Annotated in this window: 51 protein-coding genes and 2 tRNA genes (2 of these 53 cut by a window edge); 21 read left to right on the top strand and 32 right to left on the bottom strand. The window is 67.8% G+C overall.

Features of this window, described 5'->3' with window-relative positions; all coding sequences use genetic code 11:
- The 7 genes from BUR94_RS09070 to BUR94_RS09100 all read right to left on the bottom strand — a co-directional run.
- Positions 1-309 carry the 5' portion of a cryptochrome/photolyase family protein gene (locus BUR94_RS09070; RefSeq protein WP_074255938.1) on the bottom strand. The gene continues 1,074 nt to the left of window position 1, outside the view, so the window shows 309 of its 1,383 coding nt (coding positions 1-309); its start codon is at positions 307-309; its stop codon lies off the left edge, out of view.
- Between the two features lie 170 nt (positions 310-479).
- Positions 480-1,550, bottom strand: a complete 1,071-nt coding sequence (locus BUR94_RS09075; RefSeq protein ID WP_074255939.1) for a type I restriction endonuclease — start codon at positions 1,548-1,550, stop codon at positions 480-482.
- A 164-nt stretch (positions 1,551-1,714) separates the two neighbouring features.
- Entirely contained in the window at positions 1,715-3,154 is a 1,440-nt protein-coding gene (locus BUR94_RS09080; protein WP_074255940.1) for an alanine/glycine:cation symporter family protein, read from the bottom strand.
- A 204-nt stretch (positions 3,155-3,358) separates the two neighbouring features.
- On the bottom strand, positions 3,359-4,486 hold the full coding sequence (locus BUR94_RS09085; RefSeq protein ID WP_175570445.1) for a vWA domain-containing protein: 1,128 nt from the start codon (positions 4,484-4,486) through the stop codon (positions 3,359-3,361).
- 120 nt (positions 4,487-4,606) lie between these two features.
- The gene (locus BUR94_RS09090) at positions 4,607-6,316 is read right to left on the bottom strand and encodes a BCCT family transporter (RefSeq protein ID WP_074255942.1); all 1,710 of its coding nucleotides are present in this window, start codon (positions 6,314-6,316) and stop codon (positions 4,607-4,609) included.
- Between the two features lie 235 nt (positions 6,317-6,551).
- The gene (acuI, locus tag BUR94_RS09095) at positions 6,552-7,538 is read right to left on the bottom strand and encodes an acrylyl-CoA reductase (NADPH) (RefSeq protein ID WP_074255943.1); all 987 of its coding nucleotides are present in this window, start codon (positions 7,536-7,538) and stop codon (positions 6,552-6,554) included.
- Positions 7,539-7,550: 12 nt separating this feature from the next.
- On the bottom strand, positions 7,551-7,979 hold the full coding sequence (locus BUR94_RS09100) for a SufE family protein (RefSeq protein WP_074255944.1): 429 nt from the start codon (positions 7,977-7,979) through the stop codon (positions 7,551-7,553).
- A gap of 123 nt (positions 7,980-8,102) precedes the next feature.
- On the opposite strand from BUR94_RS09100, the gene BUR94_RS09105 reads away from it, so the two are divergent.
- On the top strand, positions 8,103-8,576 hold the full coding sequence (locus tag BUR94_RS09105) for a hypothetical protein (RefSeq protein ID WP_074255945.1): 474 nt from the start codon (positions 8,103-8,105) through the stop codon (positions 8,574-8,576).
- Positions 8,577-8,609: 33 nt separating this feature from the next.
- Here the strand turns inward: BUR94_RS09105 and rnd are convergent, their stop codons facing one another.
- From rnd to purM, 3 genes are all read right to left on the bottom strand, one after another.
- The gene (gene rnd, locus BUR94_RS09110; protein WP_074255946.1) at positions 8,610-9,764 is read right to left on the bottom strand and encodes a ribonuclease D; all 1,155 of its coding nucleotides are present in this window, start codon (positions 9,762-9,764) and stop codon (positions 8,610-8,612) included.
- 108 nt (positions 9,765-9,872) lie between these two features.
- Positions 9,873-10,469: a phosphoribosylglycinamide formyltransferase gene (gene purN / locus BUR94_RS09115; RefSeq protein WP_074255947.1), complete on the bottom strand. Its 597-nt coding sequence runs from the start codon at positions 10,467-10,469 to the stop codon at positions 9,873-9,875.
- Positions 10,466-11,512 (bottom strand): phosphoribosylformylglycinamidine cyclo-ligase, encoded by a 1,047-nt coding sequence (purM, locus tag BUR94_RS09120; RefSeq protein WP_074255948.1) that lies wholly within the window; start codon positions 11,510-11,512, stop codon positions 10,466-10,468. The genes purN and purM overlap by 4 nt, the downstream gene beginning before the upstream one ends.
- A gap of 103 nt (positions 11,513-11,615) precedes the next feature.
- Between purM and BUR94_RS09125 the strand changes: the two genes are divergently transcribed.
- Positions 11,616-11,692 (top strand) — tRNA-Ile (locus BUR94_RS09125).
- Positions 11,693-11,732: 40 nt separating this feature from the next.
- Here the strand turns inward: BUR94_RS09125 and BUR94_RS09130 are convergent.
- Positions 11,733-13,784 carry a divergent polysaccharide deacetylase family protein gene (locus BUR94_RS09130; RefSeq protein ID WP_074255949.1) on the bottom strand — a complete coding sequence of 684 codons (2,052 nt, stop codon included), beginning with the start codon at positions 13,782-13,784 and terminating at the stop codon, positions 11,733-11,735.
- A 183-nt stretch (positions 13,785-13,967) separates the two neighbouring features.
- On the opposite strand from BUR94_RS09130, the gene BUR94_RS09135 reads away from it, so the two are divergent.
- The 7 genes from BUR94_RS09135 (at position 13,968) to lexA (ending at position 19,657) form a co-directional block, all read left to right on the top strand.
- Positions 13,968-14,552, top strand: a complete 585-nt coding sequence (locus tag BUR94_RS09135) for an anthranilate synthase component II (protein ID WP_074255950.1) — start codon at positions 13,968-13,970, stop codon at positions 14,550-14,552.
- Positions 14,549-15,571, top strand: a complete 1,023-nt coding sequence (gene trpD / locus BUR94_RS09140; RefSeq protein WP_074255951.1) for an anthranilate phosphoribosyltransferase — start codon at positions 14,549-14,551, stop codon at positions 15,569-15,571. The genes BUR94_RS09135 and trpD overlap by 4 nt, the downstream gene beginning before the upstream one ends.
- Positions 15,572-15,674: 103 nt before the next feature.
- Positions 15,675-16,376 (top strand): DUF3592 domain-containing protein, encoded by a 702-nt coding sequence (locus tag BUR94_RS09145; protein ID WP_074255952.1) that lies wholly within the window; start codon positions 15,675-15,677, stop codon positions 16,374-16,376.
- Positions 16,377-16,418: 42 nt separating this feature from the next.
- Positions 16,419-17,228 (top strand): indole-3-glycerol phosphate synthase TrpC, encoded by an 810-nt coding sequence (gene trpC / locus BUR94_RS09150; RefSeq protein ID WP_074255953.1) that lies wholly within the window; start codon positions 16,419-16,421, stop codon positions 17,226-17,228.
- A gap of 1 nt (position 17,229) precedes the next feature.
- Positions 17,230-17,703 carry a cyclic pyranopterin monophosphate synthase MoaC gene (moaC, locus tag BUR94_RS09155; protein ID WP_074255954.1) on the top strand — a complete coding sequence of 158 codons (474 nt, stop codon included), beginning with the start codon at positions 17,230-17,232 and terminating at the stop codon, positions 17,701-17,703.
- The gene (locus BUR94_RS09160; RefSeq protein ID WP_074255955.1) at positions 17,700-18,869 is read left to right on the top strand and encodes a molybdopterin molybdotransferase MoeA; all 1,170 of its coding nucleotides are present in this window, start codon (positions 17,700-17,702) and stop codon (positions 18,867-18,869) included. Before moaC ends, BUR94_RS09160 begins: the two co-directional genes overlap by 4 nt.
- A gap of 95 nt (positions 18,870-18,964) precedes the next feature.
- Positions 18,965-19,657, top strand: a complete 693-nt coding sequence (lexA, locus tag BUR94_RS09165; RefSeq protein ID WP_074257653.1) for a transcriptional repressor LexA — start codon at positions 18,965-18,967, stop codon at positions 19,655-19,657.
- Between the two features lie 30 nt (positions 19,658-19,687).
- Here the strand turns inward: lexA and BUR94_RS09170 are convergent, their stop codons facing one another.
- Positions 19,688-21,667, bottom strand: a complete 1,980-nt coding sequence (locus BUR94_RS09170; RefSeq protein ID WP_245794411.1) for a ComEC/Rec2 family competence protein — start codon at positions 21,665-21,667, stop codon at positions 19,688-19,690.
- A gap of 135 nt (positions 21,668-21,802) precedes the next feature.
- Between BUR94_RS09170 and gltX the strand changes: the two genes are divergently transcribed.
- Positions 21,803-23,215 carry a glutamate--tRNA ligase gene (gene gltX, locus BUR94_RS09175; RefSeq protein WP_074255956.1) on the top strand — a complete coding sequence of 471 codons (1,413 nt, stop codon included), beginning with the start codon at positions 21,803-21,805 and terminating at the stop codon, positions 23,213-23,215.
- A gap of 110 nt (positions 23,216-23,325) precedes the next feature.
- The gene (gltA, locus tag BUR94_RS09180) at positions 23,326-24,621 is read left to right on the top strand and encodes a citrate synthase (RefSeq protein WP_074255957.1); all 1,296 of its coding nucleotides are present in this window, start codon (positions 23,326-23,328) and stop codon (positions 24,619-24,621) included.
- A gap of 14 nt (positions 24,622-24,635) precedes the next feature.
- Here gltA and BUR94_RS09185 read toward each other — a convergent pair whose 3' ends face one another.
- The 5 genes from BUR94_RS09185 to BUR94_RS09205 form a co-directional block, all read right to left on the bottom strand.
- Complete coding sequence (locus tag BUR94_RS09185; protein ID WP_245794412.1) at positions 24,636-25,190, bottom strand: GFA family protein; 555 nt, start codon at positions 25,188-25,190, stop codon at positions 24,636-24,638.
- 115 nt (positions 25,191-25,305) lie between these two features.
- Positions 25,306-26,082, bottom strand: coding sequence for an enoyl-CoA hydratase-related protein (locus tag BUR94_RS09190; RefSeq protein ID WP_074255958.1), 777 nt, complete (start codon positions 26,080-26,082; stop codon positions 25,306-25,308).
- 70 nt (positions 26,083-26,152) lie between these two features.
- Positions 26,153-26,650, bottom strand: a complete 498-nt coding sequence (locus BUR94_RS09195) for a cytochrome c-type biogenesis protein (protein ID WP_074255959.1) — start codon at positions 26,648-26,650, stop codon at positions 26,153-26,155.
- On the bottom strand, positions 26,647-28,623 hold the full coding sequence (locus BUR94_RS09200; protein ID WP_074255960.1) for a heme lyase CcmF/NrfE family subunit: 1,977 nt from the start codon (positions 28,621-28,623) through the stop codon (positions 26,647-26,649). Before BUR94_RS09200 ends, BUR94_RS09195 begins: the two co-directional genes overlap by 4 nt.
- A gap of 84 nt (positions 28,624-28,707) precedes the next feature.
- Entirely contained in the window at positions 28,708-29,730 is a 1,023-nt protein-coding gene (locus BUR94_RS09205; RefSeq protein WP_074255961.1) for an SIS domain-containing protein, read from the bottom strand.
- A gap of 103 nt (positions 29,731-29,833) precedes the next feature.
- Between BUR94_RS09205 and BUR94_RS09210 the strand changes: the two genes are divergently transcribed.
- Positions 29,834-30,850, top strand: a complete 1,017-nt coding sequence (locus BUR94_RS09210) for a Gfo/Idh/MocA family protein (protein WP_074255962.1) — start codon at positions 29,834-29,836, stop codon at positions 30,848-30,850.
- Between the two features lie 202 nt (positions 30,851-31,052).
- Complete coding sequence (locus BUR94_RS09215) at positions 31,053-33,110, top strand: ATP-binding protein (protein ID WP_074255963.1); 2,058 nt, start codon at positions 31,053-31,055, stop codon at positions 33,108-33,110.
- Between the two features lie 11 nt (positions 33,111-33,121).
- Here the strand turns inward: BUR94_RS09215 and BUR94_RS09220 are convergent, their stop codons facing one another.
- The 6 genes from BUR94_RS09220 to BUR94_RS09245 all read right to left on the bottom strand — a co-directional run bounded on the left by BUR94_RS09220 (position 33,122) and on the right by BUR94_RS09245 (position 39,803).
- Positions 33,122-33,850, bottom strand: a complete 729-nt coding sequence (locus BUR94_RS09220; RefSeq protein ID WP_074255964.1) for an SdiA-regulated/phytase-like domain-containing protein — start codon at positions 33,848-33,850, stop codon at positions 33,122-33,124.
- Positions 33,851-33,951: 101 nt separating this feature from the next.
- Positions 33,952-34,041 (bottom strand) — tRNA-Ser (locus tag BUR94_RS09225).
- 268 nt (positions 34,042-34,309) lie between these two features.
- Positions 34,310-35,026, bottom strand: coding sequence for an alanyl-tRNA editing protein (locus BUR94_RS09230; protein WP_074255965.1), 717 nt, complete (start codon positions 35,024-35,026; stop codon positions 34,310-34,312).
- Positions 35,023-37,632: a DUF3772 domain-containing protein gene (locus BUR94_RS09235; protein ID WP_074255966.1), complete on the bottom strand. Its 2,610-nt coding sequence runs from the start codon at positions 37,630-37,632 to the stop codon at positions 35,023-35,025. Before BUR94_RS09235 ends, BUR94_RS09230 begins: the two co-directional genes overlap by 4 nt.
- An 8-nt stretch (positions 37,633-37,640) precedes the next feature.
- Entirely contained in the window at positions 37,641-38,678 is a 1,038-nt protein-coding gene (locus BUR94_RS09240; protein WP_074255967.1) for a cysteine synthase A, read from the bottom strand.
- Positions 38,679-38,906: 228 nt separating this feature from the next.
- Entirely contained in the window at positions 38,907-39,803 is an 897-nt protein-coding gene (locus tag BUR94_RS09245; RefSeq protein ID WP_074255968.1) for a DMT family transporter, read from the bottom strand.
- 83 nt (positions 39,804-39,886) lie between these two features.
- Here BUR94_RS09245 and BUR94_RS09250 point away from each other — a divergent pair, with 83 nt between their 5' ends.
- From BUR94_RS09250 to BUR94_RS20675, 4 genes are all read left to right on the top strand, one after another.
- Complete coding sequence (locus BUR94_RS09250; protein WP_074255969.1) at positions 39,887-41,170, top strand: cation:proton antiporter; 1,284 nt, start codon at positions 39,887-39,889, stop codon at positions 41,168-41,170.
- Between the two features lie 204 nt (positions 41,171-41,374).
- Positions 41,375-41,830: a GNAT family N-acetyltransferase gene (locus BUR94_RS09255; protein ID WP_074255970.1), complete on the top strand. Its 456-nt coding sequence runs from the start codon at positions 41,375-41,377 to the stop codon at positions 41,828-41,830.
- Positions 41,830-43,215, top strand: coding sequence for a DUF2927 domain-containing protein (locus BUR94_RS09260; protein ID WP_074255971.1), 1,386 nt, complete (start codon positions 41,830-41,832; stop codon positions 43,213-43,215). The genes BUR94_RS09255 and BUR94_RS09260 overlap by 1 nt, the downstream gene beginning before the upstream one ends.
- A gap of 95 nt (positions 43,216-43,310) precedes the next feature.
- Positions 43,311-43,475 carry a hypothetical protein gene (locus BUR94_RS20675; protein ID WP_175570446.1) on the top strand — a complete coding sequence of 55 codons (165 nt, stop codon included), beginning with the start codon at positions 43,311-43,313 and terminating at the stop codon, positions 43,473-43,475.
- Here the strand turns inward: BUR94_RS20675 and BUR94_RS09265 are convergent.
- Positions 43,472-44,386 carry an isopenicillin N synthase family dioxygenase gene (locus BUR94_RS09265; protein WP_074255972.1) on the bottom strand — a complete coding sequence of 305 codons (915 nt, stop codon included), beginning with the start codon at positions 44,384-44,386 and terminating at the stop codon, positions 43,472-43,474. The two genes, BUR94_RS20675 and BUR94_RS09265, sit on opposite strands and share 4 nt — an antisense overlap.
- 60 nt (positions 44,387-44,446) lie before the next feature.
- On the bottom strand, positions 44,447-45,211 hold the full coding sequence (locus tag BUR94_RS09270) for a hypothetical protein (RefSeq protein WP_139301252.1): 765 nt from the start codon (positions 45,209-45,211) through the stop codon (positions 44,447-44,449).
- A gap of 171 nt (positions 45,212-45,382) precedes the next feature.
- Between BUR94_RS09270 and tpiA the strand changes: the two genes are divergently transcribed.
- Positions 45,383-46,144 (top strand): triose-phosphate isomerase, encoded by a 762-nt coding sequence (gene tpiA, locus BUR94_RS09275; RefSeq protein WP_074255974.1) that lies wholly within the window; start codon positions 45,383-45,385, stop codon positions 46,142-46,144.
- Between the two features lie 20 nt (positions 46,145-46,164).
- On the opposite strand, the gene BUR94_RS09280 is transcribed toward tpiA, so the two are convergent.
- The 4 genes from BUR94_RS09280 to BUR94_RS09295 all read right to left on the bottom strand — a co-directional run bounded on the left by BUR94_RS09280 (position 46,165) and on the right by BUR94_RS09295 (position 50,390).
- Complete coding sequence (locus tag BUR94_RS09280) at positions 46,165-47,004, bottom strand: DUF1206 domain-containing protein (protein ID WP_074255975.1); 840 nt, start codon at positions 47,002-47,004, stop codon at positions 46,165-46,167.
- A 125-nt stretch (positions 47,005-47,129) separates the two neighbouring features.
- Positions 47,130-48,575 (bottom strand): TRAP transporter large permease, encoded by a 1,446-nt coding sequence (locus BUR94_RS09285; RefSeq protein WP_074255976.1) that lies wholly within the window; start codon positions 48,573-48,575, stop codon positions 47,130-47,132.
- Entirely contained in the window at positions 48,575-49,288 is a 714-nt protein-coding gene (locus tag BUR94_RS09290; protein ID WP_074255977.1) for a TRAP transporter small permease, read from the bottom strand. Before BUR94_RS09290 ends, BUR94_RS09285 begins: the two co-directional genes overlap by 1 nt.
- 100 nt (positions 49,289-49,388) lie before the next feature.
- Positions 49,389-50,390 (bottom strand): TRAP transporter substrate-binding protein, encoded by a 1,002-nt coding sequence (locus tag BUR94_RS09295; RefSeq protein ID WP_074255978.1) that lies wholly within the window; start codon positions 50,388-50,390, stop codon positions 49,389-49,391.
- 368 nt (positions 50,391-50,758) lie between these two features.
- Between BUR94_RS09295 and BUR94_RS09300 the strand changes: the two genes are divergently transcribed.
- Positions 50,759-51,304 (top strand): hypothetical protein, encoded by a 546-nt coding sequence (locus BUR94_RS09300; RefSeq protein ID WP_074255979.1) that lies wholly within the window; start codon positions 50,759-50,761, stop codon positions 51,302-51,304.
- A 21-nt stretch (positions 51,305-51,325) separates the two neighbouring features.
- Here the strand turns inward: BUR94_RS09300 and BUR94_RS09305 are convergent, their stop codons facing one another.
- Both BUR94_RS09305 and BUR94_RS09310 read right to left on the bottom strand, forming a co-directional pair.
- Entirely contained in the window at positions 51,326-52,561 is a 1,236-nt protein-coding gene (locus BUR94_RS09305) for a sigma-54-dependent transcriptional regulator (RefSeq protein ID WP_074255980.1), read from the bottom strand.
- Positions 52,558-54,333, bottom strand: coding sequence for a sensor histidine kinase (locus tag BUR94_RS09310; protein WP_074255981.1), 1,776 nt, complete (start codon positions 54,331-54,333; stop codon positions 52,558-52,560). The genes BUR94_RS09305 and BUR94_RS09310 overlap by 4 nt, the downstream gene beginning before the upstream one ends.
- Before the next feature lie 46 nt (positions 54,334-54,379).
- Between BUR94_RS09310 and BUR94_RS09315 the strand changes: the two genes are divergently transcribed.
- Positions 54,380-55,561 (top strand): cytochrome P450, encoded by a 1,182-nt coding sequence (locus BUR94_RS09315; protein WP_074255982.1) that lies wholly within the window; start codon positions 54,380-54,382, stop codon positions 55,559-55,561.
- Positions 55,562-55,591: 30 nt separating this feature from the next.
- Positions 55,592-56,086, top strand: a complete 495-nt coding sequence (locus BUR94_RS09320; protein ID WP_074255983.1) for a hypothetical protein — start codon at positions 55,592-55,594, stop codon at positions 56,084-56,086.
- An 89-nt stretch (positions 56,087-56,175) separates the two neighbouring features.
- Here BUR94_RS09320 and BUR94_RS09325 read toward each other — a convergent pair whose 3' ends face one another.
- Positions 56,176-56,382, bottom strand: partial view of an Lrp/AsnC family transcriptional regulator gene (locus tag BUR94_RS09325; protein ID WP_074255984.1) — the 3' portion only. The gene runs 264 nt beyond the window's last position; 207 of the gene's 471 nt are visible here — the last part of the coding sequence; its start codon lies off the right edge, out of view; its stop codon occupies positions 56,176-56,178.

The raw sequence follows: 56,382 nt of genomic DNA on the forward strand, positions 1-56,382 counted from the left end.
GATGCTCACCGGATCGTACTCGCGCGACCAATAGACCGCCTCCGCCCCGGTCTCGGCCACCAGTGTTCGCAGCACCTCCAGCGCATCGCCCGAGCGCAGGACCAGCCGCGAGCCCACCGCCTCCAGCTCCGCCCCATGCGCCTCCAGAGACCACCCCAGCCGCCAGGCCGGTGCGGCGCCCAGCGCATCCACCTTCCGCTCGCGGATGAACACGGGAATCACCGCCCCCTGCTCCCGCGCCGCCGTCAGCGCAGGCAGGTCCGAAAGCCGCAGGTCGCGGCGGTGCCAGAGGATCGTGGTGCGGGTCATGTGGCCTCCGTGGTTCTGCCCATCTCGGAAGACAACGCAGGCCGGGCCGGTTCGGGTCAATCTTTCTGACGCCGACACGGGCTGCCCGCCCGCAACAAGCCCCACCCGACGCAGGCCGGACAGAGCGGGCAACGGCATTTCAAGGATTGCAAACTGTCGCGCCCCGGCGATCAGGCCAACGCGATTACCACCCGCTCAATGTCATCAGAAAATTTGTAGATATCTTCCGGCCCGTCGACTCTGTGTTTCGTCTCCACCTTTGCATTATCGAAGATGCCAATGTACTTAGTAGTCGGCGAGTTGAAGTATAGTCTGCAAATTGGTTTGCGATTATTGTCATCCATCAGTATCGCACAGTAACTCTTGGCGTCACGTATCGCGACCCTGCTCACCGGAACACGCTTCGCCGCAATGGCTCGTACGATCAAATGGCCTGACAGCTCTTCATCGGTAGTATTGATATCACGATCAGAACCAGCACTATCGGAAGGTTCTTGCGGCACGATTTCGCTTGCAACCTTTTTCTCGTCTCTGAACGTGATGCTGAGTCGATCCTGAATTCTTTCTCGAATGACCTCATCCAGTGCGGACTGGATCGCGGGTTTTATCTGCTCCAGCACTCCCTTGGTTATCGAGCCTTCGTGAATATTGCGACCGACAACACGAACAAATTCGTCCTCGGGATTCTCGAGTTGCGCCCTCAAGTAGTTGGCTGCCGCCCTTACATACTTGAGATTTGATGCGGCCTCAATGATCTCGTCAATTGCGAAGTTGGGTTTCTGGAACCTCGCCAGCTCTTCAATCTGCCCCTCATCGTGGCTCTGAAAGTCGAACTTGAAGAACGGCTTCTTGTCCATCTTGTTGGGTTCGTCGGTGTCGGAAAAGAACCAGGCCTCACGTCCATTGGTCAAGATGGCCAAACGGCTTTCTGTAACGGCGAAATATCGAAATAGCTGCGAGTATTGAGCATCTCCCAACTTGCAGCTTATGGGTTTCACCTCGACCAGCATCGAAATCTTGCCGTCAATCTTTACGGCGAAGTCGACCTTCTCGCCTTTCTTGGTGCCGACATCTGCTATGAACTCTGGGACCACTTCGTCCAGATTAAACACGTCAAACCCGAGGATCTGGATGAAAGGTAAGATAACCGACGTCTTGGTTGCCTCTTCGGTCAATGCTTGGCGTTCCGCCACCTTTGATCGGTTCGCAATCTGGGAAACTTGATCGGAGAAACTGCTCATCCTGGTTCCTGAGGTATAATGCATCGCTATTAAGCGATCTTGTCCCCAGAGGCGTCACTCAGTCAACTGGGTAGGTGCAGCAAATATACTTGCAGAAAGCGAGGCCACGAAAAGGAAAGCCCCGCCCGGCGCAGGCCGGACGAGGCCAATCCTGGCCCCCCGCCCTACTCCGCCGGGGCCTTCGGTGCGTCCGGCCAGGCGGTCGGGTCGGTGTCGAGGTCGGGGAACCGGGCGGGGTCGAAGACGGGCATCTTCACCCCCGCCTTCAACTGCGCCCGGAAGTCGTTGATCAGCCGCACCGCCACCGGGAAGAGCATCGCCAGAGCCAGCAGGTTGACCACCGCGAGGATCCCCATCATCGGGTCGGAGAAGTTGAACACGAAGGTCGCGCCCGGTGCCACCGCGCCGAGGAAGACGATGCAGACAATGGCCACCCGCAGCACCTGGATCGCCATCGGGTTGCCGGTCATGAAGCTCAGCGCGTTCTCGCCCAGATAGTAGTTGTACATGATCGAGGAAAAGCTGAAGAGCAGGATCGCCACCGTCAGGTAGTATTGCGACCAGGCGCCGACATGGTCCACCATGCTCTGCTGGGTCAGCGCCACGCCGTCGATGCCCTCTGCGCCGGGCTGGTAGACATCGCCCAGCAGGATCACAAAGGCGGTGCAGGAGCAGATGATGATCGTGTCGATGAAGACCGAGAAGCTCTGGGTGATGCCCTGGCTCACCGGGTGCTTCACATAGGCCGTCGCCGCCACGTTCGGCGCCGAGCCGAGACCCGCCTCGTTGGAGAAGAGCCCGCGCCGCAATCCGTTGGCGATCGCCGCGCCCATGCCGCCCGCAACCGCCTCGCGGAACCCGAAGGCATTGGCCACGATATCCACGATCACACCCGGCACCGCGCCGATGTTGAGCACGATGATGACCAGCGCCATGCCGATGTACATCAAGGCCATGACCGGGATGATCACATCCGCCGCCTTGGCAATCCGGTGGATGCCGCCCCAGACGATGACCCCCGTCGCCGCCGCCAGCACCGCGCCCGTCGCAATGCGGGGGATGTTCATGCTGTCGAGCGCCGCGCCCGCCACCGTGTTGCCCTGGAAGGCATTGAACCCGATCGAGAAGGAGGCGATCAAACAGACCGCGTAGATCACCGCCAGCCAGCGGTAATTTGCGCCGAGCCCGTGGATGATCGCCCGCGCCGGGCCGCCGCGATAGTCGCCGTTGGGTTCGGTGCGCTTGTAGAGCTGCGCCAGCGTGGCCTCCACCAGCGCCGAGCACATGCCGACCAGCGCAATCGCCCACATCCAGAACACCGCGCCCGGTCCGCCGGCGGTGATCGCCACCGCGACACCGGCGATGTTGCCGCCGCCCACCCGGCCGCCGACCGAGACGAAGAGCGCCTCGCGGGCGCTGATCTTGGTCGGGTCGTTGTCTTCATCGGTGCCGGTCAGCACCTTGAACATGCGGGTGAAGAACCGGAACTGCACGAAGCCCGACGCCACGGTGAAGAAGATGCCCAAAACCACGAGAAAGGGCACCAGCGCCCAGCCCCAGGTCAAATCGTTGATTGCATTGAAGGTCGTGTCCAGAAATCCCATCGCCCGCGTCTCCTTTTTGACTGTGTTCGCGGCAGTCCGCCCATCACCTCACCGCCCCGGCGAGAGAAGGTAACGGAACCGTGACACAGCAACGTCAACAGGCGACAGAAATCGCGTCTTGCGGTCATCTTTTTGGCAGAACCCCGCCGATCGTTGCCCGGCGCACACATCTGCACGCCAAGTCAGAGGTTCATGCGCGCGGGCTTACTCCGCGACGAGGCCCGCTTTCGAGCGGTAGTCGGCAATATCCGCCCGTGCCTTGCCATTCAGCGTGCCACTCCGGTCGGCAAGCCACTTCAGCGCCGGGCGCAGGTCCTTTGCGGCCATCAGCTGCACCTTGCCGGCGCAGGCGGCCTCGGGGCTGTCGGCCTTCTGCGCATCGCGAAAATAAGCGTTGATCCCGTTCTGACGGTCCAAGGGGCTGTTCTCGTGGTAACAGGATGTAATCCGCAGGATCTCCGTCTGCGCCGAGGCGGCGATCTGGCCCACGTTCTGCTCCACGCAATACTTGTACCGCTGCACCGAAGCCTCCGCGTCCTTGATCGCGTTCAACTGCCTCTGCAACGCAGACGCATCCTCCGCAGGATAATAGGTTCCGCCGCCGGCTTGCGCGATTGCCTGCAGTTGCGCCTCGGTCTCCGCATCAACCGCAAAGCCGATGGTGTTGACCGTCGTCTTCACACCGGCCTCGCGCAGCGCCTCGGCGGCGGCCACCGGATCTCCGTCGCAGGTCTCCTCGCCGTCCGAGATGAGGTAGACCACCGGCACCGGCGCTTGCCCGTCGGCGCCCGCAGGCAGGTCGGCCACGAGCCTTGCGGCCTCTTCCAGCGCGCCGGCGATCGGGGTGTGGCCCACCGGGCGCAACTCCTCGACCGTGTCGCCCAGCTTGGACCGCGGGGCATCGAAGCCGTGCACCATCTCGGCGGCGGCACAGCTCTCCGCCTTGCCCTCCGGCTTGTTGGACCCCTTGTGGCCATAGACCATGAGCCCCACGTCCACATCCTCGTGCACCTCGCCCAGAAAGGCCCGCGCCTCGCGCTTGGCTGCGTCCATCTTCGAGAGATTGCCCGCCGCGCCCGCCATCGAGCCCGAAGCGTCGATCGCCAGCAGGATGTGGGTGGTGACGGCCCCGGCGACAAAGCTCGAGGGCGGTGTGCAGGCCTCCAGCGTGTAGCTCATCTCCCGCGGCTCGCACTGCTCCAGCTGCACCGGCCACTGGTTGGCGAGGTCGGCATAGAGTGCCACGCAGTCCACGCCGCCGCCCTCCTGCGCCCATGCGCCCCCGCTTCCACTGCACAGGATCAGGCCGAAAGCCGCTGCAACTTGTCTCATGATACCCCCCAAACGCTCCATCTCGGGATCAGCCTAGCAGCGCGGCAGCCAGGGACAAACTCGCCAAAAAGACACCCGCCCGGATCGCTCCGGGCGGGCGCAATATCGCTCAGGCCGGGGTCAGGCCCGCTTTTCGGCGATCAGCCCCTTGATGATGGCAAAGCACATCAGCAGCAGCACGATGGTAAACGGCAGACCCGTGGAGATCACCATCGCCTGCAAGGCGCCAAGCCCGCCACCGAGCAGCAGCGCAATCGCCACCAGCCCCTCGAAGGTGCACCAGAACACCCGCTGCGGCACCGGCGCATCCACCTTGCCGCCTGCTGTGATCGTGTCGATCACGAGGCTGCCGGAGTCCGAGCTGGTCACGAAGAACACGATCACCAGCACGATCCCGACGGTCGAGGTCACCGCAGTCCAGGGAAGGCCCTGAAGCATGGCAAAGAGCGACAGCTCGGGCTTGTAGGCGTCGATCACCTGCGCCTTCACGAGGCTCGCGTCGGGGTTGGCCACCATGTCATTGATTGCCGCACCGCCAAAGACCGCCATCCAGAACACGCAGACCAGGCTCGGGATGATGAGCACGCAGATGATGAACTCGCGCACCGTCCGCCCGCGCGACACCCGCGCGATGAACATGCCCACGAAGGGTGACCAGCTGATCCACCAGGCCCAGTAGAAGGCCGTCCAGCCCTGCATGTAGCCGAGATCCTCGCGTCCATGCGGGTTCGACAGCGGGATCACCTCCTGAACATAGGCGCCCAGCGTCGAGACGAAGTCGCTCAGGATTGCACCCGCACCGGCGGCGAAGAACACGAAGGCCAGGAGCAGGATGGCGATGACCATGTTGATCTCGGAGAGCAACTTCACACCGCCCTCCAGCCCGCGCAGCACCGAGATCAGCGCGACCGCCGTGATCGCGCAGATCAGGATGACCTGCACCGTCGTGTTGGCCGGAATCCCGTAGACAAAGTTCAGACCGGCATTTGCCTGCTGGGCGCCCAGCCCGAGCGAGGTGGCCAGGCCGAAGAGCGTGGCGAAGACGGCCGTGATATCGATCAGATGGCCCCAGAAGCCCCAGACCCGCTCCCCGAGGATCGGATAGAAGGCCGATCGGATGCTGAGCGGCAAGCCCTTGTTGTAGCTGAACAGCGCCAGCGCCAGCGCCACGATGGCATAGATCGCCCAGGGGTGAAGCGCCCAGTGGAAGGAGGTCGCAGCCAGCGCCATGCGCCGCGCCTCCTCCACGTTCTCCGCGATCAGGTTGCCATCGGCATCGAACGGCCGGACCGCGCCAAGAGGGGCGTCGCCCCAGGGCGTGCCGAAGTAATAGGCGGGTTCGAGCACGCCGAAGAACATCAGGCCAATGCCCATGCCGGCAGCAAAGAGCATCGCAAACCACCCGGCGTAGCTGTAGTCGGGCGTGGCCTCGGAACCGCCGAGCCGCACCGAGCCCCAGGGGCTGACGATGAGCAGGAGGCAGACGATGACGAAGATGTTGGCCCCCCAGAGGAAGAACCAGTCGAACTTCGAGGTCATCCAGGCCCTGAGCCCGAGGTCGCAGAAGGCCCCGGCCTCGCAGCCCTCCACCGCCGAGGCGTCCACCCCGTTGAAAATCGCGTCGGCCGTGCCCGGAGCAATCAGGGCGAAGAGAACGAAGGCCACGATGATGAGGGCCGAGATCCAGAACACCGGGTTGTGGATATCAAACCCGTAGGGTCCGAACTTGCCTTCGATATTGTGAACGCCGATCTCGTGATCGGTTTCGATCACGGCGGCCGTTCCTTCCGGGGCGGGTATGCCCTGGTCGTCTGGTGTTGTTTCAGTCATCGGATGTCCCCACGCTGTTTCCTTTCTCCCTGCTTCTGCACCGGCGACGCAGCGAGACACCGGGCCCGGACGGTGCCGTCGGGCAGGCGTCCGGGAGTCGGCCTCACGATGAGCCGCCCGAAAAATGAGCAGATGTGAAACAAGTCTAACCGCTGAACGCCGGGAGCGACACCCCGCCCCGGCATTTCAGCATCGGATTCCGACACGAACCCGCCCCCACAGGGGCTCGGCAGCCTCAGGCGTTGACGTCCACCACGACGCGCCCGCGCACCTGGCCCTTGAGGATATCCGCGCCGAGACCTGGCAGATCGGCCAGCGTGGCGGGCTGGATCATCGCTTCCAGCTTCTCCATCGGAAGATCGGTGGCGATCCGCTTCCAGGCCTCCAGCCGGTTCTCGTAGGGCTGCATGACCGAGTCGATGCCCAGCAGGTTCACCCCCCGCAGCAGGAACGGCACCACCGTGGCAGGCAGCGCCGCACCACCCGCAAGCCCCACGGCGGCCACGCTCGCCCCGTATTTCATCTGCCCGAGCACGCGCGCCAGCATCGCGCCACCCACGGCATCCACGCAGCCCGCCCAGGTCTCGCTCTCGAGCGGCCGCTTGACAGCCTCCGCAATGTCCTCCCGTGGCACGATCTGGCTGGCGCCAAGGTCTTTCAGGTAGTCCGCACTCTCGGGCCGCCCGGTGACGCCGGCCACCTCGTAGCCCAAATTCGCCAGAATCGCCGTGGCGACAGAGCCCACGCCCCCACTCGCGCCGGTCACCAGCACCGGTCCCTGCCCCGGTTTCAGCCCCTGCTTCTCGAGCGCCATCACCGCGAGCATCGCGGTGAATCCGGCCGTGCCGACGGCCATCGCCTCACGGGTGCTGAGGCCATCGGGCAAGGGAACCAGCCAGTCGGCCTTGACCCGCGCCTTCTCGGCATAGCCCCCCCAATGCGCCTCTCCCACGCGCCAGCCTGTCAGCACCACCTTGTCGCCTGGCTTGTACCGCGGGTCGTCGCTGGATTCGACGGTCCCGGCAAAGTCGATGCCCGGCACATGCGGATAGTTGCGCACCAGCCCGCCGCCCGGACCAATGCAGAGCCCGTCCTTGTAGTTCACCGTGGAATACTCCACCGCCACCGTCACGTCGCCCTCCGGCAGGCGCTGCTCCTCGATTTCCTGCACGCTGGCAGAGGTCTTTCCGTCCTCGTCCTTCTCGACGATCAGTGCACGCATGGCTCTCTCTCCTCAGACTGCTGCCGCTTTCTCCGCCACCGCGCGCACCCGCGCGACCATGGCCCTCAACCCGTTCGACCGTTGCGAGCTCAAGTGCTCGTCCAGCCCCAGGCGCTTCAACTCCGCAGGGGCATCCACCGTCTGCACCTCCGCCACGGTGGCGCCGGAGTAGAGCGCCTTCAGCACCGCGATCAACCCGTTGACGATCATCGCATCGCTCTCGCCGGTGAATGTAAGCACCGCGTCGGCCCCTGCGCCCTCGACCTCAGGCACCAGCCAGACCTGGCTTGCGCAGCCTTCCACCTTGGTGGCCGGCACCTTCTGCGCTTCGGGCAAAGGCGCCATGCCCTTGCCGAGCTCGATCACGTGTCGATACCGGTCTTCCCAGTCGTCCAGAAACTCGAAGGTCTCCACGATCTCCTCGAATGCCGCTCTCGCCATGACACGGGCTCCTTTCCGCGCCCAGAGCTAGGCCCTCCGGCCGCAGAGGTCCAGCCCTCCGCAGGCTTTTCAAGTGCCCGGCTTTGCGCTAACCCTCTGGGAAAGAAAAGCCGAGGGACGAGCATGACCAAACCGCTTCTGGCCGCCATGGTGCTGGTGACAGCGATCTCCGGGTGCTCCCGCCTCGCCGAGAGCCGGATCAACCCGTTCAACTGGTTCGGCGGTTCCCGCTCCGAGGCCCGGACCGTGCAATCGGTTCAAACCGTCACGGTCCGTGACAGCCGCCAGCTCGTCACGCAGGTGACCCGGATGTCGGTCGAGCGCACGCCGGGCGGCGCGATCGTCACCGCCGTCGGTCTGCCGCCGAGCCAGGGCTACTGGGATGCCGAGCTGGTCCCCGCCACCCCTGACGGCCTGCCGCGCAACGGCGTGATGGTCTATGACTTCCGGATCGAACGCCCGCTGGAGTTTCAGGCCCAGGGCACGCCCCGCTCGCGCGAGGTGACCGTCGCCGTCCACCTCTCGACCATCGACCTCGCCGCGATCAACACCATCGTGGTCCGTGGCCAGGCGAACCAGCGCAGCGCCGGCCGCTGATCCGACCCGTCCGCCGAGGCGCGGCCGTCCGGATCAGAGTGCGACGATCTCCACGTTCTCGCCTTTCAAGGCCAGCGCCACCTTGCCGTCGCAGAGCTTCAGCGCATCCTCGCCGAACACCTCGCGCCGCCAGCCCTTCAGGGCCGCAACATCGCGCTCGCCCGCAGCGATCTCGTCCAGATCGGCCGCGCTGGCAATCAGCCGTTGCGCCACGTTGAACCGCTCGCTTTTTGCCTTCAGCAGCACCCGCAGCAGATCGGCCAGCGCCGGATTGACCTGGAGTTTCTCGCGCGACCGATCGACCTCCGGAAACTCTGCCGGATCGGCCTCCAGGCCCGCCGTGACCGAAGCCAGGATACCCTCGGCGATCTCGCCGCGCCGCGCTTCGCGCAACAGGAGTCTCGAACGGGACAATTCCTTTTCATTCCGTGGCTTTGTCGAGGCAAGCTCAAGAAGCGCATCATCCTTGTAGACCCGGTTGCGCGGTATGTTGCGGCTTTGCGCATAGCCTTCGCGAAAGCGCGCGAGCTCGCGCACGATAGCCAGGAACCGGCCCGAGTTGGTGCGGGTCTTGACCCGCTTCCAGGCATCCTCGGGTTTGACCACATAGGTCTCCGGAGCCAGCAACACCGCCAGCTCTTCCTCGACCCAGGGCGACCGCCCCGACTTGGCAAGCTGCGCCGCCAGATGCTCGTAGACCACCCGGAGGTGGGTCACGTCGGCCAGGGCGTATTCCTTCTGTGCGTCGGTCAGCGGACGGCGCGACCAGTCGGTGAAGCGGCTCGACTTGTCGACCTGCGCCTTCACGATACGCTTTACCAGGGTCTCGTAGCCCACCTGCTCGCCGAAGCCGCAGACCATCGCCGCCACCTGGGTGTCGAACAGCGGCTCGGGGATCACGCCGCCCTCGACGAAGAAGATCTCCAGATCCTGCCGCGCCGCATGAAATACCTTCACCACGTCACGGTTGCGGAACAGCTCGTAGAGCGGCTCGAGCGACATCTCTTCGCCCAGGATCGGGTCCACCAGCACCGCCTCGCCGTCGCCCGGCAGGGCCAGCTGCACGAGGCACAGCTTGGAGTAATAGGTCCGCTCCCGCAGGAACTCGGTATCAACGGTCATGTAGGAGGCCTTGGCCGCTGTCTCGCAAAACTCGGACAGCTCCTGGGTGGTCGTCAATGTGCGCATAGGGTGCGGGGGCTCTCTTCTGGGCGGCGCCACACGCGCCGATGTTCTTTCCGCTTCCCGCCTTCTAGGGCCATGCGGAAGGAAAGGAAAGCCTGCCTTGACGTCGTTTCAGTTCAGATAAATCGGATGCCGCTCGCCCGCCGCGAACCGTCGCAAACAGGCTGGATAAAGCTCGTGCTCGCGCACCAGCACCCTTGCAGCAAGGGATTCCGGCGTGTCTCCGGACAGAATCGGCACGCGCGCCTGGCCGAGGATCGGGCCGTCATCGAGCGCCGGCGTCACCTCGTGCACCGTGCAGCCCGCTTCCGCATCGCCGGCGTCCAGCGCACGGGCATGGGTGTGCAGGCCCCGGTACTTGGGCAGCAGCGACGGGTGGATATTCAGCATCCGCCCCTCCCAGTGCCGCACGAACCCCTCGGTCAGCACCCGCATGAAGCCCGCAAGGCAGATCAGGTCGGCACCCGCCGCCTCCAGCCGCGCGGTCAGCTCCGCCTCGAAGGCGGCTCGGTCCTTGCCAAAGGGGCGATGATCCACCGCATCCGTGGCAACCCCCATCGCCTGCGCGCGCGCCAGCCCGCCGGCGCCCGGATCGTTCGACATCACCAGCACGGGCCGAGCCGGATGACCCGCCTCCGCCATGCTCTTCACGAGCTGCACCATGTTCGAACCGCCGCCCGAAAGCAGAATCGCACAGGATCGGGTCAAAGCAGCTTTCCGCTGTAGGAAACGCCTTCTCCGGCGACCACGCGCCCGAGGTCGAAGACCGTCTCGCCGGTCTCTTCCAGCAGCGACTTCAGGTCAGAAGCCGCATCGGGCGCAACCACGAGCACCATGCCGATGCCGGCGTTGAAGGTCTTGAGCAACTCCGGCTCCGCAAGCCCGCCGGTTTCTGCCAGCCAGCGAAACACCGGCGGCAGTTCCCACGCCGCAAGGTCCACCTCGGCGCCGAGCCCATCGGGAAAGACGCGCGGCAAGTTCTCGGTCAGCCCGCCCCCGGTAATATGCGCCAGCCCGTGCACGCCACCCGCCCGGATCGCGGCCAGGACCTGCCGCACGTAGATCCGCGTGGGCGCCAGCAGCGCCTCGCCCAGCGTGCCGCCGCCGAACGGTGCCTCGGCGTCCCAGCCGAGCCCGGCCATCTCCACCACCTTGCGCACCAGGCTGTAACCGTTCGAGTGCACCCCGTCCGAGGCCAGCCCCAGGAGCAGGTCGCCTTCCGCCACACCGTCAGGCAGTGCCGCGCCCCGCTCCATCGCGCCCACCGCGAAGCCCGCAAGGTCAAAGTCCTTGCCCTCGTACATCCCCGGCATCTCGGCCGTCTCGCCGCCGATCAGCGCCGCGCCAGCCGCCTTGCAGCCCGCGGCAATCCCTTCGACGATCGCCGTGCCGGCGGCCACATCGAGCTTGCCGGTCGCAAAGTAGTCGAGAAAGAACAAGGGCTCGGCGCCCTGGCAGACCAGGTCGTTCACGCACATCGCCACAAGGTCCACGCCCACGCCATTGACCACGCCGGTGTCGATGGCGATGCGCAGCTTCGTGCCCACACCATCGGTCGCCGCCACCAGTACCGGGTCGGTGAACCCCGCCGCCTTGAGGTCGAACAGGCCGCCGAAGCCTCCGATCGAGCCCATCACGCCGGGCCGATCCGTTGCCTTCACGGCCGGCTTGATCGCCTCCACCAGCGCATTGCCCGCGTCGATGTCCACGCCCGCCTGGGCATAGGTCAAACCAGTCTTGCCGTCGCTCATGCGCGCTCTCCTCGGTGCCGTCCCGCGCGCTTTAAGCCAAGCCGGGCGCAATTGCCAGACTGGCTTGACCACACCCGCCCCCGCGCCTAATCAGGCTCCCGGCGGGCCTGTAGCTCAATTGGTTAGAGCAGAGCGCTCATAACGCTTTGGTTGCGGGTTCAAGTCCTGCCGGGCCTACCAAACGCCGCCCCACCGGCGCCGTCGCGCCGATGAACGGGGTTCAGCGCATCAGCACCGCCGACACGGGCGCCAGCGCCACGCTCTGCCCCTTGGGGCCCGCCGCCCAGTTCAGGAGGCCGGTCACCGTCTGGCTGAAGCTGTGCCCCATCACCACCACCGCGCCCTCCTGCCCCGACCGGAAGGCCGCCCGGTCCAATGTGCGCCCGATCGCCGCGCCGTCTTCGCCGCCCGCGTCGATGACCTTCCAGACCAGCGCCGATGGCAGCCCGGCACTCTCTGCGCCGCGCTGCGCCGAGTTCAGGCCGCTGTCCACGAAAACCAGGCCGTGCCCGGTGTCAGCGGCGATGGCCAGCAGTTGACGGGACAGCGCCGGATCATCCGAGATGCCCTCTTCTCCGGTCTCCAGCAGCCCCGCCGCTCCGGGAAACTGCCCGATATAGCTTTGCAGCGTGGTTTCCATGTCTTGCGGTGTGGCGCCCCTGGGCAGGCCCGATGGCACGATCAACACCTCGAAGCCTGCGTCCCGATACCGCTGGGCGGTTTCGGCAGCCCCCGGATCCGTGGCGTCCACCGCGAACGTGACCGGAAAGTTGATCGCCGTCAGGGCGGCGCGGTCCAGCCCCTGATCCCCCACATCGAAAAGGATGACCGAAACCAGCGGCCGGCCCTCCGCATTCTCGAACGGGGCCGCATTGGCGGCCAGGGCGGAGAGCCGGGGCGCCTCGGCCTCGGCCTCGGCACTCGCCCCGATCACCGGAAGCCGGGACTCGGGCTTGTTGCGCTCGGTGAGCGGCACCACCCGCTTGCCGAAGCCACCGCCGCTCTCGCCGGCGGTCACGATCCTGCGCGGCAGCCCGTTGCCGGTGCCGGTGCGCGGCTGGCGCTCGGTGATCGGCACGCTCGACGGCGGCGAGGACGGGTCGGCAGGCAGCTCCGTCTCGCGCTCCACCTCGGCCCGCTCAGCCTCGGGAGCCGCCGGTGTCTCGGCCGCCATTGATGGGCTCTCGCGGTCGGGCTGAGTCGGCTCAGGCGCATCGCCCGTGGCTTCCGTTGCCGGCACGGACGGGGTTTCGGCCACCGGCGCCTCGGCTTCCGGCGAAGGCTGCGGGGCCGCCTGGGGATTCGGCTCGACGATCTCCACCACATCGGGCGCCTCGGCTCGGGGCGCCTCCGGCTCCACCGACGCAACCTGCTCCGGCACGGCGGACTCGGCAGACTCCGGCACCGCGGCCGACTCGGCCACCGGCTCCGTGCCCGTCACCACCTCGGCCTCGGGCGCAGCGGCCACCTCCGGCGCCTCTGTGCGTCCCGCCGCTTCGACCTCGGCCACCGCCGCCACCTCGCCCCCGGTGGAGGGGGCCACCGCCTCGACCTTCGGCGCGCGCTCGCCGGCGCCTGCCGCCTGCACCGGCGCGGTGCGCTCTGCTGTCTCGCCGGGCGCAACCTCGGCGGCGGCCACCGGTGCCGCAGCCCCCGGCGCGGCTCCGACGGTCTCGCTCTCGGCGGGCGCGGCGGTTGCCGCCTCCGCGCTCACCACCTCCGGCGTGCTGCGCGGAACCTCCGGCGCGACGGTCGCCGTCTCTGGGGTGCGCCCCGCCTCCGGCTGCGCTGCCGTGCCGGGCGCCTCTGCCACGACCTTCGCTGCATCGCCACCGCCGATCACCGGTGCGGTCTCCTCCACCACGGGCGCGACCGGCGCAGCCACGGCCTCCGGTGCGGTCTCGGGCACGGCGGGCGGGGTAGTATCGGGCACAGGCGCTTCGGCCACTTCCACATCAGGCTGTTCCGGGGCGGCGGGAGATATCGGCTCCGCCTCGGCGCCGGGTGCGGCAGGCTCGGTGTCTTCACCCGCCCTGGCAAACTCCGAACCGGGCGGCGGCGTCAATTCGCTCTCCGCGGTGGTGCCGGTCGTGTCCGAAGGCGCAGGCTCGGGCGCCTCGGGCGCCGCATCAGCCCTCGGGGCTTCCAGCCCGCCCGGCGCGGACACCGCCGCCACATCCTCGGGGAGCGGCGCCAGCACCGAGGCACCGCCCAATCCGAGCACGCTCACCAGCGCACCCCATGCAACACCCGACAGGAGTCCCTTGCCCATATGCCCGACCTTTCGCCTGTTATCGCCGGAAGCGCCCGATTTGCGAACACTCCCCGCATGTTACACCCTGCCGCGCGGCAGGCCAGGGATGGGCTTGACCCCGGCGGCGGGCTGCGGGCAAGTATAGCGCCAACCGCGCGGCGGATCACCCCCCTTGCGCATGCCTCAGACCCCGAGGGCCAAATGCTGCTCCTGATCGACAACTACGACAGCTTTACCTACAACCTCGTCCACTACCTGGGCGAGCTTGGCGCCGATGTGAAAGTGGTGCGAAACGACGCGCTGAACACTCAGGAGGCCATGGCGCTGAATCCCGCTGCCATCCTGCTCTCTCCCGGCCCCTGCACCCCCAACGAGGCGGGCATCTGCCTGGACCTGGTGCACGCCGCGGCCGAAACCGGCACTCCCTTGATGGGCGTCTGCCTCGGCCACCAGTCGATCGGCCAGGCATTCGGCGGCAAGGTGGTGCGGGCCGGCGAAATCGTCCACGGCAAGCTCGGCCATATCCGTCACACCGGCAGGGGCGTATTCAAGGGCCTGCCTGATGGGGCGCTGAAGGCCACCCGCTACCACTCGCTGATCGTCGAGCGCCAAAGCCTGCCCGACTGCCTTGAGGTCACCGCCGAGCTTGAGGATGGCACCATCATGGGCCTGCGCCACCGGGAGCTGCCCATCGAAGGCGTGCAGTTTCACCCCGAGAGCATCCGCTCCGAGCACGGCCACGCCATACTGAAGAACTTCCTCGATCTGGCCCCCGTTCCGGCATGAGCGACACGATCCGCCCCCTCATCGGCCTCGCCGCCGAACGCGCCCTGACCCGTGCCGAAGCCGAGGCCGCCTTCGCCGCCCTGTTCGAGGGCGAGGCGACGCCAAGCCAGATCGGCGGTTTCCTGATGGCCCTCCGGGTGCGCGGTGAAACCGTCGACGAGATCGCCGCCGCCGCCGCCGCCATGCGGGCCCGCTGCAAGCCCGTCACGGCCCCCGAGGGCGCCATGGACATCGTCGGCACCGGAGGCGACGGCAAGGGCACGCTGAACATCTCGACCGCCACCGCCTTCGTGGTGGCGGGCGCCGGGGTGCCCGTGGCCAAGCACGGCAACCGCAACCTGTCGTCCAAGTCCGGCGCCGCGGACGCGCTGAGCCAGATGGGCATCGAGGTGATGGTCGACGCGCAGGTGGTCAACCGCGCCATCGCCGAGGCGGGCATCGGCTTCATGATGGCTCCCATGCATCACCCGGCCACCGCCCACGTCGGCCCCACCCGCGCCGAACTGGGCACCCGCACGGTGTTCAACATCCTCGGGCCGCTGACCAACCCCGCGGGCGTCAAGCGCCAGCTCTCCGGCGCGTTTTCCGCCGACTGGCTCCGCCCCATGGCCGAGGTGCTGCGCGAACTCGGATCGGAGGCCGCCTGGATCGTGCATGGCGGCGACGGCACCGATGAGCTTTCTATCGCCGCCGCGTCGAAGGTGGCCGCCCTGGAAGGCGGCGAGATCACCGAGTTCGAGACCCACCCCGAGGAGTTCGGCCTGCCCGTCCACCCCTTCGAGGCCATCCTCGGCGGCACGCCGGAGGAGAACGGCGCCGCCTTCCGCGCCCTGCTCTCGGGCGAGAAAAGTGCCTACCGCGACGCGGTGCTGCTCAACACCGCCGCCGCCCTGCTGATCGCCGGCAAGGCCAGCACCAAGGCCGACGGCGTCGCAATGGCCGCGGAGAGCATCGACTCCGGCAAGGCGCTGGAAAAGGTGCAGGCGCTGGCCCGCATCACCTCCGCCGCCAAGGGCTGAACCCGTCATCCTCGGGCTTGCCCCGAGGATCTCCCGCCGCCTCCCGCCTTGACCCCTGCCCCCTCAGCCGCTTTCCTCGCGGCAAGGGAACGGGAGACGGCACATGCTCAGATGGCTCACACGTGGCGGCGGCTGGCTGGTGTTGCTCTGCCTTTCCATCGGGGCCATCGGCCTCTGGGTCTGGATCTCCGAAGGCGCGCGCGGGCGCGAGTTTGCCCGATCCGGCATCGAGACCTCCGCCAAGGTCGTCGACCGCGACCGCCGCGTGCGCATCGGCGGCTCGAAGACCCCCACCACCGATTACACCGTGACCGTCACCTACACCTCCGGCCGCGCCCCCGACATCGCGTTTCACCGCGCCACCGAAACCGTCTCGCGCGATTTCTACGGCTCTGTCCGAGAGGGCGACGAGATCACCGTGAAAACGCTCCCCGGCCAACCGGAGGAGGTCGAGATCGAACCGGGCGGCGTGTCGGACAACGCCTTCTGGGCCGGGATCGTCGGCAGCGTCTTCATCGCCTGCGGTCTTCTCGCCCTCCTGTTCTTTCACAAGACCCAATCCGCCGCCCGCGCCCTGCGCCGCCATGGCAATCGCACCGAGGCGCGCATCGTCGCGCTCACACCTGTCGGCAACCGCACCGCGCTCACGGTTGCCTTTACCGACAGTCTCGGGCGCGAACAGCACGCGGAGATCCCGCCTTCGCCCACAAAGCTCGTCATGGGCGCCAAGCCGGGCGACCCCATCGCGATCACCTACGCGCCCGAACGGCCTTCCCACGCCCTGCTCGCCGCAACGCTCGACTAAATCGCCATTGCCCCGACCCTGCCCGCGCAATAAACGTGGCCCATGAGCCAGACCATTCTCGACCGTATCCGCGACTACAAGCTCGAAGAGATCGCCGCCGCCAAGGCCGAGCGCTCCGAGGAAGACATGCGCCGCGCCGCCGCCGAGGCCGGCCCCGTGCGCGGCTTCCGCGACGCCCTGATCGAACAGAGCCGCCACGGCTACGGACTGATCGCCGAAATCAAGAAGGCCAGTCCATCCAAGGGGTTGATCCGGGCCGACTTCGACCCGCCCACGCTCGCCAAAGCCTATGAGGCCGGCGGCGCGGCCTGTCTTTCGGTGCTCACCGACGGTCCCTCTTTCCAGGGCGCGCCCGAGTTTCTCTCCGCCGCGCGCAACGCCACCGACCTGCCCGCCCTGCGCAAGGATTTCATGTTCGACACCTACCAGGTGCTCGAAGCCCGCGCCTGGGGGGCCGATTGCATCCTCATCATCATGGCCGCCGTCGATGACAGCCTCGCCCTCGAGCTCGAGGCCGCCGCGACCGAGCAGGACATGGATGTTCTGGTGGAGGTCCACGACGAGCAGGAGCTCGAGCGCGCCATGCGGCTGGACTCCCGCCTGCTGGGCATCAACAATCGCAATCTCCACACTTTCGAGACCACGCTCGACACAACCAAGCGCCTCGCGCGGCTGGCCGAGGCCAACCGCTTGCTGGTCTCCGAGAGCGGCCTCTCCACCCCGGCCGATCTCGCCGAACTGGCGCAATACGGCGCCCGCTGCTTCCTGATCGGCGAGAGCCTGATGCGCGCCGACGATGTCGCCGCCGCCACCCGCGCCCTGCTGGCCGATCCCTTCTCGGCGGGGCCCTGACATGGCACTCACCCATTTCGACAGCGATGGCCGCGCCCATATGGTCGACGTCTCCGGCAAGGCCGTGACCGACCGCATGGCGGTGGCCGAAGGCTGGGTGAAGATGGCGCCGGAAACTCTTGAAATTGCTGTCCAAGGCAGCGCCAAGAAGGGCGATGTCCTCGGGGTCGCCCGCCTGGCCGGCATCATGGCCGCCAAGCGCACGCCAGACCTGATCCCGCTCTGCCACCCACTGCCGATCACCAAGGTCGCGGTGGAGCTGGAGGCAGACCCGTCCCTCCCCGGCATCCGCATCGCCGCCACCGTCAAGACCACGGGTCAGACCGGCGTCGAGATGGAGGCGCTCACGGCCGCCTCCGTGGCGGGCCTTACCGTCTACGACATGCTCAAGGCGGTCGACAAGGCGATGGAAATCGGCGGCATCCGGGTGCTCCTGAAAGACGGCGGCACATCGGGCCGCTACCAGGCCACTTGATCTCCGTCGAAGAGGCGCTCGCGCGGATCTTCGCGCTGGTAGACCCCCTGCCGACCGAGCAGGTTCCGCTCCGCTCCGCCGCAGGCCGCGTGCTGGCCGCGCCCGTCACGGCACCTCGCGCGCAGCCTCCCTTTGCCGCCTCGGCGATGGATGGCTACGCGGTCCAAGGCCCCGTCGCGCCAGGCCAGCAGTTCACCGTGATCGGCGAGAGCGCCGCCGGCCGGGCTTCCGGCCTGACCGTCGGACCCGGGCAAGCGGTACGCATCTTCACCGGCGCGCCCCTGCCACAAGGCGCAGATCGCGTTGTAATTCAAGAGGAAGTGGAGCGAAGCGAAAGCACCATCACCCTGCGGGACAGGCTCGACGAGGGCACAAACATCCGCCCCGCCGGGGGCGACTTCAAGGCGGGCGACCGGCTGGAGCCCGGCCGGGTGCTCACCCCCAATGCCCTGGCGCTCGCAGCCGCCATGGGCGCCGCCACCCTCACCTGCACCCGCAAGCCCGTGGTGGCGCTCATGGCCACCGGCGACGAACTGGTGATGCCCGGCGAAACCCCCGGCCCAGACCAGATCATCGCGTCCAACAGCTTCGCCCTTGCCGCCCTGTTCGAGGCCGAAGGCGCTGAATGCCGCCTGCTGCCCATCGCCCGCGACACCCGCGAGAGCCTCACCGCCGCCTTCGAACTCGCGCGCGGCGCCGACCTCGTGATCACCACCGGCGGCGCTTCGGTCGGTGACCATGACCTCGTCGGTGAGGTCGCCGCCGACCTCGGGATGGACCGCGCCTTCTACAAGGTCGCCATGCGTCCGGGCAAGCCGCTGATGGCCGGGAAGGTGCGCGGCATGGCCATGGTCGGCTTGCCAGGAAACCCCGTTTCTTCAATTGTTTGCGGGCATGTCTTCATCCGCCCGATGATCCGCAGGATGCTTGGCCTGGGCGAGGCGCCCGCGCCCCGCCGCAGCCTCCCGCTCGCCGCGCCGCTCCCGCCCAACGGCCCCCGCGCCCATTACATGCGCGGAGCGATTGCCGAGGGCGCCGTCACCGCCTTCGAGCGGCAGGACAGCTCCCTGCTCTCTGTCCTCGACGCCGCCAACGCGCTCATCATCCGCCCGGTCAACGACGGCCCGCGCGCCGCAGGCGAGATGGTTGACGTCATCGACCTCTGAGCCGCAGCCTCCGCGCCGCGGCGCAGGGGGCGCTTGACACAAAACGTGAACTTTGGCAGAACATATGCACAACGAGGCCGAGCATGGAGTGCCCGATGCTGACCAAGAAGCAGTTGGATTTGTTGAAGTTCATAGACGCGCGGATGCGTCGTGACGGTGTTCCGCCCTCATTTGACGAGATGAAGGACGCGCTCGACCTGCGTTCCAAGTCCGGCATCCACCGGCTGATCACGGCGCTGGAGGAGCGCGGCTTCATTCGCCGCCTCGCCCACAAGGCCCGCGCCATCGAGATCGTCAAGCTGCCCGAGGCGCTCAGCACCAGGACCGGCGGCTTCACGCCCCGGGTGATCGAGGGCGACCGCCCCGATGCTGCCCCTCCACCCGGTGCCATGCCGGTCGAGGCCGCGGCAATGGAACTGCCGGTCATGGGCCGCATCGCCGCCGGCGTGCCCATCGAGGCGATCTCCCAGGTCAGCCATCATGTGGCCGTTCCGGGCTCGATGGTCGGTCGCGGCAAGCACTATGCGCTTGAAGTCAAAGGCGATTCCATGATCGACGCGGGCATCAACGACGGCGATGTCGTGGTGATCCGCGAGACCTCCACGGCCGACAATGGCGATATCGTGGTGGCCTTGGTCGAGGATCAGGAGGCCACCCTCAAGCGGTTCCGCCGCAGCGGCAAATCCATCGCGCTGGAGGCGGCCAACCCGGCCTACGAGACCCGCGTGTTTCGGGATGACCAGGTGAAGGTCCAGGGCCGTCTTGTCGGGCTGATCCGCACCTACTGAGCCAGACCCTGTGCCGGGAGCGGCCCCGGCTCAAGGGCTCCAAGGGCGGCGGCCAGCGGCTTCGGTGGCGGTAACCATCCGCCCGTCTCCCATCACCGCAAGGGCCCCGGTGCGCCGCATCCGCGCGGGGCTCCAAACATCGCATGGCCCCTCGACAGCCGGCTTGGGCTCCACGCTGGTCACCAGCAGCCCCTCGGCACAGAGCCCGGCCGCCTTTTCCGCCGCACCGCGCCCGGAGACATGGGTCACCACAAGGCCCCCCACCTCGAACCGCAGCACGCCATCCGGCGCCGTCCCCATCCGTGCCGCCGCAACCTCCTGTGTCGCCCCGTCGCCGTCATTCTCCAGCCAGACCTCGGCCGAAAAGCTCTCTCCACGGTCCTTCGACAGTGCCCTGCCCTCGGCACCCATCACGCCGACCAAACCGCCTCTGTCCGAGACCAGAAGCGCCGGGCGTTCCGCCTGGCTCCAGATCCACAGCGCCGCCGCGAGGCCGCACAGCCCGAGCCAGCGCCCTGCCCCGCGCCAGAGCACCAGCCACAGCCCTCCCAGCGCCAGAACCGGCACGACCCATGGCCCCGGCGCAACCACATGGGTCACCGCCCCGTCCAGCCCGGCGACCCAGGCCGCCACGCCCAGGATCCAGGCGCAGCCCCAGCCCATGATCTGCAGGGGCAGCCAGGAGAGCCCCAGCGGCGCCACCAGGCCTGCAACCAGCGCCCAGGGCATCACCCAGAGGCCCATCACCGGGACGGAGGCAAGATTGGCGATCAGCCCGTAGTCCGCGATCCGGTTGAAATGCGCCGCGGCAAAGGGTGCCGTGGCCGCTCCTGCCACGGCAGAAGAGATCACGAGCGTCACCGCTCCTTTCGCCACCGCCGGCCAGCCAGCGCCGAACCCGCCGGCATCGCGCAGCGCCGCAAACACGGCGACCAGCGCCGTTGTCGCCGAGAACGACATCTGGAACCCGGGTGACAGCAGCGCCTCGGGCCGCCGGAGCAGCACCAGCACCGCCGCCAGGGCCACGGCGCGCAGCGAGATCGCCCGCCGTCCGATCAGCACCGCGCCGAGCATCACCGCCACCATGATGAAGGCCCGCTCGGTCGCCACGTTGCCGCCCGAGAGCCCGAGGTAGCCCGCGCCCGCCACCAGCGCCACCAGCGCCGCCGGCTTGCGGGTGTCGTATCGCAGCGCGATCGCGGGCACGAGCGCCAGCACGGCCCGGAGCGCGGCAAAGATCGTGCCGGTGAGCAACCCCATGTGCAGCCCCGAGATCGCGAGGAGATGGGCGAGGTTGGAGTTGCGCAAGGCCTCCAGCGTTTCCTGCGACACCGCCGAGCGGTCTCCGGTCAGCAGCGCCGCCGCAAAGGCGCCGGGCTGGCCGCCGAGCCTCTCACGAATGCCAGCCGACAAGGACACGCGCGCGCGGAACAGCGCCAATCCTGCCCGCTCGCCCTCGGCCGCCGCGGTCACCAGCACAGGGGAGCGCGTGTAGCCCACCGCCCCGATGCCATCGTACCAGGCCTGGCGCCTGAAGTCGTAGCCTCCCGGTTCGACCGGCCCGGGCGGTGGCGAGAGGTTCGCGGTCAGCATGACCCCGAGCCCCGGTTCCGGCGCGAACCAGCGTTGATCGCCATGCAGCGAAACACGCACCCGCTCCGGCACCCGGCCCGGCCGCATGTCGCCCAGCTTCACGCGGTCGAGCGTCAGCCGCACCGCGTCGGATTGCGACCTGTCGATGTCGATGATCCGGCCCTCGACCGGCCCGTAGTATCGAAAGTCGAGCACCGGGGCTGCCACGCTGGCCGTGCGCGCCCAGGCCAGGGCACTGCCCGCCAGCACGAGTGCCAGCGCCACGAAGAGCGGCGCCAGAAGGTCTCCCGCAAGCCTTGCAAGGCCCAGCGCCGCGAGGGCCGCGGTCAGGGCGATCGCCGCCTGGCCCCCCGTCGGCTCTTCTCCAAGGCTGAAATATCCGCCGATCCCCAGCCCCAGGCAGACCGGAGTCCACAACAGAAGGTGCCCGCGTTGGGCAAGGAACGGAAGGGCCAGCCTCCCCCAAAGTGGCGGCCTTGCCCTGCCTGAAACGATTGCATACACGTCACCCAACAGACGCAAACTTTGGTTTACATAAGGTTAACGCGCCCCATGGAGCAGTCCACGCCTCCTGAGGTGGTGACCCGCATCGCCCCCTCGCCCACAGGTTACATGCACATCGGCACCGCTCGCACGGCGCTGTTCAACTGGATCTTCGCCCGCAAGCATGGCGGCAAGTTCCTGCTGCGCATCGAAGACACCGACCGCGCCCGCTCTACCCCCGAGGCCACCGACGCGATCTTCCGCGGCATGCGCTGGCTTGGCCTCGATTGGGATGGCAACGCGGTGAGCCAGTTCGAGCGGGTGCCGCGCCATGCCGAAGTGGCCCGCCAGATGCTGGCCAACGGCAGCGCCTACAAGTGCTTCGCCACCCAGGACGAGATCGCCGAGTTCCGCGAGGCGGCCAAGGCCGAGGGCCGCTCCACGCTCTACCTCTCGCCCTGGCGCGATGCCGATCCGTCCACCCATCCCGATACGCCCTATGTGATCCGTCTGAGGGCCCCGCGCGAGGGCGAGACGGTGATCCATGATGTCGTGCAGGGCGATGTCACCTTCAAGAACAGCACGCTGGACGACATGATCCTGCTGCGCTCGGATGGTACGCCCACCTACATGCTGGCCGTCGTCGTGGACGACCACGACATGGGCGTGACCCATGTGATCCGCGGCGACGATCACCTCAACAACGCTGCCCGCCAGTGCCACATCTACCATGCGATGGGCTGGACGCTCCCCGTCTACGCCCACATTCCGCTGATCCTAGGGGGCGACGGCAAGAAGCTCTCCAAGCGGCACGGCGCAACCGGCGTCGAGGAATACCAGAAGATGGGCTATCCGGCGCCCGCCATGCGCAACTATCTCGCCCGTCTCGGCTGGAGTCACGGCGACAACGAGTTCTTCTCCGACGCCCAGGCCCGCGAATGGTTCTCTCTCGAAGGGATCAACAAGGCCGCCGCCCGCTTCGACTACAAGAAACTCGACAATCTCTCCGGCCAGCATATCGCCGCGATGGACGACATGCAGCTGATGGGCGAGATCGAGGCCTACCTCACCGCGATCGACGCGCAGGAGCTGGATGAAGAGCAGAAGGACGGCCTCCTGCGGGCCATGTACTGCCTCAAACCGGCCGCCCGCACCCTGCCCCAACTGCTCGAAAAAGCCGCCTTCGTGCTCGGCTCCCGCCCCTTCATCCCGGACGAGAAGGCGGCCCAGGCCCTCGACCCGGTATCCCGCGGTATACTGTCTGAATTGACGCCGCACCTGCAAAATGCTAGCTGGAACCGCGAGGCGCTGGAAGCTACGCTGGGTGCGTTCGCTGAGAGCAAGAACAGCAAGTTCGGACAGCTTGCAGGGCCCCTCCGCGCGGCGCTTTCCGGTCGCACGGCCACTCCGAGTGTGTTCGATATGATGCTGGTGATCGGTCGGGCCGAAACCTTGGCACGGCTGCAAGATGCGGCGACTTGAGAGCGCTTGATTCCGCGCTAGCTCTGTTGCCGACTAGAGAGGAACAACCCCACGCAGGGGCCTGTTAAACAAGGGCTCCATCGCGTGCGCGACCACTGAAAGGGACTTTCATGGCAGACAGCTCCAAGACGGCGACGCTTACCTTCGACAACAAGTCGATCGAGCTGCCGGTCCACTCGCCCACCTGCGGGCCCGACGTGATCGACATCCGAAAGCTCTATGGCCAGGGTGACGTTTTCACCTACGATCCGGGCTTCACTTCCACCGCCGCCTGCGAGAGCACAATCACCTTCATCGACGGCGAGAAGGGCGAGTTGCTGCACCGCGGCTATCCGATCGACCAGCTGGCCGCCAAGTCGCATTACCTGGAGGTCTGCTACCTCCTGCTCTACGGCGAACTGCCCACCGCCGAGCAGCTCGAGAACTTCGAGTTCACCATCACCCATCACACCATGCTGCACGAGCAGATGCAGTATTTCTTCCGCGGCTTCCGGCGTGACGCGCACCCGATGGCGGTGATGGTGGGCGTGGTCGGCGCCATGGCCGCCTTCTACCACGACAGCACCGACATCTCCGACCCGCACCAGCGCGAGATCGCCTCGCACCGGCTGATCGCCAAGATGCCGACGATCGCCGCCTGGGCCTACAAGTATTCCATCGGCCAGCCCTTCGTCTATCCGCGCAACGACCTGACCTATGCAGAGAACTTCCTGCACATGTGCTTCGCGGTGCCGGCGGCCGAGTACAAGGTCGACCCGATCCTGAGCCGCGCGATGGACCGGATCTTCACCCTCCACGCCGACCACGAGCAGAACGCCTCCACCTCCACGGTGCGGCTGGCCTCCTCCTCGGGCGCCAACCCCTTCGCCTGCATCGCCGCCGGCATCGCCTGCCTCTGGGGCCCCGCCCACGGCGGCGCCAACCAGGCCTGCCTGGAGATGCTGAAGGAAATCGGCACGCCCGATCGGATCCCCGAGTACATCGCGCGGGCCAAGGACAAGGAAGACCCCTTCCGCCTCATGGGCTTCGGCCACCGCGTCTACAAGAACTTCGATCCCCGCGCGACGGTGATGAAGCAATCCGCCGACGAGGTGCTCGACCTTCTCGGCGTCGAGAACAACCCGATCCTGGCCACCGCCAAGGAGCTGGAGAAACAGGCGCTCGAAGATCCCTACTTCCATGACAAGAAGCTCTTCCCCAACGTCGATTTCTACTCCGGCATCATCCTCGAGGCGATGGGCTTCCCGACCTCTATGTTCACCCCCATCTTCGCGCTCTCGCGCACCGTGGGCTGGGTGAGCCAGTGGAAAGAGCAACTTGCCGATCCGACCATGAAGATCGGTCGTCCGCGCCAGCTTTACACCGGCGCGCCCTTCCGCGATTACGTCGAGGTCGAGGACCGCTGAGCGCGGCACTTGTCTCACCGCAAGGGGCCGCATCGCGGCCCCTTTGCATTTGGGCCGCCTCCCTCCCCGGCTCCATGCGCCTCATCCGCCAATGACGGTGGCCACCCGGTGGACGACCGGCTCCCAGGGCGTCCCGTCAGCCTCCGCGGCATGCCGCGCGTAGGTCGCGATACCGGGCGGCAGGATGGTGCCCGGCCGCGCCTCCGAGGTGAGATGTGCTTGGTCTTCTCGGGGCTCATGGCGAGCGCCGAGGGCTCTTCCAGGGTGCCCAGGTAAATCCCGATCCGGTCTGGCCATCGTTCGAAGGTCAGCGCCAGCTTGGTGCCGTAGGTCTGGCAGAAGTGAACGCACACCTCCTTGCCACTGCCCTCCGACAGGAGCGCGAAGACCGAAGGCTGCGCCTCGGTGAACCTGAAGCCCGCAATATCGAAGACCGGCTCGATCATCCGGTCCGATCCGGTCGCCCGCTGGCAGAACGTACAGTAGCAGATCGTGACCCAGAGCGGCTCCGCACCGGTGTCATAGGTCACGGCGCCGCAGAGGCAGCGCCCAGCCAAACCAGAGCTCATCTCGTTCTCCATCATTGCAGCCTCATGGCCAGCATGGAGAAAGACACGCCCCTGCGATCCCCGCATAAGCGCCTTGGGTGAATGGCCCGCCGCCGCAGGCCACCTCTTCTGTCGCCTACCGTCCCTCGTACTTTGGCGCGCGCTTCTCGAGAAAGGCGATCACCCCCTCCTGGAAGTCCCGGCTCTTGCCGCACTTGCCCTGCAACTTGGCCTCCATCGCCAGTTGCTCGTCCAGCGTGTTCTCATAGGCCCCGCGGATCGCCCGCTTGATCTGGCGATAGGCCAGCGTCGGACCGTTGGCGAGGTGCAGCGCCCGGTTCCACCAGTGGTCGGCAAAGCCCTCGTCCGGCACCGCCTCCCAGATCATGCCCCAGTGCGCGGCATCCCTGGCGCTCACCGGCTCGGCAAAGAGCGCCGCCCCCATGGCCCGCGGAAAGCCCACCTGCCGCGGCAGCCACCACGTGCCGCCCGCATCCGGGATCAGCCCGATCCGGGCGAAGGCCTGCAGAAACACCGCGCTCTCCGCGGCGATCACCACGTCGGCGGCCAGCGCAAGATTGGCGCCCGCACCCGCCGCATGACCGTTCACCGCCGAGATCGTCGGCACCCGGCACTCGTAGATCGCCTTCAGCATCGGCTCGTATTCGTCGATAAGCGTGCGCTCCATGTCGGCATCGCTGATCGAGGCCCCCTCCCCCAGGTCCTGGCCCGAGCAGAAGGCCGAACCCGCCCCGGTCAGCACCACCACGCGCGCCTCTGCCTCACCCGCCTTGAGTGCGTGCAGCAATTCGGCCCGCATCTGGGTGTCGAGGCAGTTCATCTTCTTGGGGTTGTTGAGCGTGATCACCGCCACATGGTCGCGGACGGAGTAGCGGATCGCCTGATAGTTCATCCTTGGGCTCCCTGGATTGGTCAGGGACAAGATACTGAACTTACCGGTTCAGAAAAGCCCAAACGGAACGTCACGCATCCTCGCCGAGCAACTCCTTCAGCCGGGCTTCCTCGTCCGGCGCCAGGGCATCGGCGTCCCGGCCCGCATTGCGGTGCCGTTGCGCGGCCACGACCACACCCAGCCCCACCAGCAGGAGCGCGGGCCCGGCAAGCCAGACGATCAGGTTCCAGCCCTGCTTCGGCGGGTTCATCAGCACGAAGTCCCCGTAAAGTCGCAGGAACTCCGCCCTCACCTCCTCGTCCGTCGCCCCCGCCGCGATCATCTCGCGCACCACCGCACGGGCATCCCTGGCCCAGTCGGCGTTGGATGAGGCGATGGATTCGGCCTGGCACTTCACGCAACGCAATTCGTGGTCGAGCGCGCGGGCGCGGGCCTCCAGCGCCGGATCGTCGAGCATCTCCGAGGGGTCCAGCGCCAGCGCCATGCCTGCCCAGAGCACCACGATCACGGCCGCCGCAGAGCGGGTGACCCCCACCAACCGACCCGGGAGGCGATGCCAGGCCCTCATTCCGCCGGCACGCCCTGCGCCTGCGGCTTCCGCGCCGCTCCCGCCGCCAGCCGGAACCGCCGATCCGAGAGCGAGAGGAACCCGCCCAGCGCCATCAGGATGCAGCCGCCCCAGATCCAGTTTGCGAAAGGCTTGATGTAGGTGCGCAGCGCCCAGGCCCCGCCGGCCTGCTCGTCGCCGATCACCACGTAGATGTCGCGCCAGACGCCGTTGAGAATTGCGGCCTCTGTCGTCGGCATCGCCTGAACCGGATACACCCGCTTCTCCGGCCGCAGCACCGCCATCTCGCGCCCGTCCCGCGCCACCGTCACATCTGCCATGGTCGAAAAGTAGTTGGGCCCCTGCACCCGCTCCACGCCATCGAGCCGGATGGTGAAGCCTGCCACGTCGAAAGGTTCGCCCACCTGCGCCACGCGGATATCCTCCACCTGCCAGGCCGTGATCGCAGCGACCCCGAGGATGGTCACCCCGAGGCCCGAATGGGCAACGAACTTGCCCCAGTCCGCTCGCGCCAGGCGGGTCAACCGCGCCAGCCGCCCGCCCAGCGGGCCGCGCCCGGTGCGGCTCATCAGGTCGAGCACACCGCCTGCCACGATCCAGACCGCAAGGCCAAAGCCCACCGGCGCCAGAAGGCTGCGCCCGGACTGCACGGCCCACACGAGCCCCAGCGCCGCCAGCGCCAGCATCATCGCAGGGGCCACCGCCCTGACCGTCCGCCCGAGCTTCGCCCGCTTCCACGGCAGCATCGCACCAACCGGCAGGATCACCGCGAGCGCCACCATGAAGGGCGTGAAGGCCGTGTCGAAGAACGGCGCCTGGACGCTCAGCTTCTTGCCCAGCGCCAGCTCGGCGATGAGCGGCCAGACCGTGCCGATGAACACCAGCAGCGAGGCCACCGACAGAAGCACGTTGTTCATCACCAGCGCCGATTCCCGGCTGACGGTCGAGAACAGCCCCTTGGCCTCCATCGCCCCCGCGCGCACGGCAAAGAGCAGGAAGGCTCCGCCGACGAAGACCGCCAGGATCGCGAGGATGAAGACACCCCGCTCCGGATCGTTGGCAAAAGCATGCACCGAGGTGATCACCCCCGACCGCACGATGAAGGTGCCGATCAGCGAGAAGCCGAAGGCGGTGATCGCCAGCAGGATCGTCCAGGCCTTCAGCGCCTCGCGCTTTTCCACCACGATCGCGCTGTGCAGCAGCGCGGCGGCAAAGAGCCAGGGCATGAAGGAGGCGTTCTCCACCGGGTCCCAGAACCAGAAGCCGCCCCAGCCCAGCTCGTAATAGGCCCACCAGGAGCCCAGCGCGATGCCGATGGTCAGAAACACCCAGGCCGCCAGCGTCCAGGGCCGCACCCAGCGCGCCCAGGCGGCATCCACCCGACCCTCGATCAGGGCCGCCACGGCAAAGGAAAAGGCCATGCTGAGGCCGACGTAGCCGAGGTAGAGGAACGGCGGGTGAAACGCGAGCCCCGGATCCTGCAGAAGCGGGTTCAGGTCCTGCCCGTCGAGCGGCGGCTGTGCCAACCGCAGAAAGGGGTTGGAGGTGAACAGGATGAAGGCATAGAAGGCCACCCCCACGCTTGCCTGCACCGCGAGCACGCGGGCGCGGAAGGTCTCGGTCAGGTTACCGCCGAACACCGCTGCCGCCGCGCCGAAGCCCGCAAGGATCAGGACCCAGAGCAGCATCGAGCCTTCGTGGTTCCCCCAGACACCGCTGATCTTGTAGATCATCGGCTTCAGCGTATGGGAGTTGAGGGTCACCAGCCGCAGCGAGAAGTCCGAGGTGACGAAAGCCCATGTCAGCGCGGCAAAGGACAGCCCCACCAGCAGGAACTGCATCACCGCCGCGGGCTCGGCCAGGGCCATCCACCCCGCCCAGCGCTTCTGCGCGCCCACCATCGGAACCACGGTTTGCACCACCGCAAGCACGGCGGCGAGGATCAGGGCGAAATGGCCAAGCTCTGCTATCATGGCTCACCTTCTAAGCCATCCGCAGCGCCCCGCCAATTCCCCTGTGCGCACCCGTCGCAGGGACGTGATGCAGCGCCGGCCGCCTCACAGGGTCTCCGTCACCTTGCGCAGGTGGGGCGGCGCGTCGGGGTCGAGCCCCCGCGCCCGCGCCACGCGCTCCGCCATGGCGTAGAAGGCCACGATCAGCGCCAGCGGGTCGGTCAGGCCATGGCCGGTGCGGGGCACCTCCAGCACCCGCGCGGCCTGCGCCAGCGGCGTGGTGGCGAACACGCCCGCCCCCTGCCGCGCCAGCCGGTCGGCCATCTCTGCAACGCCCTGCTCCGCCGCATCCCCGCAGGCAAACGCCAGCACCGGAAAGCCACGGCCGACAATGCTCACCGGCCCGTGCAGAACCTCGGCGGACGAATAGGCCTCGGCATGTGTCTGGCAGCATTCCTTGAACTTCAGCGCCGCCTCCTGGGCCATCGCCCAGCCCGGCCCACGGCCCAGCACATAGACCGAGCCGCCCTCGTCCATCGCCTCGGCCGCATCCCTCCAGTCCGCCTCCACCGCCCGTGACAGCGCCTCCGGCAGGCCCCGAATCGCTTTCAGCAAGCCAGGGTCCTGCGCCACTTCCGCCACCAGCCAGAGCGCCGCGAGGGCCGAGGTGACAAAGCTCTTGGTCGCCGCCACCGACCGTTCCGGCCCGGCGCGGATGTCCACCACATGCTCCGCCGCATCCGCGAGAGGCGAGCCGGGGGTGTTGGTCAGCGCCACCGTCAGCGCGCCCCCGACCCTTGCCGCCCGCGTCATCGCCACGATGTCCGGGCTCCCGCCCGACTGCGAGACCGAGAGCGATACCGCCCCGCCAAGCCTGAGCGGTGCCCCGTAGACCGAGGCCACCGATGGCCCGACCGAGGCGGCAACCCGCCCCAGAACCAGCTCGGCGGCATATTTGAAGAAGGTGCAGGCATGGTCCGACGACCCACGGGCCACGGTCACGAAAAACGCAGGGTCCCGCGCCGCGACCGCCCGCGCCACCTCGGGCACCGCCTCTGCGGCCAGCAGGCGCTCGACCGCCGCCGGGATCTCCTCGATCTCCTGCCGCATCAAGGTCTTGTCCGTCATCGAACATCCTCCCGTCAGCGCCACCCTGCCCCGGCGGCGCGCGCTCCGCAATGCTTGCCCTTCCGCCCCCGCCGCGCCACCCTGCCGCCAAAGGGAGACCCGCATGACCCGCACGCTCATCATCGGCCTCGGCAACATGGGCCGCAGCCACGCGCTCGCGCATCACGCCAACCCGGTGTCCGAGATCATCGGCCTTGTGAACCGCTCCGCGCCCATCCTGCCGCCGGCCCTGCACGGCTATCCCTTGCTCCACAGCGTCGACGAGGGGCTCGCGCTGGAGCCCGATCTCGTCGTCATTGCCACCCATGCCGACAGCCACGCCGATCTCGCCATTGCCGCCATGGAAGCCGGCGCCCATGTCTTCGTCGAAAAGCCCCTCGCCGCCACCGTGGAGGAGGCGCGGCGCGTCGCCGCGACGGCGCGCGCCACCGGCCGCAAGCTGACCGTCGGCTACATCCTGCGGCACCACCCCTCATGGCAGCGGCTCATCGCCGAGGCCCGCGCTCTGGGCGGGCCCTATGTCTTTCGCCTCAACCTCAACCAGCAATCCACCGGCGCCGCCTGGGAGGCGCACAAGGCGCTGATGCGCACCATGTCGCCCATCGTCGACTGCGGCGTGCACTACGTCGATGTCATGTGCCAGATCACCGAGGCCCGCCCCACCCGCGTCCACGGCATCGGGGCACGGCTTTCCGACGAGATCGCGCCCGACATGTACAACTACGGCCAGTTCCAGGTGACCTTCGAAGATGGCTCCGTCGGCTGGTACGAGGCCGGCTGGGGCCCGATGATCTCCGAAACCGCCTATTTCGTGAAGGATATCGTCACCCCCTCGGGGTCGGTCTCGATCGTGGATGCCCCCAGGACCGACAGCGACGACATCGCGGGCCACACCCGTGTCGGCGGGCTGCTGTTGCACCGTCCCTCGGGCGACAGGCTCATCGACCTTCCCGACGAGCCCGACCATCAGGCCCTCTGCAATGCCGAACAGGCCTTTCTGCTCCGCGCCATCGCCAAAGACATCGACCTGTCCCGCCACGTCGAGGACGCCGTGCAATCCCTCGCCATCTGCCTCGCCGCCGACGAGAGCATCCGAACCGGCGCAGCGGTTCTGCTATGATTCGCCTCCCAGGCGCCCTCCGCAGCCCCGCCTGACAGCACGGCAAGGTTTCCCCCACGTCAGTAAAAAATATTGCCCCTTTCCTCCTGTTTTCTGGCAAAACAACCTGAGGGGTAAGACATCGAGCAAGCAGACACCCTGACCAATCCGACTGGTGACCCGCACCGGCGGCAAGAACAATAGTGGTGAAAAGGGCAAGTGAATGTTGCAGAAGACCAGGCAATTCGTGGCATTCCAGGGCTACGTCTTGTTTACGGCAATCGTGGTCATCAGCGTCATGGGCATCGGCTACTCGGTCATCCGACTGGACCGTGACAGCCACCTCAGCTCGGTGCGCCGCGAGGCCGAACAGGCGCTGTCCCATTCAACCGATCAGATCAAGCTGCGCTTCTTCGGGGCGGTTCAGGTCGCCAACAAGATCGAGAGCCTTCTCGGCCCGGAGGGCGAGATCCCCGAACGCCAAGTCGCCTTGGTGGTGGAAGACCTGCAACGCTACAACCCCAGCGTCATAGCGGTGGGCCTCGCACCCGGCCTCGTGCTGACCCACAGCTTCCCGCAAGCGGACAACCGCTCGACCATCGGCCTGAAATACTGGGAGATTCCGACGCAGATGCAAAGCGTCGCGCGCGCCATCCGGGCACAGCATCCGATCGTTGCCGGGCCGCTGCCGCTGGTTCAGGGGGGCACAGGCTTCATTCTGCGCTACCCGGTGTTTCGCGCCACGGCACCCTACGGCAACAAGGAACTCTGGGGCGTGATCTCGATCGTCGTCAGCGCCGAAGGCATGTTCAGCGGCCCGCAGAGCCCCTTAAGCGAAGACCACGGCTACATTTTCACCCTGCAGGAGGTCCACGCAACAAGCGAACCCCGTCGCTTCGTTTCCGATGCGGGCGCCCTGCCGGCCAGCAAGCCCGTGGTGCGCGCCTTCAACATGATGGGCTCCGATTGGGAGGCCACCGCGATCCCGCGCGGCGGCTGGCCCTCCTACTCGCCGCAAAGTCCCTACCTGCTGGCCTTCGCCCTGCTCTCTGCCATCATGCTGGTGGGCCTGCTGGCCGTGCTGCGCCGCACCACGATCAAGGAGCAGAACGCCAACGCGCTGCTGGTCGAGGCGATCGACTGCATGGACGAGGGCTTCATCGCCTTCGACGAGCGGGAGCGCCTGGTCATGGTGAACCGGACCTATCGCGACTATCACCAGAGCCTCGCCGGGATCCTGCACATGGGTGTCACCTTCGAGGAGCTGGTCGACTTCGGGCTCGCACGCGGCGCCTATCCCCAGGCCGTCGGCTGCGAAGCGGAGTGGAAGGCGGAGCGCCTGGCACGGTTCCGCAATCCGAAGGAAGCCTACCTGCAACCCGTGGACAACGATCGCTGGCTGAAGGTGACCGAAGCCAAGACCCCGCATGGCTACACCATCGGCATCCGCACCGATGTCACCGCGGAGAAGCGCGCCCAGGAGGCCGCCGAGGCCGCCGACCGCGCCAAGACCGAGTTTCTCAACAACGTCTCCCACGAGCTGCGCACGCCGCTCACGGTCATTTTCGGCCGCGCCTCCTTCCTCAGGCATTCCGAGCAGCTGCCGCAGGCCAAGGGGCTGGCCGCCGCCCTCGACGGAAACGCCGGCGCCAGCAGCGATGTCGCCACCGCCGTGCACACCTTCCAGCGCTTCGTCTCCGAGCAGGGCGCGGGCATCTCCGGTTCGGCCAAGCACATGCTGCGGCTGGTCGAGGATCTGCTGGACTGGAGCCGCATGGCCCGTGGCAAGATCGAGCTCGATCTCGCGCCAACCGAGCTGGGCGAGATCGCAAGCTCCGTGATCGAAGACCTGCACCCCGAGGCCGCCGCCAAGGGGCTCGAAATCACCTGTTCCGCCGAGCAGCCCACCGAAGCGATGGCCGACGGCATCCGGGTCAAGCAGATCCTCTACAACCTCATTTCCAATGCGATCAAGTTCACCGATGCGGGCCATGTGCACGTGTCCGTCGCGTCGCACGGCGATGAGGCCGTGATCAGCGTCACCGATACCGGCTGCGGCATCGCGCCGGATCACGTCGACCACATCTTCCAGCGGTTCCACCAGGTCGATACATCCATGTCGCGCAAGAACGGCGGGCTGGGGCTTGGTCTTGCCATCGCCGAGCAGCTGGCTGCCCTGCACGGCGGCACGCTGACCGTCCAGAGCCGCCTCGGCCAGGGCTCGACCTTCCGTCTCAGTTTGCCCTCTGCCGAGGCACTCGCGCTTCCCAGGTCGGCCTGACGCGGCGCCGGTCAGGAAAGGGCGCAGTCCGGCCCGCGCTCCAGCGGTTCATCGATGGACAGGCCCGATGGCCGCCAGTCGAAGATCGCCACCGCCTGCCCTCCGTCAAACCCCACGAAGAGCGTGCCCGTCTCGGGCTGCAACGCCACGCCCTCCGCGTCATAGCCCCATTCCGAGAGCGGCGTGACGGTCAGCACGCGGCCATCCGGCGCAAGCTCGAAGAGCGCATTGCGCCCCTCGTTGTCATCGACCACCAGGATGTTGCCGGAGAAGGGATCGCGCTCCACCCCCTGCAGTTCCACCATCGGCGGGTCAAGGCTGTCCCCCCAGAGCTCCATCAGAACCGCGCCATCCGGGCCGATGCGCAACAGCCGCGAAGGGTCATCCTCCACCACCAGAAAGCTGCCGTCCGCATCGCGGTGCAGCCCCTCGGTATCCACCAGCGTGGCCGAGAGGCTGAAATCCTGCGCGCGGGCGCGGCCGTCCCGGTCCACCCGCCTGAACCCGCCCCAGCCATCGGCCAGGAGCAGCCCCTCGGGCTCCACCGTCAGGCTCCGCACCGAGCCCATTCCGCTGTCGAACCGCATGATCTCCCGCCCGGTCGCGCCGATCAGGATCACCTCGCGCCCCTCGGTCGCCACCCAGACCCCGCACACCTCTGCATCATAGGCCAGCGACACACCGCGCAGCCCCGCCAGGGTCTCGCGGTGCACCAGCTCCGCCCCGGCGGGGGCGGCCATGCTCAGGCCAAGCAGAAGGGGACAAAGACGCAACATGCCCCACCCTGCGGGCGGTCCCGCGCGGCGGTCAAGTCACGCTTTGGGGTATGGCTTGGGGATTGTGGCGGAGAGACAGGGATTCGAACCCTGGAGACGGTTCCCCGCCTACACACTTTCCAGGCGTGCGCCTTCGACCACTCGGCCACCTCTCCGGTCCGCGCCTCATAGCCAAACCCGCAACCGGGATCAACCCCGGAAACACCGGAACCCCAGGCTATCGCACCCCGCGCCGCAAGCAGATCCCGCAGGCCCCTTCGGCACGCGGCTTTGCCCATGTCATGCTCCGCCACCCGGTGGCTTCGGACCGCGATTTCAAACGAGCGGCCGTCCCCGCCGTGGTGCTTCCGCAGAGCCCATGACATGACGAAGGGGCTGGCGGCCTGCCTTCCGTGTGATCAGGCGCCAAACCGGGCGGGCCGCCTAGCCGAAGAGGATGTTGACGCGCCGGTTGGCACGCCCCTTCTTCTCCAGCTTTCCCAATCTCAGCGGACCGATCTCGCCGGTGCGCGCCACATGGGTGCCGCCGCAGGGCTGAAGGTCCACCTGGGCCTCGCCCGCGCCGATCCTGACCAGCCGGACCCGCCCCGATCCGCGCGGCGGAGCGACCGACATCGTCTTGACCAGCCCCGGGTTGGCATCGAGCTCGGCATCGGTGATCCAGCTCTCGGTCACCGGCAGATCGCGCCCGACCAGGGCATTCAGTGCCTCTTCCACCGCGTCCCGATCCTCGATCGGCTCTTCCATCATGAAGTCGAGCCGCCCCTTCTCGGCCCCGATGCTGCCGCCGGTGACCGGATGGGGCAAAACCACCGAGAGCAGATGCAGCGCGGTATGGATCCGCATGTGCGCGTAGCGCCGCTCCCAGTCGAGCGATTGCCGAAGCTCGGTGCCAACCTCGGGCAAGGCGCCCGGAATGGCAGGCACCAGCACCACCGCCTCGCCCTCTCCCTTAACCGCCGTGGCGATCTCGAGCTGGCCGCCCTCCCAGTGGAGCATCCCCGCATCGCCCGGCTGGCCGCCGCCGGTCGGATAGAAGATCGTGGCATCCAGCACCACGCCGCCCTCCGAGGTATGGGCCAGCACGGTCGCGCGGGCGTCGCGCATGTAAGGGTCATCCCTGTAGAGTGCCAAGGTCATCGGTCCCCTCCGCCATCGCCACCCTCACCCTCGAGGTCGCCCTTCATCAGCCCTGCCCGCGCCGCGGCGCGCGAGGGGCTCTCGGGCGCGGCGGGCGGCTGCGCCTCGGTGCCCGGCACCACCGGTTCGGCCTCTATCGTGGCCCCGCCCTCCTGCGCGCCCCGGATCGCCGCGCCCAGCGCCTCGGGGTTGCGCAGCCAGAGGTCGCGCTGCGCGAAGGGGATCTCGATCCCCTCCTCCTTGAACCGCTCCGCGATCCGGTGGCGGATCTCCGTCTGCACCACCATGATCGAGAACACGTCGCGCAGGATCACCCGGATCTCGAAATCGAGACTGTCCGCCCCGAACCCGGTGAACACCACCTGCGGCGGCGGGTTGAGAATCACGATCGGGTGCTCCTCGGCCACGCCCTGCAGGATCCCGGCCACCCGCCGGGTGTCGGAGCCATAGGCCACGCCCACCGGCACCGTCAGTCGGCCCGACATGTTGGTCTTGGTGTAGTTGGTCACCTGGCCCGAGATCAGGTCCGCGTTCGGCACGATCACGTCGGTCTTGTCGAAGGTCTCGATCCGGGTCGAGCGGACGGAGATCTTCTTGACGATCCCCATCACGCCGCCCGAGCTGATCCAGTCGCCCTCGCTGATCGGGCGCTCGATCAGCAGGATGATGCCGGAGACGAAGTTGCTGACGATGGTCTGCAACCCGAAGCCGATGCCCACCGAGAGCGCACCGGCCACGATGGCAAGGCTCGAGAGGTCGATGCCGGCAGCGGTGATGGCGATGACGGCGGCGAGGAAGATGCCGATGTAGCTGACGCCCGACAGGATTGCGGTGCGCCCGCCCGGGTCGATCCTCGTCTTCGGCAGCACCGAGGTGCGCAGCGCCCCCTGCAACAGGCGGGTGACCAGGTAGCCCACCGCGAAGACCACCGCGAAGAGCAAGAAGTTCGAGGGGCTGATCGTGCTTTCACCGATCGAGAAGCCGGCCATGAACCGCTGCCACAGTTCGGTCAGGTCGGCCACCCGTGCGCCCCAGATCAGCGCCAGCAGCGGAAGCGCGGCCAGCACGATGAAGAAGGAGATCAGAACCGCCACCAGCCCGTCGGTCCCGTCGTCCTGCCGCCCGAAGAAGAGCGCCCAGAGATGGGCAAAGAAGCGTTGCAGCAGCGAGACCACCGCCAGCACCGCCAGGGTCGAGAGCGGTGCCGAGACGAGGAAGTCCCCTGCCTTCAGGTAGCCCAGCACCGCCATGACCGGCCCTGCGACGGCCAGCGTCACCGCAGCGCGCCCGATCAGGTGGATGATCCGCGCGCGAAACCCTTTCGAGGTCTGATCGTCGATGACCGCGTCGGCTGCCCGGTTGTGAGCGATCATGAGCTGCCCGAGCCGGAAGAGCGCAACGGCCCCCAGCACCAGGATCGGGAAGTTGAGAAAGACCGCGGCCGCTTCGCTGATGCCCGAAAAGGCGGTCAGCGACGTCAGCAGGGCACCCAGTGCGCCCGCCACGCCCGCCATGGTCGCCCAGAACCGGCCCGACCGGCGCTGTGCCTCGTCATGCTCCAGGGGCGGCGGCAGGATCTCGATCTTGGGAAAGCTGTGAAAGCCCAGCCAGCGCGCGCCGAAGATCAGGATCCCCATCACCGGGATGGTGGTCAGGATCTCGTCGGTCAGCAGCCCGCCCACGCCGGTGATCCGCAAGCCCGCCACGATCAGCACCAGCCCGATCTGCGGCAGAAGCAGCTGGCCCACCGAGACCAGCATGGCAAAGATCACCGTGCTCTGGGCCCGGCCCGACCGGGTGAGCAGCCGCTCCGAGAGCCGCATGCTCCAGCCCCGCCCGCGAACCACCAGAACCAGCCCGATCAGCGCGACGATCAGGGCCGCCGCGAGGTTGTTGCGCAGCGCCTCCTGCTGCAAGGTGTTGCGCCAGCTGGTGGTCAGGTTCGTCCGGAGCGTGCCCCCCACCGCCGCCAGTTCGCCCAGCGGCTCGATCCAGTTGGTCGGAGACAGCGGGCTCGGGCCAACGTCCAGCAGGGCGCTCGTCTGCCGCTCGCGCAACAGGGTATCCACCTGCCCGATCAGCCCGTCCGCCCGGATCCAGGCCTCCTCGGCGGCACGGATCGGCACCAGCAGACGTGTAAGCTGCGCGTTCAGCTCGCTGCGCCGCCCGGCCAGTTCCGCGGCCTCTTCTTCGCCCTCTGCCGGAGCCGGCCCCAAGGCCTCGACCTGCCGTTGCAGAATCTCGATCCGCCCCGAGTTGGCCGATTGCGCCGCGAGGAACTCGGTGCGCCAGCCCGCCAGCCGCTCGCGTAGCTGCTCGAGTGCCACCGAGGAGGCGGCGTTGCGATCCAGCACATCTTCCGCCTGGCGCGCGACCTTCTCCCAGGCCTCGTAGTCCGGCCCGCCCGGCAGGCTGAGCGTCGCCGCTTCGAGGCTGCCGTCCACCGGCGGAATGACCGGCTCGTCAGCCGCCGGATCGGCATCGGAGACAGTTGCCCCCGGCGCTCCTGAGCCATTGACGAGGTCTTCCGCCAGCGATTGCGCCACGCCGGTCCCCGGCAGCGCCAGAACGGCCAGCAAGAGCCACAGACGCAACATGCTGCCCATTGCCCCCCTCATGCTTCGACGGTCACGTCCGGCATGTCGGCGCGGGTGCCCCGGGTCAGGAATTCCGGCACGGGCAGATCCTTCTCGCGCAGGAACTCGGGGTTGAAGAGCTTGGTCTGGTAGCGCGTGCCGTAGTCGCAGAGCACGGTCACGATGGTGTGGCCCGGCCCCATCTCCTTCGCCATTCGCACGGCCCCCGCGATGTTGATCGCACTGGAGCCACCAAGGCACAGGCCCTCCTCCTCGAGCAGGTCGAAGATATAGGGCAGCGCCTCGCTGTCGGGGATCTGCCAGGCCATGTCCGGCTTGAAGCCCTCCAGGTTGGCGGTGATCCGCCCCTGCCCGATGCCCTCGGTGATCGAGCCGCCCTCGGCCTTGTGCTCGCCATGGGTGTAGTAGTTGTAGAGCGTCGCACCCATCGGGTCGGCGAGGCCGATCTTCACCCCCTTGGGCTGAAGCGCCATGCCCACCCCCGCCAGCGTGCCGCCCGAGCCCACGGCGCAGATGAATCCATCCACCTTGCCATCGGTCTGCGCCCAGATCTCCGGACCGGTGCCCTCGATATGCGCCTGCCGGTTCGCCACGTTGTCGAACTGGTTGGCCCATATCGCCCCGTTCGGCTCGGATTGCGCCAGCCGCTCGGCCAGCCGACCCGAGTAGCGGACGTAGTTGTTGGGGTTGCGGTAGGGGTTGGCGTCCACTTCCACCAGCTCCGCCCCGGCCAGGCGGATCATGTCCTTCTTTTCCTGGCTCTGCGTCCGCGGGATGACGATGACGGTTCTGAACCCCATCGACGCGCCCACCAGCGCCAGGCCGATCCCGGTGTTGCCCGCCGTGCCCTCCACGATCGTGCCCCCGGGCCGCAGCTGCCCCTTGGCCACCGCATCGTTGATGATGAACAGCGCGGCCCGGTCCTTCACCGACTGGCCGGGGTTTAGAAACTCGCATTTGCCCAGGATCTCGCAGCCCGTGGCCTCGCTCACCTTGTTGAGCCGGATGAGCGGGGTGTTTCCCACCGCCGCGGCGAGGTCGGGTTTGATATCCATGGCTGCCTTCCTTCTTTGCACCCGCACCGGGCGCCCTGCCCCACTTGATAGGCCCCCGGCCCGCAAGGTCAACAGCGGCCGCGCCGCAGCCTGCCCCCCAGGGCGATCAGCCGGTTTTGCGACGGCGGAGACAGGCGAACGCCCTCCGCCCTCCGCCGCCGCAGGGCGAACGCCCGCCCGGCTGCCGCCACATGCGCCCGAACGCCCGTCGTATTTTCACGCGGGGCGTCAAGCCACCCTGACCCGTCCGACTGGCCGGTTGACCAGCCACAGACCCGCCGCCACCAGCGCCAGCGCCAGCAGGATCACCCCTGGAAGCGGCTCGTCGAGGATGAGCCAGCCCAGCAGGGTGCCGAACACCGGGGTCAGAAATCCGAAGCTCGCCACCGAGCTCGCCGGGTAGAACTTCAGGATCCATAGCCAGAACAGAAAGCCCGCGCCGGAGATCACCAGCCCCTGGACCAGCAGAACGCCCCAATGCAAGGCCTCCGGCCCCCGGAACAATGGCCCGAAGAGCGGCGCCAGCGCGCCGAGCAGCACCGCGCTCACCGCGAGCTGCCACATCAGCTGGCTTTCGGCCCGCATCTCCCTGAGCCGCGTGCCCCGCACCACCAGCGCGAGCCCGGCCCAGCACCACGCCCCCGCCAGGGCGCAAAGGTCGCCCACCAGCGCCCCGCCCCCCTCGCTGCCGGCCAGCAGGGCCATCGCCACGCCGGCAAACGCCAGTGCGAGCCCCGTGACCTTCACAACCGTCAGCCGCTCTCCCGGCAGCAGGAAATGCGCCAGCAGCGCCAGCCAGACCGGCATGGTGTAGAACATCAGCGCCGAGCGCGCGACGGTGGTCAGGTCGAGCGCGATGAACAGCGCAACGAACTCGCCGGTAAAGAACAGCCCCATCAGGAGTCCGAGCCCCCGCACGCCCGGACCCAGCTCGAGCACGATCCCCCGCGCCCGCATCCAGATCAGCAGAAAACCGAGCGACAGCGCCGAGCGCATCCCGGCAAAGAACACCGGGCCGAACCCCTCGTTGCCGACCTTGATGATGACCTGCCCGAACCCCAGCAGCAGCGAGAACCCCACCAGCGAGGCCGCTCCGAAGGCGTCAATTCGGTCTTTCCGCTCCATCGGCCCCTCGCATATAACCGGCCCCATTGCCGCCCCGGCACCCAGACCACAGGCCCCGCGGGGCCGCAAGCAAGAGACGCCCCATGACGCTTCTCCAGATCGCCTCGCTCCTGATCGTCCTCGCCGCGGCCTTCGGCACCGTCAACTACATGTTCCTCAAGTTGCCATCCGCCATCGGCATCCTCGTCGTGGCATTGCTGGCCTCGCTCGGCGTCCTGGCCTTCGATGCGGTCTTCCCCGCCTCCACGGTCGAGGAGAGCATCACCGCCGTGGTCAAGGGCATCGAGTTTTCCGACGCCCTGCTCGAGGGCATGCTGGGCCTGCTGCTCTTCGCCGGCGCGCTCCACGTCAAGATCGCCGACCTGCGCGCCGAATGGCCCGCCGTGCTGATGATGGCCACCATCGGTGTCGGCCTCTCCACCGTCATCGCGGGCGTCGGGTTCAGCTGGATCACCGGCATGCCGCTCCTGATCGCCCTGGTCTTCGGCGCGCTGATCTCGCCCACCGACCCCGTGGCCGTGCTGGGCGTGCTGCGCGAGGCCAGGCTCGACAAGCGGTTGGAGACCAAGATCGCGGGCGAAAGCCTGTTCAACGATGGCGTGGGCTATGTCGTGTACCTCGTGCTGATCGGCCTCGCCTTCCCCGGCGCGGGCGACCATGGCGAGGCGGCCGCCCACGGCGCCGAACACGCCGAGGAAACCGGCACCGCGCTGGCCAGCGCCGCCACCCTCTTTGCGCAGGAGGCCCTCGGCGGCGCGGCCCTCGGCATGATCCTGGGCTGGCTCACCTGGCGCATCATGCGCCGGATCAATGACTATTCGCTCGAGGTGCTCATTACCCTGGCGCTGGCCTTCGGCGGCTACGAGCTGGCCATCTGGCTCCACGTTTCCGCGCCGATCATGGCGGTCTGCGCCGGGCTCCTGATCGGCGAGGTCAGCTACCGCGATGCCATGTCCGAAGAGACCCGCAACTACGTCGACGCCTTCTGGAAGCTGATCGACGAGATCCTCAACGCCGTGCTCTTCCTTCTGATCGGCGTCGAGATCTTCGCCGTCAGCTTCGATGCCAGCTTCCTCGTCTCCTCCGTGGCCGCCATCGCACTGGCCCTCGTGGCCCGTCTCGCCGCCGTGGCGATCCCGGTGCTCATCCTCCGGCCGTTCCGCACCATGCCCGAAAATGTCATCCCGGTGATGACATGGGGCGGCCTCAAGGGCGGCATCTCGGTCGCCCTCGCGCTCTCGCTCCCCGATTCGGAATGGAAACCCCTGATTCTGACCACGACCTACGTGATCGTGCTCTTCTCGATCATCGTGCAGGGCCTCACTGTTGCCCCATTTGCGTCACGATTGGACAAAAAACGCGCCTGATCCGCACTGTTGCGCGGTTGGAAACGGGCGCGCGGCGGCAATATCTTGGGTCTGGCAACAATTGCCCCACTACTTGAGGTTTGTAGCCTAACCCATTGGGTCTGCTCGCAACGTGCGCCACACCCCTGCCATTTTTCTGACATTTTCTCTCGCCCTCGCCGCGACTCCGGGTAAGCTCTCCCTCGCCTGACATATGGGACTGCCATGCCCTCCACTGCCTCCATCCGGCGCCTCGCGTCCGGCGACGATGTCGCTTGGCGCGAGCTCTGGACCGATTATCTGACGTTCTACAAGGCCACCCGGCCAGAGGAGGTCTATGCGACCACCTTCGCCCGGCTTGTCGACCCGTCGGACCGGAGCACCTTCGGCTTCATAGCCGAGGTGGAGGGCGTGCCCATTGGCATCGTGAACTGCGTGATCCACCGCCACCTCTGGAGGGTCGAGGATGTCTGCTACCTCGGCGATCTCTACGTGGACCCGTCCGTTCGGGGCACCGGCGCTGGCCGGGCCCTGATCGAGGCGGTCTATTCGGAGGCCGAGGCGCTGGGGGCGCCTTACGTCTACTGGCTGACGCAGGACTTCAACACGGAAGCGCGCAAGCTCTACGACCGCATCGGTGAGCTGACGCCCTTCATCAAATACCAACGGAGAGCTGCCTGATGCTGAACCGCTTGCTGCCTGCGGGTCTCGCCCTTGTCCTTGCCGCCTGTTCCACCTCGTCGTTCCCCGATGTGGACGTGCCCCAGCGACGGGCCAGCTACACCGGCGACCTGCCGGCCATGCGGACCTTCTCCACGCCGCGCGCCGCGCCCACCTGGCGCTCCAACGCCCAGCTCGCCGCCGATTTCATCGAGCTGAGCTTCCAGATGGAAAGCGGCCGCAAGCTGCCACAGTTCTCCCGCTTCGAAGGGCCGGTCACCCTCGCGGTCAAGGGCTCCGCCCCCGCCTCGCTCACCGGCGACCTCACCCGCCTCGTCTCCCGCCTGCGCTCCGAGGCCCGGATCGACATCCGCATGGCGCCCCCGGGCACCGCCCAGCCGTCGATCACCGTCCAGATCGTGCCCAAGCGCGAGCTGCAACGGCTGGTCCCGCAGGCGGCCTGCTTCGTGGTGCCCCGCGTCGCCTCCTGGTCCGAGTTCCGCAAGGCCCGCCGCTCCCGCACGGTCGACTGGGCCTCGCTCGGCGAGCGCCAGCAGATCGCCGTGTTCCTGCCCGGTGACGTGAGCCCGCAAGAGGTGCGCGACTGCCTCCACGAGGAGATCGCCCAGGCCCTCGGCCCGCTCAACGACCTCTACCGCCTGCCCGACTCGGTCTTCAACGACGACAACTTTCACACCGTGCTCACCGGCTTCGACATGCTGATGCTGCGGGCCTATTACGACCCGTCCCTGCGCTCCGGCATGAGCCAGGCCCAGGTCGCCGCGCGTCTGCCCGCCATCCTCAATCGGATCAACCCGGCCGGAAACCGCGGCGGCGCCGGGCACACCTCCTACACGCCCCGCGCCTGGATCGACTCGATCGAAACCGCGCTCGGCCCCAAGGCGCGCCCCGCCGCCCGCCTCGATGCCGCCAAGCGCGCGGTGAACATCTCCAGGGCGCAGGGCTGGCGCGACAACCGTGCAGCCTTCTCGCTCTACGCCCTCGGCCGGCTCTCGCTGTCTGCCGAGCCCGAGCTGTCGCTGGCCAGCTTCCTCGAGGCCTCCCGGCTCTACCGCAACAACCCCGAGACACAGATCCAGGCCGCCCATGTGGCCATGCAGCTCGCAGCCTTCTCGCTGTCCTCGGGCCAGGCCGACGGCACCATCGGCCTGATCGACGAGGTGCTGCCCGCCGTGCGCCGCGCCGAGAACGCCGCGCTGCTCTCCACGCTTCTGCTGCTGAAGGCCGAGGCCTACGAGCTGATGGGCCGCCAGCCCCAGGCCGCCGCGGTGCGCACCGAGGCGCTGGGATGGGCCCGCTACGGCTTCGGCGCCGACTCGGTCGTCCGCGCCCGCGCCGGCGAGATCTCGGCCCTCACGCCAACCCGCCGGGCTTCGGTCAACTGACCGCTGCGGCCATTGCGCCGCATCCCGCCGTGCAGCCTTTTACCGGGGCGTCTTCTGGACTAGAAGGCGCCCCGTAACCTATCGGAAGCGCTGCCATGATCGTCCTTGCCGCCCTCGTCCTCGGTGCCCTCGCAGGCTTCGCCCACGCCAGCCGTCGCAAGGGCAACGCGCTGGACAAGCTGCAATACATGGCTGTCTACGCCCTGCTCTTCGCGCTGATCGGCCTCTTCGCGACCATCGGCCTGGAGAAGGTTCTCTAACCCTTCGCCTTGCTCATGTGCAGGTAGGTCTCGTCGTAGCGCCTCGACAGATGATCGCCCGCACGCACCGGCACCTGCGTCCCCTTCGGGCTCACATCGGCGTCCCACTGCGGGTTGAAGAAGAGCGGGATGGAGATGCGCTCCGCCGCGCCGCCCCGCACCCGGTGCAAGGTGGCCCTCACCCGCCCGCCAGACCACATCTCGAGCATCTCGCCGAAGTTGATGACAAAGGCCCCCGGCGGCGCCGAAACCGGCTCCCATGACCCGTCGCGCCGCAGCACCTCCAGCCCCGGCGCCCCATCTGTCGCCAGCAGCGTCAGGCAGCCATAATCGGTGTGCGGCGCGATCCCGAAGTCCTTGTCGCCCGCCCAGTCCGGCCGCGCCGGGTACCAGTTGGCCCGCAAGAGCGCCATCGGATGCGCGAACTTCTCGGCAAAGTAGCCACGATCCTCCCCGATCGCCTCCGCCACAGCCCCCAGCAACGCCCGGCAGAAGCCCAGCGCCTCGCGGTAATAGGCCTCCACCTCGGCCCGAAAGCCCTCGGGCGCGTCGGGCCAGAGATTCGGCGCATAGTAGCGCTCCGGCGCACCGGCACGGCCCGCACCGGGCCACTCGTAGCCGCAGTCGAAGACCTCCTTCAGGTCCGGGTTGGAGCCTGGGTCCACCTGCTCGCTGCGCATCCCGCCCCAGCCCCGGTTGGAGCCGGTCGCGGCCATGTCCACCCGCGCCTTCTGCGCCTCGGGCAGATGGAAGAACCCGCGATAGGTCTCGATCAGCCCCGCCATCCGCTCCGGCGCGAAAGGCGTGTTCTCGAGCACCATGAAGCCGATCTCGAGCGCGGCCGCACGCACCGCTTCCTGCGAGGCCGCAGCGCCGCCGAGCAGCGCTTTCGCATCAATTCTGGGGATCATCGCCAAGCCTTCCAACTGCCCGGCCCCTGATGCCGCAGCCCGGAAGGCTGCGCAAGCCGGTCAATCCGCGCGGGCGTCCAGCAGGCTGTCGATCGAGGGCAGCTCATCGCCGCGGGCCACCGGATACTCGCGCTCCTGGCCGCCCGCCTCGGCGCGTTCCGCGGCCACATCGGCCAGCGCCTCGGCCATGCCCGGCAGCGCGACCACCGCCAGCACGCTCTCCGCCTGAGCCTCGATCACCGCGATCTCCTCGCGCACGTCGGCGAGCGCCGGGTCTTCGGCCACCTTCACGCAGCCACCGGCGCCACCGTCGCGGCACTCCACCTTCCCCGCGACCAGCGCCAGAGTCGCCCCGCCCGGCAGCCATCCATTGCCCACCCCGGCGGTCCGCTCCTCCAGCTCGTCCATGGTCGGAAAGCTGCCGGCCCGGATCACCTGCGCGACCTCGGGTGCGATCTCTCCGGTAGCCACGCCGGCCTGCAACAGCATCTCCAGCCGCTGACCGGCCCGGCTGACGGGCAGGCCCGTGGCAGCGACGGCGGCCACCTCAGCGCCCGGCCGGGCTTCGGGGCGGATCGAGGTGGCAACCAGCCCGCTCTCGCGCCGGATCACCGGCCCGCGCGGGGCCGCGGCCTGCCGCTGCGCCGGCGCCCGCTCGATCCGCACGTTCCCGCCGATCTTGCGGCGAAAGTCGCGCTTGGCTTCCTCCACGTCCCGCATGAATTTCTTGAGGAATGGCCCGTTGCCCTGGCCACGGTTCTGCGCCTCCACGGACCCCGTGGCGATGAGCATCAGGCTCAACGCGAGTGTGAGATGTCTCGTCATGGCAGCCTCCTCGGGCCGGCCCCTGCGCCCGCCCTCCCTCATTCAACACCCTCCGGCCCGCGCGGTTCCACCGCTTTTTCGGCACGGGCGGCCAGATCGCGCCTTTCCGCCCACCTTGCGCCGCCCGCCCAAACCGGGCTAGCTGACCGCGACTTTTACGGGAGGATCACGATGCGCCGCAAACTTGCTGCCGGAAACTGGAAGATGAACGGCCTCAAGGCCGACCTCGCCGAAGTGGCCGCACTCACCGCCGCCCATCCCGCCCCCGGCACCGACATCCTGCTCTGCCCGCCCGCCACGCTGATCGCCCCGATGGTCGCCGCCGCCCAGGGCTCGGCTCTCGCCGTCGGCGGGCAGGATTGCCATGCCGCCGCCGCCGGGGCCCATACCGGCGATGTCTCGGCCCCCATGCTGGCCGATGCCGGCGCGACCCATGTGATCCTTGGTCACTCCGAGCGCCGGCAGGATCACGACGAGCACAACGAGCACGTCCGCGCCAAGGCCAATGCCGCCCTCGCCGCCGGCCTCGTCTGCGTCATCTGCGTGGGTGAAAGCGAGGCCGAGCGCGATGCGGCCAACACGCTCGACATCATCGGCGGCCAGCTCTCGGGCTCCATCCCCGACGGCGTGACCGGCCACAGCCTGGTGGTCGCCTACGAGCCGATCTGGGCCATCGGCACCGGCCGCACCCCCACCCTCGACCAGATCGGCGAGGTGCACGATTTCATCCGCATGCGCCTCGAGCGCCGGTTCGGCCCCGGCATCGGCCGCTCCACGCGCCTTCTCTATGGCGGCTCGGTGAAACCCGCCAACGCCGCCGAGATCTTTGCCGTGAGCAATGTCGACGGGGCCCTCGTCGGCGGCGCCAGCCTCAAGGCCTCCGACTTCTCCGCCATCATCACCGCGCTCGAAGCCGCCCCGACCCAGGGCTGACCGGGGCCTGCGCGGCGGGCTCACAGCAGGGCTTCGGCCTCCAGCCGGGCGCGGCGGGCCAGCGTCATCGCATCGGCCCCGTCGCGGCGCGGAATGACGCGGTAGATGCCCTCCACGGCATTCTCCACCGCGAAGGCCAGCAGCCCCACCGCCACCGCGCCAAGCAGGAAACGTCCGAACGGGGCGGCCCGGATCTGCCCGAGAGCCTCGCCCACACCTCCCGCCGCGCCCGGATCGCTGGTCAGCGCCGCGTAGCAGATCAGCGCGCCGATGACGCCGATCACCACGCCCTCCGCGATGCAGCCGAATTTCAGCACCGGGTCGAGCCTGCGTGCGGCCGGCGTGACCCGAATGTGCTCCTTGTATCTTTCGCTCACACCCTTGTAGCCGTAGTAGCCCCCCGCCCCGATCGTGGCGAGGCCCACCGCCCCCACCAGCCAGGCCCCCATCGGCATCGCCATCACCCGCGCCGTCACACCATCCGCCCCGCCGCCCGACTCGCCCCGCAGCGCCAGCATGGCAACCGAAACCCCGATCGCACCGTGGATCAGCCCGGTCGCAACCAGCCCCGTGCGGGCAACGAGACCCTTTGCATCGGTGCCGTAGTCCTCAAGGTCCATCGCCGCGTCGATCAGCCGCCAAACGGTATAGGCCCAGAGCCCGGCAGCGATGAGCCAGAGCACCGGCGTCCCCCACCAATGAGCCAGAAGGTCGGCGAGCGCATCGGTCGTGCCCTCCGCCTCGCCCCCCGTGTAGGCGGCGGTGAGGGCGAGCCCGCCCACCACGGTGTAAACGGCGGCGCGAGCAAGGTAGCCCGCCCGCATCACGGGCACGACCCAGGCCGGGGCTTTTTCGGACATTGGCGCTCCTCCTCTGCAAGTAGGACGCGCCCGCCCGCCCGCCGGTTCCCGGCCCATGCCCTCAGCACCGCATGAAAAAGGGGCCGCCCGCGAAGGCGACCCCCAGTTTCACACCAGATAACCCCTTACTGACGCGCTTCGCAGAAGGCGCGTTCGGTCCGTTCGCTCGGCATCGGGTCGCATTTGATCTGCGGCCCGAGCGAGGAGGCGTTGGGCAAGGCCGTGGAGAGCGGCGGAATGTAGGTGATCATGATGAGGAAGATGAAGAGCACGCCCAGGAAGGGGGCCGCGGCCTTCACCACCCGCATCATCGGCATCCCCGCCACACCGCTCGTCACGAAGAGGTTGAGGCCGACCGGCGGTGTGATCATGCCGATCTCCATGTTCACCACCATGATGATCCCGAGGTGGATCGGGTCGATCCCCAACTCCAGCGCGATCGGAAACACCAGCGGCGCCACGATCACGATCAGCCCCGAAGGCTCCATGAACTGCCCGCCGATCAGCAGGATCACGTTCACGATGACAAGAAACATGATCGGCCCGAAGCCCGCCGAAAGCATCGCCCCCGCGATCTGCTGAGGGATCTGCTCGTCGGTCAGCACATGCTTCAGGATCAGCGCGTTGGCGATGATGAACATCAGCGTGATCGTCAGCTTGCCCGCGTCAAAGAGCGTGTCGCGGGTATCGCGGTGGAAGAAGGCGGTGACAAGCGCCTGCGGCCGGGTCAGCAGGCTCGCCCGCTTCCGCCCGTCCCGCTCGGCCAGCGGCCCCATGTCGCGATAGACCCAGACCGCCACGATGAAGGCATAGACCGAGGCCACGGCAGCGGCTTCCGTCGGCGTGAAGATCGCCGGCGTGATGCCCGGAATGCCGTAGATCCCCACCATGATGATGACGATGAGCATCAGGCCCCAGAAGGCCTCGGCAAAGCTCCGGCCGATCTCGCGCCACCCCTGCCACTGCCCGGCGGGCATGTTGCGGACGATGGCCATGATGTAGATCGTGACCATCAGCATGAAGCCCGCCAGCAGGCCGGGGATGACCCCTGCGAGGAACATCCGGCCCACCGACACATCGGTCGCCGAGGCATAGACGACCATCACGATCGACGGCGGAATGAGAATGCCCAGCGTGCCCGCGTTGCAGATCACCCCCGCGGCAAACTCCTTGGTGTAGCCCGCCTGCTTCATCGCCGCGATGACGATGGAGCCGATGGCCACCACGGTTGCGGGCGAGGAGCCGGAGAGCGCGGCAAAGAGCATGCAGGCGAAAACCCCCGCGATGGCGAGGCCGCCGCGCAGGTGGCCGACACAGGCGATGGAGAAGCGGATGATCCGCTTGGCCACGCCGCCCGTGCTCATGAAGCTCGAGGCCAGGATGAAGAAGGGGATCGCCAGCAGCGTCGCATGGCCCTCCATCGCCTGGTAGAGCGTCTGCGCCACCGAGGCGAGCGAGGTATCCGACAGCACCAGCAGGAAGACCATCGACGACAGGCCGAGCGACACCGCGATCGGAACGCCGATCATCAGCAGGCCGACGACCATCAGAAAGAGCAGGAACACGTCCATCAGCGGGTCTCCTCGTCGCGGTTCATGGCGGCCACGGCAGCCACGTCCTCTTCGGCCTCATGGCTCACGATCAGGCTGTCCTGACGGCCGGTGATGATGCGCCAGCCCACCTGGCAGAGCCGGTAGAGCATCAGCGCGGTCGCAACCGGCAGCATCGCGTAGGGCAGGAAACGGGGCAGCTTGTCCCAGTGATCCCACTCCGCCTCCGGGTAGCCCCGGTTCAGCGTGATCGGCTCGAGAAACCGCAGCCAGTCCAGCATCGGCACCTGCTCGGTCATCATGAAGCTGTTGTTGCGCGCGCCCCAGTTGATCCCGGTGGGAAACCAGCGGCCCTCGGTCGGCGGCAACCCGGCGAAGGGCGCCCAGTAGTCCCACGACCCCTTCAGCAGGAGCAGCACGTAGACCATGCAGATACCCAGCGACACCAGCGCCAGCACCCGCTTGCCCTTGGGCGGAAGCATGTTCAGCAGCGCGTCCACCCCAAGGTGCGCCGTGACCTTGAAGGCATAGGCGATGCCGAAGAGCACCAGCCAGGCGAAGAGGATCAGCGTCACCTCCAGCCCCCAGATCAGGGAGCTGTTGAAGAGGTAACGCAACACCACGTTCACGAAGGTCACGATCACCATCATTCCCAGCAGGAAGGCGATGAAGGTCTCTTCGAAACTGTTGACGATGCGGCCAAGACGGGTGCCGCTGCCCGGATAGGATGACATCCCGTCACCTCCCCCACTGTCCCCGGTATGCTGCAACTGTCTTGCAGCGAGGCCCCGCGCTTTGCGCGCGAGGCCGGTTTTTACGTGTCAGACTGACCGCTTACATGGAGGCGTTGATCGCCTGCGCGGCTTCGATGTTCTCGACACCCACGTCACCTTCGAACTGGCTCCACACCGGCTTCATCGCGTCGACCCAGGCCTGGCGCTGCTCGGGCGTCAGCTCGCGGATCACGCCACCGGCATCCAGGATCGCCTGACGGGCTTCGGCATCGACCTGGCCCACCGCGGCGTTGCGCTCGGCGGTCACCTCGCTGAGGATGGTCAGCAGCTGGTCCCGCACCTCGGCGTCCAGGCTGTCGAGCCAGTCGACGGAGGCCACCACGAGGTAGTCCAGCGCACCGTGGTTGGTCTCGGTGGTGCCGTCCTGAACTTCAAAGAACTTCTGGCCGTAGATGTTGGACCAGGTGTTCTCCTGGCCGTCCACGACACCCTGCTGGAGCGCGCCGTAAACTTCGGAGAAGGCCATCGGCTGGGCGGAGGCGCCAAGCGCTTCCATCTGCGCCACCAGCACGTCGGACGGCTGCACGCGGAACTTCAGGCCCGAGGCGTCGCCCGGCATCTCGAGCGGCTTGTTGGCCGAGAACTGCTTCATGCCGTTGTGCCAGAACTCGAGGCCCTGCAGGCCACGGCGCACCATCGAGTCCTTCATCGCCTTGCCGGCCTCGGAGGCCTGGAAGGCATCGACCGCTTCGACGTTCTTGAACATGAAGGGCAGGTCGAAGATGCGGAACTGCTTGGTGAAGGTCTCGAACTTCGACAGCGAGGGCGCGGCAAACTGCACGTCACCCTGAAGCATGGCTTCCAGCACCTGGTCGTCGTCGTAGAGCGTGGAGTTCGGGAACACCTCCATGCAGGCCTTGCCGTTCATCTCTTCGTTGACCCGGTCGGCGAAGAGCGAGGCGGCGATGCCCTTGGGGTGCTTGTCGGTATTGGTGACATGGGCAAACTTGATGACGATCTCGCCATCGTCGCAGGCGGCGAAGCCCGCACCGGCAGACATGACAAGAGCCACCGCGGTTGCGGTGAGGGTCGCGAATTTCATGTGGATGTCCTCCCAGACATGTTGGTTCGTTCGAGCGCCTCCCAGCGCCTGCCAAGAACAAGCCGCAAGCCGGAGGTTGCCGCAAGGGGTCAGTCCACAGGCCCCGGAGAATTGCGGCAAAGGGCTGACAACGCTCACTAATCCTCACAGGTTGGTGATCGCGCGCGCCATGCGCGCCCCTCGACCGTCCCCATTCCCACACAGTGCCGACCCGCCACCTGTGCGAAAATCCGCACAAGTCCGCGAAATCCCTCCTGCGCCGCGAGCGAGAATCTGCACGATATTGTCTCGCCCCTGAGTTGAAAACCGCACCACGCGCAACCACCTTTACCCTACGTCATTTCATCACGTCTTTCCGGGATCACATCATGCCTTTCACCACACATGCTTCTCTCACCGCCGCCTGCACTGCCGCCCAGGCCGCCGCGCACCATGTCATCACGCTTGTCGCGGGGCTGGATGGTCACCGCTACTACCTCGTCACCAGCACGCCCGACCTCGGCGCCACCGCCCCCTATGTGCACGGAGCCGTCGCAGGGCAATCCGCCCATGCCGAGATGCACTTCATCTGCGACTGGCCCGAGATCCTCCGCGATTTCCGTACCAGCGCAGGGCGCTTGCCCAAGCGCTGCGAGCTGTTCCTGTCGCACAGCCCCTGCCGCAACGAGGATGACCGCGCGAGCCCGCCGATGACCGTCAGCGGCGTCGACTACGGCACCAGCTGCAAGGACAAGCTGACCCTGTTTTTCCGCAAGAACGGCAGCATCCGGTTCAGCCTGCGCTACTGGCTGCGTTTCGCCTCCGCCGAGGCGATCACCGGCGAGCAGCTTCGGGCCAATTTCGGCGAGCTGGATTTCGGGCGGATGACGCCAGAAAACAACTACGGCAATCCCCTGCCCAGGATTACCGCCTGAGCCTCTGCCCGGGCGCGGCCGCTACCGGCGGAAGTCCTCGGCCTTCAGCCCATGCCGCGCCAGCTTGTCGTAAAAGGTCTTGCGCGGCAGCTTCAGCGCCTGCGCCGTGGCCGTCGCATTGCCGTTCTGTCGCCCCAGCGCGGCGGCGATGAGCGATTTTTCCACCCGCGCCATCTGCTCGGCCAGCCCGAGCTCCGCGGCCTCCTGCACCTCGCCCGGCATCCCCAGCACAAAGCGCATGGCGGCGCTCATGAGCGAGCGCGCATTGCCCGGCCAGTCCTGCGCCATCAACCCGGCAAGGTGCTCCTCGGTCACCTCCGGCTCGGGAATCCCCGCCTGCTCCGCCGCCTGCGCCACGTAATCCCGGAACAGCACCGGGATATCCTCGCGCCGCTCCTGCAAGGTCGGGATCCGCACCTGCATCACGTCGAGCCGGTAGTAGAGATCGGCGGCAAAGCGCCCCGCCCCCATCTCGGCCATCAGGTCGCGCGTGGTGCCGGCGATGATCCGCGCCTCGCCCGGGCTTTCCAGCCGGTCGAGCAGCACCAGCTGCACCGCCGCCGGCAAGGCGCTGATCTCGTCCAGAAACAGCGTGCCCGCGCCCGCCGCCTCGATCGCCGCATCGAGCCGCGCCTCGTCGAGCGAGGCCGCCAGCCGCTTGACGAAGGGCTGCGGCGCCGCCGGCGACAGCAGATGGATCACCTCCGCGACCTTGGCCGTCTGCGACCCCGGCGCGCCGGTGATGAGCACCTCCGCCCCCGCCCGCGCAACCGCGCGCACCTGCGCCCGCATCCCCTGCGCCTCGGCCGACTGGCCAAAGATCATCCGCGCCGCCGCGTCGCCCCGTTCCAGCTCGCGCTTCAGCCGCCGGTTCTCCAGCACCAGCGCGCGCGCCTTCAGCGCCTTCTCCACCGCGCCCACCAGCTCCTTCGGGCCGCAGGGCTTTTCGAGAAAGTCGAAGGCCCCCTCCCCGATCCCCTTGACCGCCATCGGCACGTCGCCCTCGCCAGTCAGCAGGATTACCGGCAGCTCTGGATCGCGCTTGCGCGCTTCCGCGAGCAGGAAAAACCCGTCGCGTCCGGGCATCCGGATATCGCTGACCACCACGCCGTCGAACTCCGGCCCGATATGGTCCTTGGCCTCGATGTAGCTTCCCGCCAGGATCGGTTCGATCTCGGCCAGCTCCAGCGTCTGGCCCAGCGCCTCCCGAACGGCGGCATCGTCATCCACCACCAGCACCCGCCGCGCCCCGCTCATGCCGCGGCCTCCATGTCTGCGGGCTGCAGCTCCACGGTGAACTCCGCGCCCCCCTCTGGGCGGTTCACGCCGCGGATATTGCCGCCAAAGCTCTGCACGAGACCGTAGCTGATCGAAAGCCCAAGCCCCATGCCCTCGCTCGCGCCGACCTCCTTGGTCGAGTAGAACGGGTCGAAGATCCGGTCGGGCTCGGCAATGCCCGGCCCGCTGTCGGCCACCCTGAGCCGCACCGGCGCGCCCGGCTCGATCGCGATCTCGAGCCGCGCCGCCGCGCTCCCGGCCATGGCATCAATCCCGTTGCTGACGAGGTTGAGCACCACCTGCTGCAGCCGCACCTCCCCGCCCCGCACCATGACCGGCGCCGGCGGCGGCATCCAGGCCACCTCGATCCCGGCCTGGCGCACCCGGCCCTCCGCCATCTCCAGCACCGCCTCCACGACCGCGCCCAGATCGACCCGCCCGATCGGCTCGCTCTCCTGCCGGGCAAAGGCCCGCAGGTTGCGAATGATCCGTCCCATCCGCCGCGCCAGGTCTCCGATGCGCCCGAGGTTCTGCGCCGCCCGCTCCGGGCTGCCGCGCTCCAGAAAGCTCTCGGCATTCTCGGCAAAGCTCCGGATCGCCATCAGCGGCTGGTTCAGCTCGTGGCTCAGCCCCGCGCTCATCTGCCCGAGCGCGCTCAGCTTGCCCGCCTGCACCAGATCCGCCTGCGCCCGCCGCAACGCCGCCTCCGCCTCCATTCGCTCATGAACCTCCGCCTTGAGCCGCTCGTTGGCGGCCCGCAACGCGGCCGTCCGCTTCTCGACCCGCGCCTCCAGCACCGCATTGGCCCGCGCCTCCACGGCAAGCCGCAGCGCCAGCGCCCGCCGCCGCTCCGAGAGCAGAAAGAGGAAGGCCCCGAACCCGAGGCAGAGCGCCGCCGTCGCCGCCGCGCCGAGCGCCGCGATCCGGATCGCCGGGGACAGGTCGATCAGCGCCTCGCCCCGCATTCCGATCACCGGCAACTCCTGCACCATGTGCAGCGCGGCACTCGGAATGTAGGGCCCTGCATCGACCCACCACAGGTCGCGCCCCTCCGCCTGCCAGGGCCGGTGGTCGATGAAGGGCCGCAGCTCCACCCCGGCATAGATGGCACGCTCCGCAGGCTCCGTCCGGCTGCGAAACAGCAGCTCGAACCTGTTGGCCGCAAAGATCACCCCCGCCGCATCCGAAAAGAACACCGGCACCGGGTCGCCGGCCCAATCCAGCTCGATGAGCCCGAGGTCGGCGCGCACCACCACGGTGCCCTCCACCGGCCCGGCCTCGGAGTATATCGGCGCGGCAAAGGAATAGAGCCGCCGCCCGCTGCCCGCATCCACCCCGTGCCCGCTGCCCAGGGCGCCCTGGCGTGCCCGCTCCACCACGGGGCCCCCGAGCCGCCCGTAATCGTCCGGCGCGCCATTGGTCGATGCCAGCACCCGGCCTTCGGCATCGGTGAGCAGCACCGCCACGCTGCCGGTCATGTCGGCATGGCGCTGGATCACGGCGGTCACCTCGGCAAGGTTGCCCCGCTCGGCGATATGCGCCCGCAACTCGGGCCGGTCGGCCAGCGCCACCGCTAGCTCGCCATAGCTCTGCAACTGCGCCGTCAGCCGCTGCGAGGTGAGCCGCAGATCGCTCCGCCCGCGCCGCTCCACCTCGTCCAGCGCCGAGGTGAACCCGCCCCAGCCCACCGCCGCCGACAGGAGCGCCGCCGCCGCGAGGTAGAGCAGGATGATGACAAGCCGCCGGGTCATGCCAAGTGTTCTAGACAATCCCCCGCCCCTCTGAAAGCGTCGCGCCATGCAGCGCCTCTCGCAATCCCCGACCGACCCGGCCTTCGTGCAGGATCCCTACCCCTTCTACCACCGCGCCCGCGACGCCGGAGACCTGTTCCTGTGGGAGGACTACGGCCAGGTCGCCGCCGCCGGCTATGCCCAGGTGAAACGCCTCCTGAAAGACCGCCGCCTGGGCCGCGAGATGCCCCCCGACCTGGCCCCGCCCGTGCCCGAGCGCCTGCAACCCTTCTACGATGTCGAGGCCCACTCGATGCTCGAGCTCGACCCGCCGCGGCACACCCGGCTGCGCGGGCTGGTGCTGCGCGCCTTCACCTCCGCCACCGTCGAGGCCCAGCGCCCCGCGCTGGAGGCCCTTTGCGCCCGCCTGATCTCCGCCTTCCCCTCCGGCCCCTTCGATCTGCACGAGGCCTTCTGCCGCCCGCTCCCCGTCATCACCATCGCCACGCTCCTGGGCGTCGACACGGCCCGTGCGCCAGACCTGCTCGCCTGGTCCAATGCCATGGTCGGCATGTACCAGGCCGGCCGGACCCCGGCGATGGAAGAGGCCGCCATCGCCGCCACCCGTGCCTTCACCGCCTTCCTCGCGGAAGAGATCGCCCGCCGCAGGGCCACACCCTCCGACGATCTCCTCTCCCATCTCATCGCCGCCGAGGAGGAGGGCGAGAAACTCTCCGCCGCCGAGCTCACCTCGACCGTCATCCTGCTGCTCAACGCTGGCCACGAGGCCACCGTGCACTCGCTCGGCAACGCGGTGAAACTCATTTGCGAACATGACCTTGCAGCCCTTGCCTCATCCACCGAGGACGCCCCCCTGCTCACCGAGGAAGTGCTCCGCTTCGCGCCGCCCCTCCACATCTTCGAGCGCATCGCCCGCGAGGATTTCGAGGTCTACGGGCACGAGCTGAAGCGCGGCCAGAAGATCTCCTGCCTGCTTGCAGGAGCCAATCGCGATCCGGCGGCCTACCCCAACCCCGATGTGTTCGACCCCATCCGCCGCGGCCCCTCCAACATGGCCTTCGGCGCCGGGCTCCACTTCTGCGTCGGCGCGCCCCTCGCACGGCTCGAACTGCAAGTGGCCCTGCCCGCGCTCTTTGCCGCCTGCCCCGGCCTCGCGCTGGCCGAAGCGCCGCGCTACGCGCCGGTCTACCACTTCCACGGGCTGGAAAAGCTGGTCGTCACCGCCTAACCTCCGGGCCATTGCTTCAGGAGATTGTTCATGCGCGCCGCCCTGCTTTTCCTCGCCTTGTCCCTGCCCGCAGCCGCGCAGGAGCGCGTCCTCTCGCCGGAACGGGCCAGCGGCTACGACGGCATCCTCACCCAGTGCGTCACCTTCACCCGCGAGAGTTTCGCCAACGACATGTGCGCCCCGCTCGAAACCTCCGTCGCGGGGCTCGCCTCCAAGGCCGGCCTCGAGCACCTGGGCCTCGGCCTCGTCGAATGGGGCTTCGGCACCGACGAATACGCCACCACCCCCGACACGCTCGGCATGATCGCCCCGCTCAACCTCACCTTCTACATCCGCGCCACCGCCGGGCCTGACAGCGCCGCCATCTGGGCATCGCTCTACCGCGAGGTGCCGGAGGGGCGGCTGGTCATCTGGGAGGATTCGGGCATCGGCGCAGGCGAGCGGAGCGTCATCCGCGATGGCCTCTCCACCGGCCTCGCCCGCAAGCTCGAGCCGGTTTTCGAGGCGCTCGCCAAGGCAAATTAACCTCACCCCGCATGCGCCTCATGTCATTGGATTAAATTGAGGTGCGGGCGGCAGTGGCACAGGCCCGCCATGCGCGCCCGGCTTCGGCCTCAGTCCACCCCCACCGGCAGCGCCGTCGTGCTCTTGATCTCCTCCATCGAGAGCAGCGCCGTCACGTTGTGGATCTTCACCTCCGAGATCAACGCCTGGTAGAATTCGTCATAGGCCCGCGCATTCGTCACCTGCACCTTCAGGATGTAGTCGATGTCGCCCGCCAGCCTGTGCGCCTCCAGCACCTCGGGCCGCACCCTGAGCGC

Source organism: Vannielia litorea, from assembly GCF_900142295.1.
GTDB classification, from domain to species: Bacteria; Pseudomonadota; Alphaproteobacteria; order Rhodobacterales; family Rhodobacteraceae; genus Vannielia; species Vannielia litorea.

Excerpts from the sequence above, each read along its gene's own strand:
- BUR94_RS09100 (WP_074255944.1), bottom strand. The coding sequence starts at position 7,979 with ATGGCGAGAGCGGCATTCGAGGAGATCGTGGAGACCTTCGAGTTTCTG.
- BUR94_RS09310 (WP_074255981.1), bottom strand. The coding sequence starts at position 54,333 with ATGACCCGGCGGCTTGTCATCATCCTGCTCTACCTCGCGGCGGCGGCG.
- purM (WP_074255948.1), bottom strand. The coding sequence starts at position 11,512 with ATGAGCGACGGCAAGACTGGTTTGACCTATGCCCAGGCGGGCGTGGAC.
- BUR94_RS09205 (WP_074255961.1), bottom strand. The coding sequence starts at position 29,730 with ATGACGGACAAGACCTTGATGCGGCAGGAGATCGAGGAGATCCCGGCG.
- BUR94_RS09075 (WP_074255939.1), bottom strand. The coding sequence starts at position 1,550 with ATGAGCAGTTTCTCCGATCAAGTTTCCCAGATTGCGAACCGATCAAAG.
- rnd (WP_074255946.1), bottom strand. The coding sequence starts at position 9,764 with ATGCGCACATTGACGACCACCCAGGAGCTGTCCGAGTTTTGCGAGACA.
- BUR94_RS09295 (WP_074255978.1), bottom strand. The coding sequence starts at position 50,390 with ATGAAATTCGCGACCCTCACCGCAACCGCGGTGGCTCTTGTCATGTCT.
- BUR94_RS09315 (WP_074255982.1), top strand. The coding sequence starts at position 54,380 with ATGCAGCGCCTCTCGCAATCCCCGACCGACCCGGCCTTCGTGCAGGAT.
- acuI (WP_074255943.1), bottom strand. The coding sequence starts at position 7,538 with ATGCGTGCACTGATCGTCGAGAAGGACGAGGACGGAAAGACCTCTGCC.
- BUR94_RS09290 (WP_074255977.1), bottom strand. The coding sequence starts at position 49,288 with ATGTCATCCTATCCGGGCAGCGGCACCCGTCTTGGCCGCATCGTCAAC.
- trpC (WP_074255953.1), top strand. The coding sequence starts at position 16,419 with ATGAGCCAGACCATTCTCGACCGTATCCGCGACTACAAGCTCGAAGAG.
- BUR94_RS09280 (WP_074255975.1), bottom strand. The coding sequence starts at position 47,004 with ATGTCCGAAAAAGCCCCGGCCTGGGTCGTGCCCGTGATGCGGGCGGGC.
- gltX (WP_074255956.1), top strand. The coding sequence starts at position 21,803 with ATGGAGCAGTCCACGCCTCCTGAGGTGGTGACCCGCATCGCCCCCTCG.
- BUR94_RS09080 (WP_074255940.1), bottom strand. The coding sequence starts at position 3,154 with ATGGGATTTCTGGACACGACCTTCAATGCAATCAACGATTTGACCTGG.
- BUR94_RS09250 (WP_074255969.1), top strand. The coding sequence starts at position 39,887 with ATGACGCTTCTCCAGATCGCCTCGCTCCTGATCGTCCTCGCCGCGGCC.
- BUR94_RS09305 (WP_074255980.1), bottom strand. The coding sequence starts at position 52,561 with ATGAGCGGGGCGCGGCGGGTGCTGGTGGTGGATGACGATGCCGCCGTT.
- lexA (WP_074257653.1), top strand. The coding sequence starts at position 18,965 with ATGCTGACCAAGAAGCAGTTGGATTTGTTGAAGTTCATAGACGCGCGG.
- BUR94_RS09105 (WP_074255945.1), top strand. The coding sequence starts at position 8,103 with ATGACCAAACCGCTTCTGGCCGCCATGGTGCTGGTGACAGCGATCTCC.
- BUR94_RS09195 (WP_074255959.1), bottom strand. The coding sequence starts at position 26,650 with ATGAGGGCCTGGCATCGCCTCCCGGGTCGGTTGGTGGGGGTCACCCGC.
- BUR94_RS09245 (WP_074255968.1), bottom strand. The coding sequence starts at position 39,803 with ATGGAGCGGAAAGACCGAATTGACGCCTTCGGAGCGGCCTCGCTGGTG.
- BUR94_RS09255 (WP_074255970.1), top strand. The coding sequence starts at position 41,375 with ATGCCCTCCACTGCCTCCATCCGGCGCCTCGCGTCCGGCGACGATGTC.
- trpD (WP_074255951.1), top strand. The coding sequence starts at position 14,549 with ATGAGCGACACGATCCGCCCCCTCATCGGCCTCGCCGCCGAACGCGCC.
- BUR94_RS09230 (WP_074255965.1), bottom strand. The coding sequence starts at position 35,026 with ATGACCTTGGCACTCTACAGGGATGACCCTTACATGCGCGACGCCCGC.
- BUR94_RS09270 (WP_139301252.1), bottom strand. The coding sequence starts at position 45,211 with ATGACGAGACATCTCACACTCGCGTTGAGCCTGATGCTCATCGCCACG.
- BUR94_RS09185 (WP_245794412.1), bottom strand. The coding sequence starts at position 25,190 with ATGAGCTCTGGTTTGGCTGGGCGCTGCCTCTGCGGCGCCGTGACCTAT.
- moaC (WP_074255954.1), top strand. The coding sequence starts at position 17,230 with ATGGCACTCACCCATTTCGACAGCGATGGCCGCGCCCATATGGTCGAC.
- BUR94_RS09085 (WP_175570445.1), bottom strand. The coding sequence starts at position 4,486 with ATGAGACAAGTTGCAGCGGCTTTCGGCCTGATCCTGTGCAGTGGAAGC.
- BUR94_RS09235 (WP_074255966.1), bottom strand. The coding sequence starts at position 37,632 with ATGGGCAGCATGTTGCGTCTGTGGCTCTTGCTGGCCGTTCTGGCGCTG.
- gltA (WP_074255957.1), top strand. The coding sequence starts at position 23,326 with ATGGCAGACAGCTCCAAGACGGCGACGCTTACCTTCGACAACAAGTCG.
- tpiA (WP_074255974.1), top strand. The coding sequence starts at position 45,383 with ATGCGCCGCAAACTTGCTGCCGGAAACTGGAAGATGAACGGCCTCAAG.
- BUR94_RS09320 (WP_074255983.1), top strand. The coding sequence starts at position 55,592 with ATGCGCGCCGCCCTGCTTTTCCTCGCCTTGTCCCTGCCCGCAGCCGCG.
- BUR94_RS09145 (WP_074255952.1), top strand. The coding sequence starts at position 15,675 with ATGCTCAGATGGCTCACACGTGGCGGCGGCTGGCTGGTGTTGCTCTGC.
- BUR94_RS09285 (WP_074255976.1), bottom strand. The coding sequence starts at position 48,575 with ATGGACGTGTTCCTGCTCTTTCTGATGGTCGTCGGCCTGCTGATGATC.
- BUR94_RS09240 (WP_074255967.1), bottom strand. The coding sequence starts at position 38,678 with ATGGATATCAAACCCGACCTCGCCGCGGCGGTGGGAAACACCCCGCTC.
- BUR94_RS09215 (WP_074255963.1), top strand. The coding sequence starts at position 31,053 with ATGTTGCAGAAGACCAGGCAATTCGTGGCATTCCAGGGCTACGTCTTG.
- BUR94_RS09300 (WP_074255979.1), top strand. The coding sequence starts at position 50,759 with ATGCCTTTCACCACACATGCTTCTCTCACCGCCGCCTGCACTGCCGCC.
- BUR94_RS09135 (WP_074255950.1), top strand. The coding sequence starts at position 13,968 with ATGCTGCTCCTGATCGACAACTACGACAGCTTTACCTACAACCTCGTC.
- BUR94_RS09190 (WP_074255958.1), bottom strand. The coding sequence starts at position 26,082 with ATGAACTATCAGGCGATCCGCTACTCCGTCCGCGACCATGTGGCGGTG.
- BUR94_RS09210 (WP_074255962.1), top strand. The coding sequence starts at position 29,834 with ATGACCCGCACGCTCATCATCGGCCTCGGCAACATGGGCCGCAGCCAC.
- BUR94_RS09220 (WP_074255964.1), bottom strand. The coding sequence starts at position 33,850 with ATGGCCGCCCCCGCCGGGGCGGAGCTGGTGCACCGCGAGACCCTGGCG.
- BUR94_RS09260 (WP_074255971.1), top strand. The coding sequence starts at position 41,830 with ATGCTGAACCGCTTGCTGCCTGCGGGTCTCGCCCTTGTCCTTGCCGCC.
- BUR94_RS09200 (WP_074255960.1), bottom strand. The coding sequence starts at position 28,623 with ATGATAGCAGAGCTTGGCCATTTCGCCCTGATCCTCGCCGCCGTGCTT.
- BUR94_RS09090 (WP_074255942.1), bottom strand. The coding sequence starts at position 6,316 with ATGACTGAAACAACACCAGACGACCAGGGCATACCCGCCCCGGAAGGA.
- BUR94_RS09130 (WP_074255949.1), bottom strand. The coding sequence starts at position 13,784 with ATGGGCAAGGGACTCCTGTCGGGTGTTGCATGGGGTGCGCTGGTGAGC.
- BUR94_RS09265 (WP_074255972.1), bottom strand. The coding sequence starts at position 44,386 with ATGATCCCCAGAATTGATGCGAAAGCGCTGCTCGGCGGCGCTGCGGCC.
- BUR94_RS20675 (WP_175570446.1), top strand. The coding sequence starts at position 43,311 with ATGATCGTCCTTGCCGCCCTCGTCCTCGGTGCCCTCGCAGGCTTCGCC.